Source organism: Morganella sp. HSTU-ASny43 (genome assembly GCF_022819185.1).
Classification (GTDB): Bacteria; Pseudomonadota; Gammaproteobacteria; order Enterobacterales; family Enterobacteriaceae; genus Morganella; species Morganella morganii.
This window is the reverse complement of the sequence record NZ_WSPG01000022.1, coordinates 1-57,671: the sequence shown is the minus strand read 5'-3', so window position 1 is coordinate 57,671 and position 57,671 is coordinate 1. Positions and strand designations below refer to the sequence as shown.

The following is a 57,671-nucleotide window of genomic DNA, read 5'->3' as shown; positions in this document are numbered from 1 at the left end:
CCGCGTTAATCTGAGTATTACGCGGGTTTTTTTATGGCTTCTCATCATTCTTATTGAATCGTGGTTGATAACTTATATTATACTCAGCACGCTAATTATGACATTTTCAACAAGCCTGCACAGAGCCTGATATGAATTTCTTTTCATTTGAATTTCTTGCCTCCTTTACTGCCTTTTTTCTGATTTACTGGCTCTGTCAAAAAAAGCCCCGTTTACAGAATATCCTTTTAATTACGGCGAGTTATCTGTTTGTCTTCTTATTCCGGGCAAGCTTCGCGTATGTGCTGGCCGGATATACCCTGTTTATTTATCTGCTGACGAATGTCCTGAGCAGCCGTCTGTCCGCACGGGCAGTTTACAGCCTGCTGGCGGCGGGGATCATCGGCTGTTTTACGGTATTCAAATACTACGGATTTATGCAGGAATCTCTGCAGAGCGCGCTGCTGCAGGCCGGTGTGGAGGTTGAACTGCCGGTGCTTTCCGTGCTGGCGCCGCTGGGGTTATCCTTCTACGCGTTCCATTCTGTCAGCTATGTGGTGTCGGTCTGCCGCAAAGAGATTGAAAAAGCCCCCTTTTTGGATGTGGTGCTCTATCTCTGCTTCTTCCCGAGCATTGTCGCCGGCCCGATAAACCGCGCCAAAGCCTTTATGCCGCAGGTACAGGCGGCCTCGCGGGAAATTATTGATTACAAAAAAGCCCTGCTGCTGATCACCCTGGCGATGGTGAAACTGTTTTTATTCAGTGCTTATCTGTCAGAAAACTTTGCCAACCCGGTCTTCAGTTCGCCGGTCAACTACAGCGCCGGTGAGATTCTGGTGGCGGTGTACGCCTATGCCTGGAATATCTATTTTAACTTCTCCGGCTATACCAACCTGGTGACCGGGATTGCCATGCTGCTTGGTTTCAGGGTACCGCTGAACTTCAGTGCGCCGTATCTTGCCACCAACCTCAAAGAGTTCTGGGCGCGCTGGCACATCAGTCTGTCGACCTTTATCCGCGATTATATTTACATCCCGCTCGGCGGTAACCGCAAGGGCTGGCTGCGGATGAACCTCAATGCCTTTATCGCGATGGTGATTTCAGGGATCTGGCACGGTGTCGGGCTGCCGTTTATCATCTGGGGTGCACTGCACGGCCTGGGTATTGTGCTGATGAATATCAAACACAAACTGCTGCCGCCGCGTACAGAACCTGCGGAAACCCTGTGGCAGAAAACCGGGGTCTGGACCGCTCGGATTTTCACCTTCCATGTGCTCTGCCTGACCTGGATTTTCTTCCGCAGCGCCACGCTCAGTGATGCTGTCACCATGCTGACGCAACTGACCGCCGACGGCTTTATTGCCTCAGTGATAGCCAGTGCGCCGCTGATTATCGCCTTCTGGCTGCTGCTGTTTATCTATCCGCTGTGTGTCAGCCTGTATCACCGCGCCGGACACTATTACCAGCGGATCTCATGGATCTGGTATCCTTTACCGCTCGCGCTCTTTATGACGCTGGTCTTTATTTTCTCTCCTTCAGGAATGCCGGGTTTTATCTATGCGAATTTTTGATTTTACAGAAAATCTCGAGCGGGCACTGAAGGTCGTCTTTATTGTGCTGACCGCAACCGTGGCACTGGTCTGGCTGAACCAGAACCCGCTGGCCCGTTACTGGGAACAAACCTACCACCAGCCTGCGCCGTGGGCGAAGCTGGAGAGGCATTACGCGTGGGATCTGGGAGGTTACCTTCAGGAAGGCGTGGTGGCTGCCGGAGAGACCCTGTGGACCTATGCACAGGGCAATCATATCGTTGAGGAAGCGGAAGAGGCTGTTCCCGGCAATACCGCGTTTCCGGAGGAGTTTCAGGTCGGGCTGCATTTTATCAACGGCTACCGTTATCCGGCCGCTGCACTGTCTGTGACCTTCCCTGAGCTGCTGAACCGGGAGCGTCCGGCGATCGGCAATTCTGTGCTGAAACTGAACCCGGAGCAGGTTGCGGAACACATTCTGACGAAAAAAACACCAAAATCAATTATTGATCTGGAAGCCGGTGATAAAGTCTTCTTCGTGGGCGATTCCCTCATGCAGGGCGTTGCACCTGTGTTACAATCCCGTCTGGCCAAAACCTACGGCATTGAAAGTATCAACCTCAGCAAACAGAGTACCGGCCTGACGTATCCGAAGTTTTTCAACTGGCCGGAAACTATCAAAACCACGCTGGCAGCCAACCCGGATATCCGCCTGATGGTGGTTTTCCTCGGCCCGAATGACCCGTGGGACATGCCGCCGGAAGGCGGCGGGCGCTACCTGCGCTTTATGTCTCCGGAGTGGGAGGCGCAGTACCGTAAACGGATTCAGGATATTCTGTTAACGGCCCGGATACAGGATGTGGACGTCATATGGATAGGACCACCGAATATGCGCAAAGACAAGCTGTCAGATGGTGTACACTATCTGAGCGGGGTCTATCAGTCGGAAATTAACAATGCCGGTGAAATCTGGCTGTCCGCGAATACCATTTTCAAATATCAGGATAAGATCTATTCAGATTACCCCGGTGACGGCAGCAGCACTATCAAGCTGCGCAGCGGCGACGGTATTCACTTTACCTACAAAGGTCAGAAAGCCATCGCTGACACGGTATTTGATCTGATTAAATTTAATGCTGCGCCGGAGGAAACCCCGGCGCAGCAGGAAAAAACAGAAACACATGATGAAACAACAAAAACGCCCGTCGTGGCACCTTAAACTGGCCGGTGCGGGAGCCCTGTTTGCCGCAGCGCTCTCCCTGCTCTCCTGCCAGAACGATGCGGATAAGCCGTGGATACAGCCGCAGACACCACCGCCGGTGTCGCGTAATGATCTGACCAACTACGGCGATCCGAACCTCAGCCGCCTGGCACACCGCCTGCGGGATCCGTCCGCGCGTGTCCATATTGTCCAGATTGGCGATTCCCATACAGCAGCGGATTTTTTCTCCGGCACGCTGCGTGACAAATTCCAGGCGCGTTACGGCAACGCGGGGATCGGCTTTGTGCCGCCGAGCATTATCGCCGGACAGCGCACGGCAAACTTTGTCTTCACCGAGCCGAAAAAACAGTGGTCATTCCTGACCAGCCGGAAAGATGATGCACCAAACTTCCCGCTGGGCGGTTTTGTTATTTCGCCGCTGACCTCACACAGCACCCTGACCATGAAAGAGCGCAATCCGTCCTCTTATCAGTATGATATGCAGGTGCTGTACCAGACCGGCTACCCGGCCTCCGTTACGGTACGCGGCGGCAAAGGCGGCACGCTGAACCTGGCACCGTCCTCAGAGTGGCGTTTTTCTGACAGTGTACCGGTAACCTTCCCGGCAGAAATCACCGCGAATGAGCAGAGCCCGCTGAATATCGGCGGCTGGTTTATCACCCGCAACCATCCGGGCGTGATGCTCTCGTCTGTCGGTATCAACGGCGCGACAATTGCCATGACGGGAAAATGGCAGCCGCAGTGGGTGAATACCCTGGCACAGACCGATCCGGAAATGGTGATCCTGGCTTACGGTACCAATGAAGCCTTTAATGACACGCTGGATTTGGATCTCTACCGTCAGCAGCTGACCAATGTGGTGCGCAGTATCCGCAGCAACATGCCGGATGCGGTGATCCTGCTGGTCGGCCCGGGTGACAGTATCAAGAACAAAACCGCGCCTGACTGCCGCTCACAGCAGCCTGCCAATCTGCACAATGTCATGCGGATTCAGCAGTCTGTGGCGAAAAGTGAAGGTCTGCTCTACTGGGACTGGCAGCAGTTCATGGGCGGCGACTGTGCAATCAACAGCTGGGTACTGCGTGACCTGGCACGGCCGGACAAAGTCCATCTCTCCGGTCCGGGTTATGAAAAGAGCGCAACAGCACTCTATAACGCGCTGGAATCTCTCCTCAGCCAGCAGTAACAGGTTATCCGCAGATAAGCTGATTATCTGCGGATCCTCTCCCCTCAGCAGTTTACGCTGTGTCCCAGCACACCGATCATGGCATTCTCATTCACAAACTGAATCATTCCGTTGTCTTTATCAGTCAGCTCCAGCGCTTTGTCATCCTCTGACGGCACCACAATGATAAAACGGCTGCCGTTGCGCTCCGCATTCTTGCGGCAGGTACTGATCCGCATCCCCGAGCAGTCATTTTTAATGGTGAAATGCGGGAACAGTATCCGCAGACGGCGGCCGACCATCAGCGCATGCCCGGCGGCACGGGTGTTTTCCGGGATCAGCACCACATCGGTCGCATTCTGACGCAGCAGTTGCTTGTGACATTTGCGGATCAGGAAAATAATCGGGTCGAGCATAAACGCAAAACCGCTGACCGCCACCTGTTTATCCAGCAGATGCGACGCACTGGCATCATAACGGCCGCCGCGGCATAACAGCTCATCGTGGCTGTCAGGATGCGTGGTGCGCCATTCAAACAGGGTGTGACAGTAATTATTCACCGGATACAGTCCCGGCGTCACACTGTACGGAATTTTCAGGCGGTTGAGGGATTCGAGCAACTGACGGAAGCGGGCGGCGGAAGCCTCAGAGAGAAACTCACTGAGCCGGGGCGCTTTTTTATTAACGATATCCAGCAGCTTGTGCGGTATGGATAATAACTGCTCCGGTTTCTCTTTCAGTTTAACCAGCCACGGCTCCTCAAAGAATTGCAGAAACGGCTGATAATACTCTCTCAGTGCCTGACGAAACCGGCTGAATTCTTCTTCGCTGCCGGCGGTATTTATTTTTAATTCAATGTACGGCGTAAGGTGTAATGAACTGAAAAAATCATACTGCATTAAAATATGTTCCAGCTCGATATCAATATTATCGTAGCCGAATGCTTCCACACCGATCTGGTGATATTGTTCAAAATCCTGTTTCTGCCCGGCCACATTCCGGAACATCGCACCGATATACCATAATTTGCTTTTTGACTGTAAACGCTGATGCTGTGCGATCACCCGCAGACAACCCATCGTCCCCTCACCGCGCAGCAGTGCCGGATGGCTGCAGTTGAGTTTGGGACCGTTATGGTTATCATCCGCGAATGCCGCGGCATTCTTCATATGGTCATCCCAGTATTCCAGCACCGGAAAGCGGATCTCCTGATAACAGTAGCGTGCCAGCAGCTTAGAGGCGCGGTTTTCCAGCCAGATCCAGTCCGCCACATCATTACTGTAATGTTTGCGCGGCCGTCCGCTCTGATGCGGGCGTACTGTCCGGTTTACTTCAAATTCCAGTTTCTGGCAATACTGATTGGTGCCCAGCACGCAATTCTGATTCAGACAGATTTGAATACGCTCAATAACAGACTGGCTGATAGTGGTATATAAAAAATGCTGATAATGGATCCCGCGCTCTTCCGGTGTTTTACCTAATTGCAAATAACACTGATGTTCAGTCATTCTCGGAATAGTGCATTCCCCGGTGTTATGACCGTAACTTGAATAATTTAAGTTATGTTTATCATTATATTCCGACTGGTCGGATGTGAATGTATCAACATATTGAGAGACTAAAAGAAAATAGGAGTTTGCTTCAATAAGGCAGCTGTTATAACGCCGGTCCCATAATGCCCCGGTACGCTGATATTTATTATTGTAGTAAGGAACATACTGGCGTCCGATGTGCTGTATAAAGCGGCTTAAATCTTCTTTTGATTTTGGTGTCAGCAGCAACAATACCGTATCTGCCTGAAGTGAATAGGCATGAAGCTCGCAATTGTATGATTCTAAAGACCTGTCCACACAGGTCAGGAAGCGGGCGTAATCATTCTCTTCCTGAAAGAGTTTTTCATGATTGTGTCCGTTAAGTTTAATCAGCTGTGGTAATCCCGGGAAATAAAGGCGCTCTCTTCTTGGCATAGGTCAGCGCTCCAATCGCTAAAAATAATAAATTTATCTAATGAGTAATATAATATAAAACCGGTTTTATTATTTTAACTCATATCATAAAACCCGTTTTTATTTTTGAATGCCATTCTTTTTTATCGTATTGAAAAAAGTATATTTATTTTTTACTTACCTGCTTTGTTAATTAACATATGACAAAAGTAAAATAATAACCACACAAGAAGTCCGATTATTCACGTCAAAAAAGGGGGACAGAGTCACTTACTGCAAAACGGCACATAAAATATTCATTTTCAGCTGAAACTGTTATAGAAGCGCTGTTTTTTTTGATCGATATCAAATTTAGAACGACATTTAAAAATTAAGTTTCCCGTATCTCGGTAATTGTCATCGGGTGCACCTTTCCAATTAAACAATCATTACAGGAAAAGCATTATGGGAAACATGAGTGCCAGTTCCGCCCATAAAATGGGGGTGGTCGCGCTGACCCTGGTAACCGCATCAAATATGATGGGTTCCGGTGTGTTCATGCTGCCGACTAACCTCGCGGGCGTCGGTTACATCTCCTTATGGGGATGGTTATTTACAATCATTGGTGTTATCGCATTAGCCTTAGTTTTCGCCAAAACCAGTCTTATCACACCGCGTAACGGCGGTATCGTGGCTTACGCCAGCGATGCTTTCGGTCCGTTTATCGGTTTCCAGACCACTGTCTGTTACTGGATCAGTGCCTGGGTCGGTAACGTCGCGCTGCTGGTTGCCGGTGTCGGTTACCTCAGCTACTTCTTCCCTGAACTGAAAAACCCTGCTATCGGCAGCGTCGTTGCTATCGCGATTCTGTGGGGCTTCGTGGTATTAGCCAGTTTCGGTGCCCGTGTCGCCGGTCGTGCGCAGTCATTCACTGCAAGCTGCATGCTGGTTGTTGTTCTGGGTGTCGGTGTCATCGGCTGGTTCTGGTTCGATCCGCAGATGTTTACTCAGGTTTATAACGGTACCGGTAAAAGCGATACCACTGCCATTATCACTGCGGCATCTATCGCGCTGTGGGGCTTCCTGGGTGTTGAATCTGCTGTGGTTTCCAGCGGCCAGGTGGACAAACCGGAATACACTGTACCGCGTGCAACCGTTTATGGTCTGCTGATTGCGTCAGTCTGCTACGTCGGCAGCTGCACCGTTATCATGGGTCTGGTTCCGCACGAAGAACTGGTTAACTCTGCTGCGCCGTTTGCGGATGCTGCCCGTTACATGTTCGGTGAAACTGCCGGTACTGTTGCCTCTATCCTGAGTATCATCGCCTGCTTCGGTTCTATCTCCGGCTGGTTAATCCTGCAGTCTGAAGGTCCGCGTGCCGGTGCAAACCAGGGTCTGTTCCCTAAATTCTTCTCCGATGTGAACAAAAATGACGTTCCGATGAAAAGCCTGATTTTCACCGGTGTGCTGATGAGCCTGGTGCTGTTAATGACCGCATCACCAAACCTGGCCAAACAGTTCGAAATCGTCATTCTGATGTCTGTCTTCGCATCTCTGCTGCCATACATGTATGCACTGATTTCTCTGCCAATCATCATGGTTTCCAAAAAAATGAACCGCGGCAGCACCTTCATTTTCTATAACGTCCTGGTGGTTATCGGCATTATCTACTGTGTCTTTGCCCTGTTAGGTTCCGGTTCTGATTCTATGTTCTGGGGTCTGGTCATGATGTCAATCACTATCCCGCTGTTCAGCTTCGTGGCCGCCGGCCGTGCGAAAAAAGGCAACGAGATTCTGTACATCAACGACGAACAAAACAAAGCGTGATCAGCTCCGCTTCACAGTCTTAACTTTTGAAAAACAAGAGGTAATTAAGTATGACTCTGTCTATCAATGATCAAAACAAACTTGATGCATTCTGGGCTTATTGCGTAAAAAACCAGTATTTCAACATCGGCTATCCTGAATCAGCGGATTTCGATTACACCAACCTGGAACGTTTCTTACGTTTCTCCATCAACAACTGCGGTGACTGGGGCGAATATTGCAACTACCTGCTGAACTCTTTCGATTTCGAGAAAGAAGTGATGGAGTATTTCGCAGACCTGTTCAAAATTCCGTTTGAACAAAGCTGGGGTTATGTGACCAACGGCGGTACTGAAGGTAACATGTTCGGTTGCTACCTGGGCCGTGAAATCTTCCCTGACGGTACCCTGTACTATTCAAAAGATACTCACTATTCCGTTGCGAAAATCGTTAAATTACTGCGTATCAAATCTCAGGTTGTTGAATCTCTGCCAAACGGCGAAATCGACTATGACGATCTGATGAAAAAAATCGCTGACGATAAAGAAGCGCATCCGATCATTTTCGCTAACATCGGTACCACTGTCCGCGGTGCTATTGATGATATCGCTGAAATCCAGAAACGCCTGAAAGCAGCCGGTATCAAACGTGAAGATTACTACCTGCACGCTGATGCGGCACTGAGCGGCATGATCCTGCCATTCGTTGATGATGCACAGCCATTCACGTTTGCTGACGGTATCGACTCAATCGGTGTTTCCGGCCATAAAATGATTGGTTCGCCAATCCCTTGCGGTATCGTTGTTGCGAAGAAAGAAAACGTGGATCGTATTTCTGTTGAAATCGACTACATCTCCGCACACGACAAAACCATCACCGGTTCACGTAACGGTCACACACCACTGATGCTGTGGGAAGCTATCCGTTCACATTCAACTGAGGAATGGAAACGCCGCATCACCCGCAGTCTGGATATGGCTCAGTACGCTGTTGACCGTATGCAGAAAGCCGGTATCAATGCATGGCGCAACAAAAACTCCATCACTGTTGTGTTCCCTTGCCCGTCAGAACGCGTCTGGAGAGAACATTGCCTGGCAACGTCCGGCGACGTGGCTCACCTGATCACCACCGCGCACCATCTGGATACCGCGCAGATCGACAAACTGATCGACGACGTTATCGCGGATTTTAACTTACACGCGGCATAAAAAAAGGCAGTGGTAATTATCCACTGCCCCCTTACGGTTCGTTGCCGGCGCAGACGCCAATCCTGCCGGCAACGCTCTCTAACCTATACAGCGACACAGGATGATGCAAGAAAAAAGACCAAAAAACACGGCTCAGTTCTCTGATCGTGAGATTTTTTGCTCCCTCATCCGCAGCTGGAGTATTTCTGTGAGGACAAAATGGTATGGTTCCCAATGGTAAATCCACCCACCGCATGGGCCTGACAGCCCTGATCATTATGACGGCTTCCAATATGATGGGAAGCGGCGTGTTTATGTTACCCTCCTCCCTCGCGCATATCGGTTCCATCGCGCTGTGGGGCGGACTGCTGACCTTCTGCGGCGTACTGGCACTGGCGCTGGTGTTCGCCAAGACCGGTGAAATCTCCCCCTGTAAAGGCGGTGTGATTGCCAATATCGGACGGACATTCGGGCAGTATATCGGGTTACAGACATCACTTTTTTACTGGCTTTCGACCTGGATAGGCAACTGTGCCTTACTGATCTCCGGTGTCGGTTATCTCTCTTATTTCTTTCCGCAGCTTCACACTCCGCTTTACGCCGCTATTACCGCAATTATTATTCTCTGGGCTTTCGTTCTGCTGGGTTTGCAGGGCGCAAAAGTCGTCGGCTATGCGCAGATTTTTACCGGCCTTTGTATGCTCACCGTTATTCTGAGCATCAGTATTTTCGGCTGGACCAGTTTTGATTACACACGTTATATCACCAGTTTTAATGTTACTCAGACCAGTAACACAGATGCTATTTTTGCCGCCGCCGCGATTTCGCTGTGGGGCTATCTGGGAATTGAATCCGCGTCGGTTTCATCCGCCCAGGTGACTAATCCGCACCGCAATATTCCGCTGGCAACCATTATCGGGCTGGTTATTGCTGCCGCCTGCTATCTCAGTTCCACCAATGTCATGATGGGGATCCTGCCCCACGAACAGCTTGTTAACTCCACCGCACCGTTTGCTGATACCGCCCGTTATCTGTGGGGCGAACATGCGGGACAGATTATCTCTGCGCTCGCGATTATTGCCTGCTTCGGTGCATTACCGGGCTGGCAGATTTTACAGACTGAAGTTCCCCGCTCTGCGGCGGAAGAAGGCACATTCCCGCGTTTTTTTGCTGATGTGAACCGCCACGGCGTGCCGTATAAAGGGCTGATTTGTACCGCCGGGATGATGAGCGCCGTGCTGCTGCTCACCATCTCACCAAGCCTGGAACAGCAGTTCCGCAACATCATTATTCTTGCGGTGTCCGCCAGTCTGATCCCGTATGCGTTTGCTGTGATTTCCCTGCCGATCGCCATGATCGCAAAAAAAATGCAGTACGGGCGCACCTTTATTATTTACGCCACTCTGAGCCTGATTGGTCTGGGATTCATTATGGTCGCGCTGACAGGCGCCGGCACCAAACCGCTGTTCTGGGGCATGGTGCTGCAGATGTTTACCATTCCGCTGTATCTGTTTTTTATTATGCGCCGCGAAAAAAACACTACTGATCCCCGTCCCGGGCTCGCCCTGTCGTACATCCCGGGGATCTGCGCTGAGCAGACCGCTGAGATGGCGTTATCGGCTGACAATGATGACAGCCGGAATTTCTCACAGAGAAACTGTATATAGAGGACTAAAAATGGAAAAGATTCAGTCAATCAGAGGGATGAGAAGTGTGCTTCCGGAAGAAACACCGGTCTGGCAGTGGCTGGAAAACCGGATCCGGAATATCACTTCCCGCTACGGCTATCAGGAGGTCAGGCTGCCGATTCTGGAACCGGTTGCCCTGTTTGAGCGCGCGGTCGGTGAATCCACCGATATCGTCTCAAAAGAGATGTATAACTTCCTCGATAAAAGCGGCGAGCACATCACCCTGCGCCCGGAAGGTACCAGTGGTTGCGTCCGGACCGTGATTGAGAACAACATGTGCTACAACACCACGCAGCGCCTGTGGTATCAGGGCCCGATGTTCCGTTATGAGCGTCCGCAGAAAGGCCGTCTGCGTCAGTTCACTCAGTTCGGGGTGGAAACCTTCGGCATGCCGGGGGCGGATGTGGATGCAGAGCTTATCTTTATGGTGAAAGATATCTTTAAGGCGCTCGGCGTGGATAAACACGTCCGCCTTGAGATTAACTCCCTCGGGACACCGGAAGAGCGCTCAGAGCACCGTCAGCAGCTGGTGAATTACTTTATGCAGCACAAAGCGCTGCTGGATGAGGACAGCCTGCGCCGTCTGGAAACCAACCCGCTGCGTATCCTGGACAGCAAAAACCCGGATATGCAGGAGATGATTGAAGCAGCACCGCGCCTGCTGGACTTCCTCGGTGAGGAATCACAGCAGCACTTTGATGATCTGCGCCGTCTGCTGGACAGTGAAAATATTGCTTATGTGGTCAACCCGCGTCTGGTCCGCGGACTGGATTACTACACCCGTACCGTATTTGAGTGGATCACGGAAGAGCTGGGTTCACAGGGGACAGTCTGCGGCGGTGGCCGTTACGATGGTCTGGTTGAATTGTTCAGCGGCAAACAGTTACCGGCTTCCGGGTTTGCTATCGGGATCGAACGGCTGTTACTGCTGATCCAGACTCTCGGCCTGGATAAAGATATTGTGAATCAGCCGGATATTGTGGTGACTTATGAAGATCCGGCACAGAATGTGGAAGCGCTGTTACTGGCTAACACACTGCGCCATCAGTTGCCGCAATATAAAATCCTCAATGATTTCACCAGTGCCAAACTGAAGCGTCAGCACAGCAATGCGCTGAAATCCGGCTGCCGTTACATCGTGACGCTCAACCGTGACGGCCAGGTCGGCCTGTGGGATCTGGCGGCGAACACCAATGAAACCCTCACCGCAGACACCCTCGCCAATGCGTTTCTGAATAAAACCATCACTGCGATGGCCTGATAAACAGCAACGTAATATAAACAAAAGCACTGTTTTTACAGTGCTTTTTTGCTTTCAGGCTTTTACCGTAAAGTGGAAATGATAAAAATCACTGCGGCAGATAGCCGTACCGTACTCCAGCACCCTGCCCAGCTTGTCGCGGCTTCTGAGGATAATTTTCATCAGTGAGGCTGTCGGCGGAATAGAAAGCAGTTTTGCCTCCTCCGCGGTCGGGTGACAGATAGAGAGAGCATATTCCTGCACATCCGGCTCAATTCCCTGCGCCAGCCAGTGCGCATACAGAGAACCGTCCAGCAGATCAGGACGCGGCAGAAACGCCTCCGGGATAAACATGGTTTCCAGCGAGACCGGAATATCATCCACCAGCCGGACACGTTTGATCACCGCCATCGTATCACCTGCGGATAATTCCAGTTCCGGGGCCAGTGAGTCCGGCACAGAGTCCAGCTGACGAATAAGCCAGCGGTTGGACACCTTGCCGCTGCCGGCGGCCTGCGCGGAAAAACCGCCGCCGGACAGGTTGTACTGCACCGGCAGATTAATCTGCGTGCCTTTGCCGTGATGTTTCACCACCAGGCCCTGTTTCAGCAGTAAGTCCAGTGCCTTCACCACCGTAACGCGGGATACCCCCAGCGACTGCGACAAACGGCGTTCAGACGGCAGAACACAACCGTGCGTCAGCTGCTTTTGTGTGATGGCTTCTTCAATCCCTTGTTTTAGCTGAAGATATAACGGAACAGTTGATTGCTGATCAAGCCTGTGCTGTAAAAAAGTGAGAAAATCATGTTCCACAAATAGGTTCCTGTCATGCTGCGGATAACGGCTGAAAACAGTGTAGCAACTTTTGTGTCCGCTATCACATACTGATTAAAATCAATCCAACTGGACTACAACTGGACTTATTTGTCGTCTATTATATACTCTATAAAGACAAAGGCTCCACAGCAGTTTTATACCAATAATATGATTTGTTGTTCTTAATTCATTCAACACCAGTTCAGATAATAATAAATGACACAATCAGCAGCAGTCCCGTTAAATGTGACAGAAAAACGTATTCTCGGTTGTCTTTACGGGCAGGCAACCGGGGACGCCATGGGCATGCCGTCGGAACTCTGGCCGAAGAGCCGGGTCCGTCAGCACTTCGGCTGGATTGATACTTTCCTGCCGGGGCCTGAGGAGAATATTGCCGCCAACGAGTTTGTTGCCGGGGAATTTACCGATGACACCAGTCAGTGTGTTGCCCTGATGGATGCCATTATTGAGGAGCACGGTGCTGTCGTCCCGCAGACGATCGCCCGTCACATAATGGCGTGGGCCACCCGGATAAACGCGTTTGAAAAAAATATTCTGGGGCCGACATCAAAAGCTGCGCTGAATGCCATACACCAGGGAATACCTTTAGATAAAATAGAGGCAAATGGTGTGACCAACGGTTCCGCGATGCGTGTCGCGCCCGTCGGTTGCCTGATGCCATCATATAATACAGATCGTTTTATTGAGCAGGTCAGGCTCTCCTGTCTGCCGACCCACAAATCCGATATCGCCATTGCCGGTGCTGTTGTGATTGCGCGGGCCGTTAGTCTGGCTGTTGAGGGCACTGACTGGTCTGCGATAAAACAGGCTGTCATACCGCTGGCTGACACTGTTCAGCGCCGGTTTGAGTCCACCTTCAGCCCATTGCTGGGACGGAGGATTATGTACGCCCTCAATGTGGTCCGCGGGCGCACGGACGAAGAGCAGGCACTGACCGATCTCTATGAGATAGTCGGCGCCGGTATGGATAATATTGAGTCTATCCCGTGTGCAATTGCACTCGCGGATTTAGCCAACACCAATCCCGTACGCTGTGCGGTACTGGCTGCAAATCTCGGCGGCGACACGGACACCATCGGTGCCATGGCGACGGCCATCTGCGGCGCAATTCACGGCATTGACAGTTTTGATGCTGACAGTATCGCATTGATAAATCATACAAATAATATCGATTTTACGCCGTATGCCCGCCGTCTGGCACAGTTCAGACAGGAGTATGCCGCGACGAACAGGATGATGTCATGAGTCAGCAATCTGTACCTTCAGCGTTGAACAAAACCGATCCGACCATCGAAGAACTGGGGATCGGCCTGATCCCGCCTTCCCGGCAGACCAAAAAACCCGCCGAACTGTTCTTTGTCTGGTGTGCCGCTAATATCGGCATTCTCGGCGTGGTCTACGGCGCGATTATTGTGTCGTTCGGGCTGTCCTTCTTTCAGTCGGTTTTAGCGGCAGTGGTTGGTGTCGCCTCCTTTATTTTAGTGGGGATCACCAGTATCGCCGGTAAAATCGGCCGGACCACCACCCTCACCCTTTCCCGCGCCAGCTTCGGCAAAAGCGGTAATATCGCGCCGACGGCTTTCTGCTGGTTTAACCTGATGGGCTGGGAAGCGGTGAATATCATCACCGGCACCCTGACCCTGGCGGCGCTGTTCACCGCCATCGGGCTGGGCAGCGGACACCTGATGACCGCTATCGCGCTGATACTGTTCGGCGGACTGACGGTGCTGGTCAGTATTCTCGGGCAGAACACCGTTTTGCTGATGCAGAAATGGATCACGCGTATTTTCGGGGCGATGACCCTGTTTGTCGTCCTCTGGCTGCTTGCGACCGCAGACTGGCAGGCGCTGATCAGCCGTCCTTCCGGTAACTGGATCACCGGTTTCCTGCCTGCGGTGTCCATTATCGCCGCCGGAACCGGGATCAGCTGGGCGATTGCCGGGGCAGATTACAGCCGTGACCAGAGCCCGTCCTCATCCCACAGCCGTATTTTCGGCTCAGTGGTCGGCGGGGCCGCACTGCCGCTGTTACTTCTGATCCTGACCGGTATTCTGCTGACCGCGCAACTGCCTGATCTGGCAGCGGAAGAGAACCCGATTGCCGCAATCGGCGGTCTGCTGCCGTCCTGGATGGCGGTGCCGTATCTGGCCGCTGCGGTGGCAGGGATTGTCACTATCGCCGTCCTCAGCCTCTATTCCGCCAGTCTCAACCTGCTGAGCATGGGCATCAAACTCAAACAGCGCACCGCCGTTGCTCTTGATGGCGTGATTGTGCTGGCGATCGCGATTTATGTTCTGTTTGTTTCCGGTGATTTCCTCGGGCCGTTTATTTCATTCCTGGTGTTCTGCGGATTGTTCCTCGCATCCTGGGCGGCGATTTTTATCACCGATTACTACTGCAAACACAAAACCGCCGGTTACGACGAAGTTTCGCTCTACGGCGACACCGGGGTTATCTGGCCGACCTTCCTGTGCTGGCTCGGCGGCTCGGTTGCCGGGCTGCTGGTCACCAACACCGGCTTTATTAACGGACCGTTTGCCACCGGTGTGTTTGAGAATTCCAGTCTGGGGCTGTTTGTCTCCTTCCTGGTGAGCATGGCGGCGTACCGCCTGACACTGATGATAAAACCGGTACGGAGTTAAACGGAACTGATGGATGTAACATTACTGACACCACAGCGCCCGGTCGTGGTTATCGGCGCGGCTTTCGGCGATGTGATGCTGGAAGTGAATGCACTGCCGCACAGCGGGGATGATATCAGCGCCCTGCCGCTCGGGCAGCAGATCGGCGGCTGCGCCTTTAATGTCGCCCGCGCGCTGAGCCGTCTCGGTATTACACCGGTCAATGGCATTCCCGCCGGAAACGGCAGTTGGGGAAAACAGGTCACCGCCGCGATGGAAAAGGAAAATCTGCCGGTTCTGCTGCGCCATCCGACGCACGATAACGGCTGGTGTCTGGCGCTGGTGGAGGAAAGCAAAGAACGCACATTCATCACCATCGAAGGCTGTGAGCAGCACTGGAGTGACGCGCTGCTCGCACAAATTCCGGTACCGGACAATGCCCTGATTTATGTCTCCGGTTACGAACTGGTCAGTCCGGAAAGCGCGCCGCTGCGCAACTGGCTGCTGGCACAGAGTGCGGATAAAACCCTGTTTGCGGATTTCGGTCCGCGTCTGCGGGACATTGATCCGGACTTTATTGAAAAGCTGCTGGCGAAAAAGCCGCTGCTGACCGTCAACCGTGATGAGCTGGCACAGCTCAATCCGCAGGGCGGAAAACAGTCTGAGATACAGACAGACGATGCACAGGCGTTTGCCGACAGCTACGGCCTGCCGCTGATCGCCCGCTTTGATAAAGAAGGCGCTGTGGTGTGCCAGCCGGGACAACAGCCGGTCAGAATCCCGGCGTACAAAGTGCCGGTAGCCGATACCATTGCCGCCGGAGACAGCCACTGTGCCGGTGTTCTCGCCGGACTGGCCTGCGGACAACCGCTCACGGATGCCGTACGGACCGGTAATGCGGTGGCGGCCATTGTGGTCAGCCGCCCGGGCTCTGACGGCGCACCCACCCGCTCTGAACTGAGTGAGTTTTTACATCACCACCTCTGAAACACCGCCCGTTTACCCGACAGCGATGTTCACTCAGCCCCCGGATTCCGGGGGTTTTTCTTTCAGTAACTGATCGATATCAGCAGATCATCGATGTTTTCAATCACTTCGCGGCTGGCATCTTCCATTGCCGACAAATGCAGTTCTTCATCATGAAGTGAGCCCTTCGCCCGGGCTTCCAGCGCCAGGCGCCCGGAAAGATGTACCAGCCGGTGCGGCCTTTCCAGTTTCCGGTAGGCATCATGGCCGGTAAACCGCTGTCCTTCGTCCGCGTAATACCATTTGCCGAGACGGCACTGTGTGTGGTCATTAACCGATAAATCAGCGTTTCCGTCCAGCAGGCGGCGGTAGATATCCCCTTTCCAGATAACATGATCCAGTTTGACGGTATTGAGAAATTGCTGCACCGCCACAAACCGGATGATCGCCTCCATCCGCGAAGAAATGGTGATCATACTCTGTAAGCGTTCGTCCGTCTGAACCGCAATATTACGGATACAGCTCACCAGCTTCTGGTTATCTTCCGCATCCGTATAAATCGAGTTGGCATGTGACTTTATTTTGCCGGTAAAAGCGGTGATATTGATGGCTTCGTTCTGAATTTCGCCGGATAATTGTTTTATTTCCCGGGCGATGACCGAAAACCCGGCCCCCCGGCTGCCGACATGGGAAGCTTCAATCGCTGAGTTAACCGCCAGCAGGTTCGTCTGGTTGGCCAGGCGTTCGATATTATTAATGTTCTGATTAATCTGCCCCAGCACTGAGATCAGCTTTTGTGTGTAATCAAGCCCTTTATCCGCGTGCTCACTGATATCATCCAGCACACTGCACAACTCCTGCATGTAGCGGCGTGTTTCACTGTTATGCAGCGCGATTTCATCCAGAGTGCCCTGCTCCCCGGCAAGCCGGGTGCCGGAATCCAGCAGAGAATTGCGGATAATTTCTATCACCGCCATACCCTCCAGCAAATGCCGGCACAAAATTTCACCGTGAACGCACTGCTGTTCATCACTGTCTGCCATCACCGCTCGCGTTGCCGGTTCCGGAAAAACCGCCGGCACTTCCCCGGGGATTGCGGACTGTTTCTTTTGCAGAAAAAACCATTTTTTCATTATATTCAGCATGTTAATTCCGGTTAAGACAGATAACACAACTCAGGGAAATAGCGCAGATTGCCGCCGGGGACACATTAACTATCGGCGGAGAAAACGGAGGCTTTATGCAGACGGCGGGGAGTGATAAAAACGGCAGCGGATTTTAATAACCCGCTGCCGGAGAGTGAAAACAGAAGTGTTACAGGAAGGCGAAGAACAGCATACCGACAAGCGCCCCGGTGGTTCCCAGGATGGTTTCCATCAGTGTCCAGGTCTTCAGGGTCTGTGCTTCGGTGGCACCGGTAAATTTACCGAACAGCCAGAAACCGGAGTCGTTCACGTGGCTCAGCACAATAGAGCCGCCCGCGATACAAACAGACAGAGCCGCCAGCTGTGCGCCGGAATAGCCCAGTTCACCGATAACCGGCAGTACCAGACCGACGGTGGTCAGACAGGCAACGGTTGCAGAGCCCTGGATCACACGGACGGCGGCAGAGAGGACAAAACAGGCAGCAGCAATCGGCAGCCCCGCACCAATCAGTGATTCACCCAGTGCCGGACCTACGCCGGAATCCACCAGCACCTGTTTGAACACACCGCCGGCACCGGTCACCAGCAGGATAATCCCGGCTGGCTGAATAGCAGCAGAACAGATTTCCATGACTTTATTGCGGCTCATGCCACGGCGGATTGCCAGGCCGTAAATCGCCACCAGACAGGCAATCAGGATCGCCAGGAACGGGTGTCCGATAAACACCAGCCAGGCGTGCAGTTTTGAATCCGGATCCACCATCGGCGCAGCAATGGTTTTCAGACCGACCAGTACCAGCGGGAACAGTACCAGCGCCAGGCTCAGGCCAAACGATGGCATCTTGTGTTGTCCGAGAGCCGGTTCAGTCAGATCTTCCGGCAGCTCCAGGGTGACAAATTTACTGATAAAGTTACCAAACAGCGGTCCTGCCAGGATCATACCCGGAATCGCCGCACACAGGCCGATCAGGATCATCCAGCCGAAGTCTGCATTCATCTGGTCTGCCAGCAGCATCGGGGTCGGTCCCGGCAGCAGGAAGCAGGCAGCCGCCGCCACACCGGCAAACAGCGGGATAGCCAGGCGCACCACGTTACCGCCGGTACGACGGGCAACAGCGAAGACCACACCGATCAGCAGGACAATCGCCACATCAAAGAACAGCGGCAGAGCGCAGATAAGCCCGGCGATCCCCAGCGCGTAATGCGCCCGTTTTTCACCGAAGGAATTCAGTAGTTTGACAGCTATCTGGTCGAGTGCGCCGGTTTCATGCAGGATTTTGCCGAACATCGCCCCGAGCGCGACCACTATCGCCAGGAAACCGAGCGTGCCGCCCATGCCGTTCTGCATGGTCTGTGTGATCTGCTCCAGCGGCATGCCGGAAAACAGCCCCGCGCCGATAGCCACAATCATCAGTGCCACGAACGCATGCAGCCGCGCCACCATCACCAGGAACAGCAGCAGTAATACCGACCCGGCGGCGGTTAACACCAGGGTTAATGTTGTCATGACTGACCTCCGGAAACCTGTCTGATAATCTGAACCGCGCCCGCAATCACATCCTCAAGCGGCGGCTGAATGTCCAGCACCTGTACATCCTGCTCTGCGGCAGTGTCCGGTGCTTCTAAGGTATCGAACTGTGTGATCAGCATTTCCGGTTTGAAGAAATGCCCTTTGCGGGCTTTCAGGCGGCTTTCGATCAGCTCAAAATCCCCTTTCAGCCAGATAAATGACAGGTTTTTGTTCTGGCGGCGCAGGATATCGCGGTAGCTTTTTTTCAGCGCCGAACAGACAATCACCGAAAGCTCATTGGTCCGCTGCATAGCAAAAATCGCGTCGTTGATGGCTTTCAGCCACGGTTCGCGATCGGCATCATTCAGCGGGTGCCCGGCCGCCATTTTTTCGATATTGGCACGCGGATGCAGGTAATCCCCGTCCAGAAAGGCCGCATTCAGCCCGGTCGCAACCCCGTTAGCCACAGCGGATTTTCCGCAGCCGGAAACCCCCATCAAAACAAAGGCGTGATGTGGTTTTTGGCTATCACTCATAACAATTCCTCTTATGCGGTCATTATCACCGGATATGTTACCGGTAACTATTACCGGTAACATTACCAACGGATATGGTTACAATGCAATCAAACACTGTTTTCGGATGAACAAATTGTGACAGTTATCTCAAATGAAATTCCTGTCACTTCAGGAAGGGCCGGGAGCCGTTAAATACTCTCTCCCGGTAATAATTCGAAGCCGACATCCACTATCTGCTGAGGCGGCAGTTCGCCGCGCAGACGCGCCAGCAGCACTTCAGCCGCACGGCGGCCCATCAGGTCACGAGGTGTGAGGACACTCGCCAGTTTCGGGGTCATCACACGGCCGACATCATGGCCGTGGAACCCGGCAACCGCCAGATCCTGCGGAATACGGATCCCGAGGCGCTGACACTCAAAAACAGCCCCGATAGCAAGGTCATCGTTGGTACAGAACAGCCCGTCAGCATCCGGATAATCGGCTCTGACCTGGTGCAGTTGTCTCGCCCCCAGCGAATACGAAGAGCTTTCCTGCGTCATCACATTACCCGGTTCAAGCCCGGCATCCCGCATGGCCTGTACATAACCCTGAAGGCGCATGAATGTCCGTTCGTCATGACGCGCGCCGAGATAAATCACACGGCGGCAGCCGCGTGCAATCATGGCCTGCGTCATTTCATACGCGGCGCGCATGTTATCCAGCCCGACGGCGGAATCATAGCAAGGGGAGACGCTGTCCATCAGCTCAACCACCGGGATCCCGGCGGTGGCCAGCATTTTCAGGGTGCGCGGGGTGTGGGTGCGTTCGGCCAGGATCAGGCCGTCAATATTGTAAGACAACAGGGAGACCAGGCGATCTTCTTCTTTCTCCGCCTGATAGCCGTAGTGCGCCAGCATCGTCTGATAACCGGCGGCATCCGTCACGGTTTCGATACCGCGGATCACTTCCGCAAACACCTGGTTGGTCAGCGAAGGCAGCAGCACGCCGATAGCCCGGCTGGTGGCATTGGATAGAATATCCGGCACCCGGTTCGGGATATACCCCAGTTCATCGAGGGTACGGGCAATCGTGCCGCGCAGTTTTTCGGAAACCTGTTCAGGGTTACGCAAAAAGCGGCTGATAGTCATTTTGGTTACACCAACGCGGTCAGCCACGTCCTGTAACGAAGGGCGTTTTTTCTTCATAGTGCTTATCTTAATACAGACTGGTCTGTGTGTCGTTATATCCGCCGAAAGAGGCCGTAGTTATACCGTATTCCGCCCGGAATTTTACCTTGTTTTGACTTACTTCCCTATTTACCGCTGATTTTATTGACTCACCTCATGCTCTGCGCTAACGTCCGCTGTATAACAATACATATAACGATAATGACGACTGATCACGATGACACTTAACCGCCTCTGCTCCGGATTTCTTTTCTGCTGCGCACTGCTGTTCACTTTCCCGGCATTGTCAGCCGCTGCCGCACCGGAAACCGCCTCTCAGGTTTTTATTTATGGTCAGCTTCCGCCGCCGGAAGCCATTCACCGTGTGGTCAGCAGCGGCCCGCCGACTGATCAGCTGCTGTTTGCGGTCGCCCCGGAAAAACTGCCGGGCTTTGCTTCTCTGTCGGTAAAAAATAACCCGTATTTTGCTCCCCGCTGGCGCGCGCTGCCGGTCACCGGACGCCTCTCCGGACGCGGCAGTACCCTTTCCCCTGAAACCCTGCTGGCGCAGGCACCGGATGTGATTGTTGACAGCGGACTGACCGATGACACTTACCGCTCTCAGGCCGCCCGTTTCAGCCGCCAGACCGGTATTCCGTATATTCTGTTATCCGGCAATCTGACACAAACCCCGGATCTGCTGCGTCAGGCCGGTGCATTGCTGGGGGAAGCAGAACGCACGGAACAACAGGCACAGCTGGCGGAGAAATGGCTGCTGGATGCTGCTGCTTTTGCTGATCGTCAGACACACAAACGCCGTTTTTATCTGGCTCGCGGCGCGAAAGGCCTGCAAACCGGTCTGCGTGGTTCGATTCACAGCGAAGCCCCGGAATTACTGGGGTTTGAGAATGTCGCGGATGTCCCGGATATGCAGGGACTGGCGGAAGTCTCTTTCGAACAGTTACTGCAGTGGAACCCGGATTTTATTATCGCCCAGGATGCCGTGACGTATGATGCCATTATGCAGGGTGAGGTCTGGCAGAGCCTGGATGCAGTGAAGAATAAGCAGGTATTTTACTATGCCGGGCTGCCGTTCGGCTGGCTCGACAGCCCGCCGGGGCTGAACCGGCTTTTAGGACTGCGCCGCCTTCAGGCACAGTTTGAGCCGGAGAGTACCGATCTGAAAGCAGACACCGGTTTGTTTTTCAGTTTGTTCTATCACTCTCCGCTATCGGAGGCACAGATTAACAGTCTGTTATCCGCCCGATGACCACCTCCGCCAAAACCCTGTTACTGCTTGTGCTGCTGGTGCTGGTCACCGGCATTGCTCTGAATGTTGGTAAGTTCTCACTGACTCCACAGCAGCTGTGGGATGTGATCCAGGCAAAAATCACCGGCAACAGCGGCGCGGATGATCCGGCACTGAGCCGCGATATGACGGTCTTCTGGCAAATCCGTCTGCCGCGCATTGCCGCCGCACTGATTATCGGCGGCGGACTGGCGATAGCCGGGGCGGCGTATCAGGGCATGTTCCGTAACCCGCTGGTTTCACCGGATATTCTGGGTGTTTCCGCAGGTGCCGGGGTTGGTGCGATCCTCGGAATTTTTGCAGGTCAGTCAATGCTCACTATCCAGCTGTTCGCCTTCACCGGCGGGCTGTGTGTGGTTGCCCTGGTCTATTCTGTCGCCCGGCTGGCGCGTCAGCATGATCCGGTACTGGCGCTGGTGCTGGTCGGGATCGCTGTCAGCGCCCTGTGCGGCTCGGCCATTTCCCTGATGAAAATTCTGGCCGATCCCTATACCCAACTGCCCGCCATGACCTTCTGGCTGCTCGGCGGCCTGTCCGCGATTTCACCGGATGATATTAAAACCACCGCCCCGCTGATTTTCGCCGGGATGGTGCCGCTTCTGTTGCTGCGCTGGCGTATGAATCTGCTCAGCCTGAGTGATGAAGAAGCCCGCGCACTCGGGTTGAATGTCACCGTGACGCGGCTGATTTTTATTGCCTCCGCCACCCTGATCACCGCAAGTGCGGTCTCTGTCGCGGGAATTATCGGCTGGCTCGGGCTGATTATCCCGCATATCACCCGCTTGTTAGTGGGTGCTAACTTCAGCCACCAGTTGCCGGTGTCACTGCTGATCGGCGCCATCATGCTGCTGCTGACAGACACACTGGCACGCACCATTGCCCCGATTGAACTGCCGCTCGGCATTCTGACATCTGCGGTCGGCGCACCTTTCTTTATTTTTCTGCTGTTGCAGACCCGGAGGAACGGATGAGCGATGTCCTGACCACCCGCGGCCTGGCGGTCGGCTACGGAGAGAAGTTAATACTCACTGACATAAATCTGCAATTACATCAGGGAGAAATTATCTGTCTGCTCGGTGCCAACGGCTGCGGCAAAACCACGCTGATGAAAACCCTGCTCGGCCTGTTACCACCAAAGGCCGGGGAGATCCGCATTGATAACACACCGCTGCGTGACTGGAGTGCCGCCGCACTCGCCCGCCGCGTTGCCTATGTGCCGCAGGCGCACAATATGCCGTTTTCTTTCCGGGTGGCGGATATGGTCGCACTCGGACGCAGTGCCCATCTCTCCCTGTTTGCCGCCCCGGGACGCGCTGAACGGCAGATGGCAGAGCAGGAACTGGATCATATGGGGATCGCCCATCTGGCACAGCGCTCCTATTCCTGCCTGAGCGGCGGGGAAAAACAGCTGGTACTGATTGCCCGCGCCCTTGTACAACAGCCGGGGCTGCTGATTATGGATGAACCGGCGGCCAGCCTCGATTTCGGCAATCAGATAAAATTACTGAATAAAATCGAACAGTTACGTGAGAGAGGGATCACCGTGCTGATGTCCACCCACCACCCGCAGCATGCGGCCGCCGTGGCAGACAGCATTGTGATGCTCAGCAAAGACAGCCCCGCCTGCCAGGATAAACCTGCCGCGCTGCTCACACCGGAAACCCTGGCGGCACTCTATCATGTGACACCAGAACATATTGCTGCCCACTTCGCGCAGCCAGCTTATAAGGGATGCTCATGACTATTGATGATATCGATTTCGCACAACTCTACCGCGCCCATCTCGCACAGGCCGAACGTACCCGCAAAGATCCGGAACACTGGGACAAACGTGCGGAGAAAATGGCACAAAACTGTGCGAATCCCGCCGATCCGTACCTGATCCGCTTTAAAGAGATTGTCGATACCACCGGCGCGAAAACCCTGCTGGATGTCGGCTGCGGGCCGGGCTCTGTCGCGTTGCAGCTGGCAGACAGCTTTGAGCAGGTCACCGGTATTGATTACAGCGAAGGGATGCTGAAAGTCGCGCGTCAGCGGGCTGAGACTCAGGGCTGCTCACACGTCACCTTCCGTCACTGCGCCTGGGAAGATGACTGGTCAGCCCTGCCGCCGTGCGATATCGCTGTGGCTTCCCGCTCCACCCTGGTGATGGATTTACAGGCCGCGCTGCTGAAACTGAACCGTCACGCGCGGCTGCGGGTTTACACCACCCACACTGTCAGCCCGACATTTGTCGATATCCGCGTGATCCGCGCCATCGGCCGCACACCGGTCACACTGCCGACTTATATTTACGCGGTGAATATTCTCAACCAGCTCGGCATTCATCCGGATGTGGAATTTATCCGCAGTCCGAACTGCCAGAGCCGCGACAATATGACCTTTGAGCAGTTTGCCGAAGGTGTGATCTGGTCGCTGGGACAGCTTGATGACCATGAAATGACACTGCTGCGCCGCTATTACGACCAGCAGGCGGCTGACGGCCTGCCGGTGGTGCCGGCCACCCGCGACTGGGCCATGGTTTCCTGGAGTGTGGTACCGGAATCCGCCCTGCTGCTGCCGGGAGGTCAGAAGTGATCTACTACAGTGATGCCTTTCTGGACAGCCTCCTGCTGGAGGACATCCATTACGGTGATCTCACCACCCGCGCACTCGGCATCGGCGCACAGAGCGGGGAAATGCACTTTTCCCGCAAGCAGGCCGGTTATGTCAGCGGGCTGACATTGGGTCAGAAGTTACTGGAAAAACTCGGATTACAGACACAATTACACGCTAATGACGGCGATCATACGGAAGTAGGCGCTCTGCTGCTGACCGCAACCGGTCGTGCGGAAGCACTGCATCAGGGCTGGAAGATTGTCCAGAATGTGATTGAGTGGAGCAGCGGCGTGACACAGATGACCCGCTGCATGGTGGATACCCTTCGTCAGTATCAGCCGGACGCACAGCTGGCCTGCACCCGTAAAAATATCCCCGGTACCAAGCTGCTGGCAACCGCTGCTGTACTGGCCGGGAAAGGCATTATTCACCGTCAGGGCTGCGCGGAAACTATTCTGCTGTTTGCCAATCACCGCCGTTTCCTGGCAGAGCCGGAAAACTGGTGTGCAGCGATTGCAACATTGCGCCGTGAAGCCCCGGAAAAGACCATTATTGCCGAAGCGGACAATCCGGATGAAGCTTATCAGGCGCTGAAAGGCCGCCCTGATGTGCTGCAACTGGATAAATTCAGTCCTGATGATATCCGCCGTCTCGTCAAAGACGCGGCGGTGCTGGCACCGGACTGCACACTGTCTGCTGCAGGCGGGCTGAATGCAGAGACCATCGGACAGTATGCGGATACCGGCGTGAAGCTGTTTGTCACGTCCGCGCCGTATTATGCGTCCCCGGCGGATATTAAAGTCCGGTTATATCCGCGCTGACGGAAAACCGCACAACCTTATAGTGAGTTAAGGGATAAACCGGTCAGGTCACTGAACCGGCCGTTTTATCCTTTTGTTTTGCAAGTCGTTATATAAATAAATACATATCGGTAACAGGAAAAATAACAATGAAACGAACTCTACTCTGCTCAGCTATTCTGCTGGCAACCGCGCCTGCGGTACAGGCAGAAAGCGCAGATATTCTGACCGTCTGGGGCAGCCCGGTGGCCTCCAATCCGGATGTCATCACACAGCCGCAGATGCAGTCGCTGAACAAAACCAATGCGGCGACAGCCATCAGCACCATGCCGGGTGTGGTTCTCGAAAAATCCGGCAATCGTAATGAGCTGACCGTTAAAGTCCGTGGTTTTGACAGCCGCCAGGTGCCGGTGTTCTTCGACGGGATCCCGACTTATGTCCCGTATGACGGCAACCTTGACCTCGGCCGCTTTATGGCCAGCGAACTGGAAAGTATTGAGGTGAGCAAAGGTTATACCTCGCTGTTACAGGGCCCGAACCTGATGGGCGGTGCAATCAACCTCACCACCGCCACCCCGAAAAAACCGTTTGAGGCCAACGTATCATTCAGCCAGGGCTTCGCACGCGGCGCGGATAATGCCTATAACACCAGCGCCCGTGTCGGCGCACGCAGCGACCCCGGGTTTATCCAAGTCAGCGGCAGCCAGTACAAACAGCGTTTCCTCGGCCTGCCGGGCTCCGATGATGACAATGCCCTGGCTGGCAGCAACGGCCGCCGTGCGCACTCCTCATCCGATGATAAACGCGGCATGGTGAAAGTGGGCTGGACCCCGCGTGAAACCGATCAGTATGTCTTTACCTATCTGAAGCAGGATGGCAGCAAAGACAGTTCGCCGTCTGCGGTGCCGGGCAAAGGCAAATACAGCTGGTGGGAATGGCCGGATTACAACAAAGAGAGCTACTATTTCAACAGCACCACTCAGCTGACAGACGGCGTAAACCTCCAGGGCCGCCTGTTCCATGACAAGTTTGAAAATACCCTGCTGATGTATAAAAAAGACGGCAAAGGGTACGATTACAGCTATTACGATGATTTCAGCAACGGTGCCTCTCTCCAGTTAGGGATCGACATGCGTGAACGTGATCTGCTGTCATTCTCCGCGCACTGGAAAGATGACGTTCACCGCGCACAGAAACAGCGTAACGGGGATATTCTGCGTTACAAAGATCGCACTTATTCTGTCGCCACCGAATACCAGTGGGCGGCCACGTCTGATCTCGATTTTATCGGTGCCATCGGCTATGACTGGCGCGAAAGCCGTCAGGCGGATAAAGGTGCGGATGATAATGATCAGCACGCGTTTAACTGGGAAGTGATGTCAAAATACACGTTCGCCAACCAGGACAACGTGCGGTTCTCCGTGTCTGACCGCAGCCGCTTCCCGACACAGAAAGAGCGCTATACCACTGAAAAACCAAAAGACGGTTCGCTGGGTATCATTAACCCGAACCTGAAAGCCGAACGCGCACTGACCTTCGATTTAACCTATGAAGGGAATATCACCGATAAATGGGGCTACCAGGCCAGCATCTATCACAACCGAGTGGATGATGCGATCCTCGCGCACACAGTGATTAAAAACGGTGACCGCTACTTCCAGAACCAGAACAGTGGCCGTGTGGATTACACCGGGCTGGATCTGGGCGTGAAAGGCGAAGTCAGTGACTGGCTGAAAACCGGGATCAACTACAGCTACATCCACAGTGATCCGAAAGATGTTGATCATGCTGAAGGGCTGCCGAAGCATAAAATGTATGCCTGGGTGAAAGTCACACCGATAGAGCCGCTGTCGATCACCCTGTCCGAAGAGTTCCGTGCCTGGAGCTATCAGTATAACGACAATAATGACAAAGTGGCCGGTTATGCTCTTACCGGCCTGCGCGTGGATTATGACTTCGGTTACGGCATTTCCGCCAATGCCTCCGTTAATAACCTGTTTGATAAATCCTACGAGTACACCAACGGCTATATGGAAGAAGGCCGTAACTTCTGGCTGGGCGTGGAATACCGCTATTAATCAGCAGGACGCTTTTTGTGCAAAGCCCCCCGTTTCGGGGGGCTTTCTGTATTTTCAGACTGACGGGGAGAGTGTCATTCCGCCGCCCGCCGCTTCCCGGCGGTTGATCTGACGCAGCAGGAAGGTTGCCACCACACCCAGCAGCGCACAGGCGACCGAAAGCATAAAGATATAGCTGTAGCCGGTTTCGCCGTATTTATCCAGCCAGTAGCCGGCAACGGAATAATAGAACGCGTCCGGGGAAAAGCCGATAAAGGAGGCAAAACCCACCACCGCGCCGGTGGTTTTCATCGGGATTTTCGATTCTGCAACAGAGGCAAAATAGATACCGCGGAAGGCAAACAGTAACGCACTCAGTACCACCATATTCACCACCGCAAACCACATAAAGGCGTTACCTTTCGGGATCACGAGGAACAGAGCACAGTTCACGGCCATGATGATAAAGCCGACAAACATCACACTGATAGATGATCCGACTTTATCCGTCACGATCCCCGCCACCGGAGAGGCCACCATTTTGATCACATAGGTGCGGATAATTGACAGCGCCGTCACCAGGGTAATTGGTACCACATATACCTGTGACAGATACGGGCTGAGATACGTCAGGCTGGAGAACACCACATAAGTGGAGAAAATAATCAGCCCGATCAGCCACGCCTTCGGCATGCTCACCACACTCATCAGCGAACGGAATGTGGTTTTTTCTTCCGGTTCGCCGCTGTCAGTGGTACTGCTGCGGTGCGCGATCAGGAAGAACAGCAGCACGCCGCAGATCACAGAAGCGCCGGAGTAAAGCCAGACGACGTAACGGAAGCCGATTGCCGCCTCGGCAAATTTGCCGAAGAAATAGAGACCGGTGAACGAGATCAGTGTGCCGGATACGCCGGAGAGTCCTTCGTAAAACCCGAAGATCCGCCCCTGCTCTTTCTCCGTACCCTGCATCCGCACCACTTTGATCGATGCGGCGAAGAATGTCAGGATCGTCGTGACACCCCACAGAATGTGGATCAGCAGGATCGTGTTATACGACGGGAAGGTCGCAAACCAGAATCCCAGTGACCCGGAGGCGATCAGCGAGAAGGTGATCAGGTTGCGCAGTGAAAAACGATCCGCAAACCAGCCGCCGAAAAAGTAGGAAAACATACCGATCAGGCCATACAGACTGAGCAGGTTACCGATCTCAATGTGTGTCAGCCCCAGCGCCTGCTGCATCGGATCATAGAACGAAGACTTCAGGTAAGGCAGGCTGTACATTGCGGTGGTACCGAATGCCAGCAGAAACAGAATCAGCATCCGTCTGACGCGGGATTGATTTGCCATGTGATTTGCCATAATTATTATCTCTTTTTATCAGCCGTGAACTGCATCCAGGGCCTGGCGGAAATCCGCAATAATGTCTTTTGCTGATTCAAGTCCGACAGCAATACGGATCAGGTTTTCGCCGTTCATCTGGACCAGGGTGTGCTCTTCACCCAGACTGGTGGCAATGGTGGTCAGTTTCAGGGAGTTCACAAATTTGCGGCTCACCTGGTCGCGGGTCAGGCCGTGAATGTCCTCTTTCAGACGGAAAGAGACAATACCGCCGCCGAGGCCGTTCATCTGTGACTGACACAGTTCATAATGCGGATGGTTTTTCAGTGCCGGGTAGCGGACTTCTTCGATTTCGCTCTGAGATGTCAGGAATTCCGCCAGTGCCAGGCCGTTTTCGCAGTGTTTTTTCATGCGCATATCGAGGGTTTTCATCCCGCGCATAATCATCCAGGCATTGTTTGGTGCCAGTGCCGCGCCGGTAAAGCAGCATAATCCCGGCCATTTGATCAGTTCGATCAGCTCGCGGGAGCCGATAACCGCACCGCCCAGGGTATCACCGTGACCGTTCATAAACTTGGTCAGGCTGTGAACCACCAGATCCGCACCCAGCTCCAGCGGGCGTTGCAGGATCGGCGTACAGAAGGTGCTGTCAACAATCAGCAGGCTTTTGTTATGATGGGCAATGTCTGCCACCGCGCGGATATCCACCAGCTCCAGAGACGGATTAAGCGGGCTTTCCACATACACGAGTTTTGTCGCCGGTTTCATGGCAGCGCGGATATTGTCACTGACCGTGGCATCAGTGAAGGTGATTTCCACGCCGAATTTCGCCAGCAGTTCTGTCATCAGCAATCGGGTGTGGGAGAAGATCCCGTCCGCGCTGACAATATGATCGCCGGTTTTCACCAGTGACAGCAGGGTTGAGGCAATCGCCCCCATGCCGGATGCGCTGACAATCGCACTGTCCGCCCCTTCCAGCATCGCCAGTTTGCTCTCCAGTTCAGTCAGGTTCGGGTTGCACTCGCGGCTGTAGACATAGCCCCATGTCCGGCACAATTCTTCAAAATGCTCCACAGAATGCGCCGCAAATGTGGCGGTCTGGTAGATAGGACTGGCCAGCGCGCCGGTGGCCGGATCCGGTGAATGACCCTGGTGGATCAGTTTGGTTTCCAAATCATAATCAGTATTTTTTTGCACAACAGACTCCTCATGAGATCAGCACTCTGATCCGCATGTCATCATTTATTATCATTAGTGAGTTCGGGTTGCTGATTCAGGATCAGCGGGGGTAATAGTGTGGCGGTAACGACCTTTTTAACCATTGCTGTAATGTGGATAACTATAGACTCTCCAGCTACTATAGAGTCAATTCAGAGATAGTAGATGCACATCACAAAACGGGTAATTATACGGTGAATAGAAGCAAAACAAGCTGAACAATGTCAGCCTGTTTCTGTATTGAAAGCATTAATACCTATAGCAGAGGGAGAGTTTTACACCAGGCAGCGGGTATCAATTTCACGCCGTTTCACTTTGATCTGAATTTCTGTCAGCAACTGGCGCTCATCATTGGTGGAAAGCGGGTCAATCACCGGGATTTCATACATCATGTCATCCACCGGAATGCGTTTGTATTCCGCATAATCCGTCAGCGCTTTAAATGCTGCCGTATTTTCGCTGTAAGACCCCTGATACATCAGGCAGATAAATTCACCGTCGGGAATTTCTGTAATTTTGTCCTGCACCTGCGGATTAAACAGGTCGCGCTCGACAATCACAAAACTGTTCAGATAATGCACCTGCTGTGTGGCCAGAAATTCTTCGCGGGAGACCAGACCACTGACGCCGCCGTAGAAAATAGAAATGTTTTCCTCGAGGATATTGGCAATGTGCCGCCGTGAGAACTCCATGGTCTCCTCAAAGCTCAGACCGGGCTCATAATTCATCGATAAAATATGACGGCGCGGAATATAACGGCGGGTGATTTTGCCGATACTGTCGGTATCAATCCCTTTTTCCAGTGTCTCTTTTTTGGTGGAGAGGACTTTTTTAATCAGCTCCAGCTCGCGGATTTTCTCATCCACCACGGAAATTTTCCGGGTCAGCAGGCTGAGAATTTGTGTGTCGCTGTCTTCCAGGCGGTGTTTGATCTCTTTCAGCGGCATACCCAGGTATTTCAGATACTTAATAATATCCAGCTGAGAAAACTGATCGATAGTGTAATAGCGGTAGTTACTTTCCTGATCGACATACACCGGGCGGAACAGCCCCAGCTGCTCATAGTAACGCAGTGTCTGAATGCTGATTTTATGGAGCTTTGCCATCTCACCGATGGAAAAATATTTCGCCATATTGTGCCGCCTCTGATGAACGTCTCAGGAATTAACCGGCGGCACAATAACGGAAACAAGGGGGATGGTGCAAGGTGTCAGATCACACTCCCGGCGGTTCGCGGGAGACACTGTTGCGTTCCATATAGAGTGTCCGGCTCGGGAAAGCAAAGTCCGCACCGTTGCGGTGCACAATCTCAATAATCTTCAGATACACCGCCTGCTGTGCTGCCAGCCACTCTGCCCAGACCGTGGTTTTGGTAAAGCAGTACACCATAATATTGAGGGCGGAATCACCGAATTCATCAAAATAGACCAGCAATGTCTGGTGCTGATCAATGCTGCTCTCCGCTTTCAGCATAGCGCGTATTTCACTGACAATCTGCGAAATTTTCTCCGCATCTTCATAGCGCAGCCCGATGGTGGTTTTGATCCGCCGGTTGGTCATGCGCCCCGGGTTTTCCACACTGATGGAGGAGAACAGCGAGTTCGGAATATAGAGCGGGCGGTGATCAAAGGTAATGATTTTGGTGATACGCCAGCCGATTTCCACCACCGTCCCTTCTATCTGCCGGTCAGGCGAACTGACCCAGTCACCAATTTTAAACGGGCGGTCAAAATAGAGCATGATGCCGGAGAAGAGGTTGCTGAGAATATCTTTCCCCGCCATACCGATGGCAATACCACCGATACCGCCGAAGGTCAGCAGGCCGGACAGGCTCATGCCGAAGTGCTCGCCGTAGAACAGGAACACCACAATCACAATCAGGATTTTCAGTACACGGGAGACAATATGTGCCGAAGTGATATCGCTGCCGCGTTTGATTTGTGCGGCAGCCAGGCGGTTTATCATCAGGAACAGTTTGCGGATCAGCATCAGCACAATCAGTGTGGTGCAGATCATCCCGACCGTATCTGCGGTGATAAAACGCCACTGAAAGTGGTCAATCCCCTGTTCGGCGAAATCCCCGAGGATAATGACCCCCAGCGCCCACATGATAAACTGGGAAACATGTACTAATGTGGCATGCTCGCCCTTTTCCCGTTTACGGTTATAAATCATCAGCCCGCCGGAACCGAGCAGACACAGCACCAGCACAATCAGGCTGAGCACATTATTGGAGAGAAACTCTTCGGTAATCACGATAACTCCTTAGTATTATCCTCTCCTTCTAACGGATTTTGCCCAGAAACTCAATTTATCCTGCCATCTGTTAAGGATGTTCAGCCAGCTTATTTTTGAAATTGCACATCCGGAACGGTGGTGACTTCCGCTTCATTTTCAACGCTGAAGTTCGGTTTGCCGGTGTATCCCATGTAGTTCGCAATAATCACGGCCGGGAATTTCCGGATAGTGGTGTTGTATTCACGGACACTTTCGATATAGCGGCCGCGCGCAACGGCGATCCGGTTTTCACTGCCTTCCAGCTGTACCATTAAGTCGCTGTAGAGTGCGTTACTTTTCAGATCCGGATAGCGTTCTGATACTGCCAGCAGGCGGGAGAGCGAGGAGCCGAGTTCAGTCTGCGCCTGCTGGAATTTGGCGAGCAGTGCCGGGTCGCTCAGGTCACTGACATTGATATTCATCTGCCCGACTTTTGCCCGTGCATTCACAACATCCTGTAAGACCTGACGTTCAAAGTCCGAGGAAGCCTGCACGGTTTTCACCAGATTCGGGATCAGGTCCGCGCGGCGTTTGTATTGGTTGAGCATTTCAGAGGCGGAGGCGGTCACCGCTTCGTCCTGTGTCTGGATGCTGTTGTAATTGGAGACCAGCAGTACGCCGACCAGCACCACCACACCCAGTAATCCGATAATCAGTTGTTTCATCGTATTTTCCTTATCTCAGTGGCGACTATTATTCAGGCAATCCGCCGTGGATTCAAGATAAAGCTAACTGATTGCTTTCCATGTGTTATTGGTGATTACGGTGTTACGCTGATAACCGGTAAAAGCAGAAAGCCGCTGTAAACACATCCGTGTTATACGCTAAATCATTTCGTTCAGAGTAAGGCGGCAAGTGAAGGGGCACGGGGAGCATACACCAGTATGTGACCCGTGCCCCTGAATGCGGCCAACGCGGCTATGGACGAAAGGATGACGCGTATACGCTAAATCATTCCGTTCAGAGCAAGGCGGCAAAGTGAGAACATCCGGGGAGCATACATCAGTATGTGACCCGGATGGACGAACGAAGCCAACGCAGCTATGGACGGAAGGATGACGCGTATTTACCAGGCCCGGACAGCATCGCCTTTATACACCTCATCGGCCTTTTTCAGCACCTCATCACTCTGGAATGCCGCGACCAGTTTTTTCAGCTTCTCATTATCTTTATCTGCTGCTCTGACCACAATCAGGTTCACATACGGGGAATCAGCCCCTTCCATAAACAGACCGTCACGGGCGGCGGATAATCCGACCTGAGATGAGAAGTTATTGTTGATAATGGAGAGATACACATCCGGGTCATCGAGTGTGCGGGTCAGTTGCGGGGTATCGATCTCCGCAAACTTCAGTTTCTTCGGATTTTCAATGATATCCAGGGTGGTCGGCAGATAACCGACGCCGTCTTTCAGTTTAATCAGCCCCTGAGCCTGTAACAACAGCAGGCTGCGGCCGAGCGTGGTGGCTTCGTTAGAGATAGCCACTGTTGCACCGTCCGGCAGTTCGGCTGCGGATTTGATTTTCTTTGAGTATGCCGCTATCGGGAAGATAAAAGTTTTACCAATAACTTCAAACTGATAGCCACGTTCTTTGCTTTGCGCCTCATAGTACGGCACGGTCTGGAATGCATTGGCATCCACATCATTGTTGCGCAGCGCTTCATTCGGCAGGACATAGTCATTAAAGGCGATAACATCAACATCCAGCCCCTGCTTCTCCTTAGCGACTTTGACCACTTCTTCCCAGATAGCCTGATCCGGCCCGGTGTTAATCGCCACTTTCAGTGGTTTTTCATCGTCATTCTGCGAGCACGACACGGCCAGTAATGTGGTGCAGGCGAGCAGTGCCGATACAATAATTTTTCTCATACTATCTCCGGAACATATTGTTATGGTTATATTTTATTGATTGTTAATATTATTTCGCACTGTCCAGTGCCGCACTGATATCCGCCAGGATGTCATCAATGTGCTCAATACCGATGGACAACCGGATCATATCCTGTGATACCCCGGCACGGGCCAGTTCGGCTTCATTCAGCTGACGGTGGGTGGTGGTGGCCGGATGGCAGGCCAGGGATTTCGCATCACCGATATTGACCAGACGGACAATCAGTTTCAGGGCATCGATAAACTTCGCTCCTGCTTCTGCTCCGCCTTTGATGCCGAAAGACATAATTGATGCCGGTGTGCCTTTCACGTATTTTTTTGCCAGTGCATGTTCAGGACTATCTGCCAGACCCGCATATTTCACCCAGGCAACCTGCGGATGTTGTTGCAGGTATTGCGCAACACGCAGGGCATTTCCGGTATGACGTTCCATGCGCAGCGCCAGTGTTTCCAGTCCCTGCAGAATCAGAAAGCTGTTAAACGGCGACAGTGCTGCGCCGGTATTACGCAGTGGCGCCACACGACAGCGGGCGATAAATGCCGCCGCACCGAAGTGTTCGCTGTAGTTCACGCCGTGGTAGGAAGGATCCGGGGTATTCAGAACCGCAAAGCGATCCGCATGCTGCTGCCACGGGAATTTTCCGGAGTCGATAACAATCCCGCCCAGTGATGAACCGTGTCCGCCGATATATTTGGTCAATGAATGCACCACAATATCCGCGCCGAATTCAATCGGGCGGCACAGCGCCGGAGAGGCAACGGTGTTATCGACAATCAGCGGAACGCCGTGACGGTGAGCGATTTCCGCCAGTTTTTCAATATCAGCGATATGCCCCGCCGGGTTGGAAATGGTTTCGCAGAAAACGGCTTTGGTATTGTCATCAATCAGCGATTCCAGCTGTGCGAAATCATCATGATCAGCAAAACGGACGTCGATCCCGATGCGCGGAAAATTATGCGCAAACAAATTATACGTGCCGCCATAGAGTTTGGAGACACTGATAATATTGTCGCCGACGCCGGCCAGGGTCTGGATCGCATAGGTGATCGCCGCCATGCCCGATGCCACCGCCAGCCCGGCAATTCCGCCCTCCAGAGCCGCCACACGCTGCTCCAGCACATCATTGGTCGGGTTCATGATACGGGTGTAGATATTCCCGGGGACTTTCAGATCAAACAAATCCGCGCCATGCTGTGTGTCATCAAAGGCATAGGAGGTGGTCTGATAGATAGGAACCGCGACGGATTTGGTGGTCGGATCCGGCGAATAACCGGCATGGACAGAGAGCGTTTCAAGTTTCATGTGTTCTTCCTTACCGCACAGGTGAATATTTTTATTTAGACGTCCAGACGTTTAGACATTCCTTTGTTATACCGGTATTCACTGCCGGGATCAAAACCGAAGTGGCAAAACATGATGAATTTTCTTCATGATGAGAAAGAACATGAAAAAGCCGCTGTCAGAAGCGGCCCGGATTTATGAGCACAGAAGAGATTATGTCCGCATATTATTAAGCAAGTTACCAGATGTCGCCTGCTTGTTATCAAGATAACGGTTAAACATATCCATTACTTTTTTATTTAATTCATGCGCGTCATTAGAAGCTTTACCATGAACGGAACCGCTTTTCAGCTTCAGATCTTTTTGCGCGCGAACAACTTCAGCATCACCCTGTAACTCAGTAACCTGCTTCTGAATAAATTGTACGAATACCTGGCTAACCGGCTGGGACAGTCCGGACATGGCCTGCCCCGCTATTCCGCCGGGTGTCGGTGCCGTCGGATTAGCCACATCAATCCCCTTTATTGACATAGCAGCACCGACAATAGAAATACCAATAGAAACTAACGCACCGGTGACGGCTGCTTTGACCTGAAGTTCGGCTTCCTTATATTTCATATTTTTTAATTCTTTTGCCAGTTCAATAACAGCTACATCCAGCTTATTCTGGCGTTCCTGCTGGCTCAGTGAATCATCATTCAGTACTTTGCATAATTCTATGGCTAATTTCATCCATTTCTGATCACTGACAGATAACAGAGAGGGCATCAGCGAGCCTGCACGGGTACGGATCTCAGCAGAAATTTGCTCATCTGTAACTTCTGTGCTCTTTATACTGTTATTTTTTGTAATCTCTTTTATAACTTCAGGATCAATATTTATTTCCTGTAAATCTTTTTTTACTGAAATAATACTATCAATTTCCGGTGAATAAACCTGCTTCGTATTATTTGCTGTGGTTATCGTCGTCATAATAAATTCCTTTTTAAATTAAACAGCTAATGGCCCTGACTGTATAATAGCCTTCTTACGCTGAAAATCGTCTTTTCCTATCTTACCTAACTGCTCTTTCATTTTATTTAAATCCTGCTGTGATTCTGAAAAAGCTGCCATTATTTTTTCCATCAATTCTATCAACTTATCCAGCAATTCCTGATCTAAATCTATATCAGCGTTTAATTTCATTACATCTTTATTAAGTTCTGCCTGAGTGACTGAATTTATACCGTTAACGACAGTAGATGTCAGCATCATTGAAATTAATAATCTTTTAACCTCCACCATTACCTGTCTCAATATTTCCTTTACCGATTCTGATACCACCTGACCGATAACTTTTCCGGCAACAGCACCTGCAGCAGCAAACACCGCCATCACAACAACAACTGCAAGTACCATGGCAATAATTTCCATTTTTTCTTCCAGTTTTTTTAACTCAGCCGGTGGCAGCCCAAGTTTTTGGCCAATTTTCATAGCCATATCTTTAATAAACTTCTGGACAACTTCCACCAATTTTGTCACCGGTGTCATTATTGTTGCCATAATATCCGGGCCACCCGCCGCCTTAACAATTTCACTAATAATAGTGACAACCACAATCACTGCGGCCAGTGCTTTTGCCAGTAAACCACCAGTCAGAGCAGTTAATATAACCATTAATGCGATCAATAATGGCCCTAACCATTTAAAAAGGGCCTGTAAACGCTCTGCTTTTTTTATTTTTTTTGCCATTTCAGCTCCGTCAGCATCGGTTTTATCCTGCAATGTTTTTTGCTGAATTGTGGCTATAAGACGATCATTTTCAAGTTTACGCTGTGCTAGCTTATTCCGCAGATCTGCTATTTTACCCATCAAAATAGTTAATGATTTACTATAATTCATATCAGACTTACGCTGAGAGCCGAATATATCAGAAATATCTTTCACAATATCTTTCGCTTCATCCTGAAGAGCGGCCATTTCATGTAATGAATTTAATTCAGCCGTAATCTCCTCACGATTTCCGGCAATGAGAGAACCGAGTTCATCACCCAGCACAGGAAATTTATTCATCTCATCAGAAAATGATTTAAATAACTTGGTTTTATCCTTATAAAGCACTGACTCCGAATTGATATTTTTAATAACTTCATCGGCATTTGTTTTACTTCTTAAATATAAAGAAATTTCATCTTTACTTTTAAACTTATCAACACCATTACCGGTTAATTTATTTTTCAGCTCACCATCCGGCATCTTTCCCAACAGCTCACTGCCCATTTGAGAGAAATAATACTCTGCCGTTGCTTCAATATGGTCATTAATCAAATCCCCAGATTCAGAAATAAGCTCTGATAATTGATTTACTTTATTATCAGACCATAATTCCTTGATGAATTTAAGATTGTACCCATGAGCTCTTGAATTAATTTTAAATTTCTCTTCAGAATAAAAAACCGTCAGCAATGAATGTAATTCATTAAGTGAAAATCCACCTTTTTTCTTACCCGTAGTATCTTTACTGTCTGTGGTATCCTTACTTTCCGGGGTATTTTTACTTTCCGTAGTACTTTCACTGCCTGCGGTATCTTTATTTAACTTTGGGTTATCCAATTTCGGTTTATTTAATTCTGATTTTTTCTTTCCATCATTAGCTGATGTTGATTTTTTACTAACATCACTAACCATCACCTTGCTAAACTCTCCGATAGGATCGTTAACACGATTTTGTTTATTTGCACCTGAATTTTTATTTACACTTTCACTTGACGTTGTGGTATTTAAAACACCAAAATCTGATGTTTTATCAATAATTACAGTCATACAATTCCCTTTTTATATCAGAATCTTAAAAATCCCTTTAATTCCTGAGCCAATTCGCTAATCATTGTTGTAATTGTTCTCAGCATATTGTCATAGTTACTATTTATAGTGTTATACCGCTGAGTGTATTCATCCAACGTTAATTGAAGTCCTTTCTTAGCCCCATCTATTTTTTGATTCATACTATTTATTTCATGTTGATAAAACTTAGAATATTCATTTCTTTCTTCTTCATTTTCATAATAACTAATGAATCCTGCATCATAGTTTTTTTTCAAAATTTCCCTGGTATATTTTACATCACTGGTAGCCGCTATTGATTTTTCATTAACATTATTCCACCTTGATAAATCTGGTGATTTATCCTTGAAACATTTATCAAAATTTTCATTTATACGATTAAGTCCTTTTTCATCGCTCGCTAAGTCCATAAAACTATAAAGTTCATAAGGAAATAGAAACTGTTCAACCTTCCCTTCTAAGCCAATAACATTATTAAATTCATCCAGTACGGGTTTAAATATTTTACATAATTTAGTCCCTTTAATAACCGGCTCATGACAAGAAAAGAAATATTCCATTTTTCCATATGCATCTTTATATGATAAATTTTCTTCTATTACTTTATCATCAACCAGAACATTAAATTTATCGTCACCGACCTTAACTATCTTCATACTACCTGTATATAAAGTATGGCCAACAGAATCTCCATAATAAAAATAAGGTTTCATAGTGTTGTATAATTCAGTATAAAACTTTCTTTTATATACCTTATTCTGCTTTCCATCATTGATGGGCTCATCAATATAATCACCAAATGTATTTAATTTTGTTGCTACGCTTTTATAATAATCAACATATTTGTTCATACCTTCGCGCTGATATTTAACTGAAATATCATAAGCATACACACTGACATTATCCATTCTCTCAACAAAGTAACCAAATGTGACCATATCCCTAATGATAAAATACTCCTGAATACCTTTATTTATCAATCTTATTTTCTCTGAAATATTATCACCAGCATTATTAATTGCCTTTATATTTTCTTTATCCTTCATTAATATATCATATGCTTCAAGTTCTTTTAATGCTTGTTCTCTTGTAGTGTCAGGATCCGACAGAATATAATTAATCCTATCTAATTCGCTATAAATTTGTTTTACTTTATCTTCATAAAAGTGCTCCCAAAATCTACCCGCCATAGATTTAATCTGTTCTTGTTCAATTCTATCAACAATCACCCTCGTTTTATTAATCAATCCCTCACACTCTTCATGCATTATAACTTTATTTTTAATATTATTCTTAAAGTTACTATCATTTACTATATCGTAGTATTCTCTTATATATTTCACAGCATCATCATACGGAATTCTCTCTGTAACCGTGAGCGCATCATATATTATCTTAAGCCTCATAAAATCATTATGCAATGAGGAATTATAACTGAGATCATCAACTTCTTTATTTACTTTCAACCTATTTTCCAAACGCATAATCCACCTTCCAGCATTGATATATAATGTATTGCTTGTTCCCGCTCATTATCATTACACGCTAATGAAAGGCAATGATTGAAACTGCTTATCGCTGATTCTTTCTCACCTGTGTATAAATAGCATTGTCCTGCATACAAATATATCGATGCATTGTTTTCATCTAAATTAATAGCTAAACTATAAAGATTAATCGCTTTCTGATATTGTTTTTGCACCTGTTTAACTGCAGCTAATCCAAGTAAATAATCCACATTGCTAAAGTCATATAAACAGAGTGAACGAAAAATATTCTCAGCTTGTTCTATAAGCCCTTTATCATAATAATCACACGCCAGAGAATAAACATCCGAAAAATCCTCATTATTCTTTGGCATCAGAAGATCAGAAATGTTTCCACTTTCCAGATGAGAAAAAATATTCCCGATCAGAGATTTAATATCAAAATCTGTATTGTCATCCATAACAAAAACCCCTTAATAATATTGGATTATCAAGTCAGGCAATACTATCTGACCCGGCTGATAATCACTTTCATAAAATACGCCTCAGCACCATCCTGCTGATACATATTAGTGCGGTTCACTATCGGCAAGTGCAGCCTGCTCTGCGTCATTCAGCCACAGTAAGAGATCGAGAAACTTATCCAGATCATCATCAATAATGGTGTCAAAGACATGATATTTCCGGAATAACGTCCGGGCCAGGCGGATATCCCGGACAACCGGCACCCTGTGCTTTTCGGCATAGCAGCGCACAGCCAGCGCATACACGCCTTTCTCTTTCACGGTAATGAGCGGCATAACGCCGTTTTCCGGATCAAGATAGATAGCAACGGCAATATGCGTCGGGTTAACCACCACGATATCCGAATTCTTTATCAATGCTTTGGTTTCCGCATTCAGCAATTCTCTGTGCTGCTGTTTGCGGGCTGATTTTATTTCCTGATTACCTTCGCTGTTTTTATACTCTTGTTTAACTTCATGCTTTTCCATTTTCATGTCATTAAAAAAGAAAAAATATTCAACGATGTAATCAACCACCAGCAGTGGCATCAGCAGCAGGATAAAAATAAAGATATAGCGGCCGGTGAAATAGAGAAAGCTCTCACTCACTTCAGAGAAAAGTGCCGTAATTAACTGATAAATATCGCCGGTATACAGAGTAATAAAGGTATAACCGGCAGATAAATACACAATGAGTGATATCAGTGCTTTTACCAGATTTTTCAGGGATTTTTTGGTAAAAATCCGTTTGAATCCGGCGATGGGATCAATTTTCTTTAAATCAAATTTAATCGCTTCCGTCGCAACAGCAAAACGGGTCTGCATCAGAGAAACAAAGCTGACACTCAATCCGCATAATATAATCAGCGGTAACACCATCTGAAAAAAGATATCCGATAACATCTGTATATAAACAGAGAGTGACAAGTGATTCACATTACGCAATACCGTCTGATAAAAACGGGAGAATGCTGACCAGTCAGCAACGTAAAGCAGATACGCTATTCCCGTCACATAGCCGGTTGTGGAGAGCAGTTCTTTATATTTGAACGTATTCCCTTTTTTCGATTCGTCCTTTAGTTTCTTACTGGTGGGTTTTTCGGTTTTTTCAGCCATCGTTCCCCCTCAAAAAGTGAGTCAGAGGGGAAGTATCAAACAGCACTGTCACATCCGTCATTGTTGTGCTGCGAAACAGCAGCAGCGCCAGCAGAAAGGCAATAATACTTTTTATTGAAAGTGATAAGGAAAACGGATTCAGTTGTGAATTGTACAGGGCCAGAATGCCCAGGCTGACTTCAGAAATAAATAAGATAATCAGTACCGGCATACAAAACAGCAAAGAGAGTGACAGGCTGTTTGTCAGCCAGTCAAATACCGCCGCATAATGGATTTCCGTCAGCAATGTACCCGGCGGTAACAACCGGAAACTATCCTGAACGGATGTCATCAGTAACACAAAACCGTCATTGAGCAAAAAAAACGAGACAGAAAACAGATTCATAAAGGTGGAAAACGGTGATGCATCGGTCCCTGTTGTCGGATCAGCGGTATCACTGATATTCGCCCCCCGTTGGTTATCAATATATTCACCGAAGGCGGAAAAAATAAAAAACGGCGTGCTGTAAACCAACCCCATTACCATGCCGGTAATGATCTCACTCAGTATATTGACCACTGAGAACTCTGCCGCCGGGTAGTCTCCATTTCCGCTGAGACACTGCGCCATGAGAAAAATAATAATGCCCCGCGTGGTCCGGCTGAGGATAAATTTATCATTCAGAAACGGCAAAAAAGAGAACGCCGCAAATAACCGCACACTACTTAACAGCGCGTTCTGAAAAAGGTCATGAAGCCAGGAGAATAACGACACCGGGAACTAACCTGCCGCTGTTGCGCTGAGCGCCAGTGAGAACATTTCACGGGCATAACTGAGCATCGAATCCCCCAGCCAGCTGAGCTGCATCAGGATGCAGACAAACACAGCAATCAATTTCAGCCCGAAGGGCAGTGTCTGCTCCTGGATCTGCGTGACAGTCTGCAGCAGGCCGACCGTCAGACCCACGACGGTCGCCACACTCACCGGCAGCAGCGATAACATAATCACCAGATAAATTCCTTTATCCGCTGCATAAATCACATCCATGTTATATGTCCATAAGTTCGAGATACTGAGACACCAGACTGGTGGATAACAGCGACCAGCCATCAAGGGCAATAAATAAGATCAGTTTGATCGGTACCGAGAGTGTGACCGGGCTCATCATCATCATCCCCAGCGCCAGCAAAACGCTGGACACCACGAGATCAATCACGATAAACGGCAGATAGAGATAGAAGCTGATCAGAAAAGCAGATTTGATTTCCCCCAGCGCATAGGCGGCCAGCAGGGGAAAGAATGCGATATCACGGGCATCACTCAGTTCCGGTTCAGCATCCTCATCAACGTCTGTTTGCGCAAAAAAATACAGCAGAGGTTTATCGGCATAACGGAAGAGATAGTCCCGGTAATCCTGTAACCCCTCATCCGTAAAACGCGACAGTGATTCCGGCTGAGATAATTCCACCGGATTTTCATTAATATACGCATAGGTTTTACTGACCAGCGGAAACATCACCACCATCGCCAGAATAAACGCAATCGCATTGAGTACCATATTTGACGGCACCTGCTGAACCCCCAGGGCGTTGCGCACCATCACAAAAACAATGGAAAATTTGAGGTAGCAGGTTCCGGCCGCCAGAATAAAGGGCAGAACAGATGCTGCGGCCAGCATCAGCATCATCGAAACAGCGCTGTCAGTCATCATTCACCCTTATGAAAGATATGATGAATTTCCACGGCGTATTGTTCCCCGATACGTACCAGTTCCCCCTGTGCAAAACGCTGCCCGCTGATTTCCAGCGTGATCAGGTGATTATCCGCCGCCGGCAGCGGCAGTGTATCGCCCGGTTGCAGCGCCATCAGTTCCGATAACGGAAACACTCTGCGGTACTGCAGGAAATCCACCTGAACCGGCACTCTGCGGCTGTCAAAAACTGCCGTTTCCGCTGTGGTAGCCGGCACTTCCGGAATAATTCCGCGTCCGGTGATAACCGTGTCCTCCTGCTCCTGTTTCAGTGTCATCTGAAAATAGCCTCCTGCTCTCAGAAATCGCTGGTATTGTGTAATAAAAAGGATATCGCCTTCATTGATTTGCTGAATCACACCCGTGAATGCCCGGGTTGAACCGATATAAATCCCGGCATTCACCGGAACAGAGAGATCCGGGGTCAGTGGCGGGCCATTAATATCAAACCGGCCACGGGCGCCAATCAGAGTGAAATCAATATTTCCCTGACGGAAAGCAAGTTTACGGGTTGGATTAACAGCGATGTTTTCCGTCCTGAACTCAGGAAAATAACTCTCCGCTGAAAAAAAAGGCAGCCGAATCTCTTTCTTATTTTCATTTATCAGGTCAATAAGATAATTTTCAGGAACGATTTCCCAGGGGATCGTATTTTCACCAATCAGTTCAGAAAAAAAGGATTCAACATCAATTAAAACCTCCAATATATTTTGAGTATTAATTAAATGACATTTAATCGTGCGTTTGGTATTTTCTTTTTTTCCGGCAGATAACAGCTCAGATAGTCCATTATCTGATGGGTATCATAATGCATTTATTTCATCCGCTTATATTATATCAATATTATCAATTCCGTTTATATTTACTGCTGATTTCAGTCGCCGCTTCAGGGATTCTGAATATGTTTCTAATTTAAACCCTCCCGGATTATCTCTGTAAATATGAACCGGTTCCGGTGGCTGATATTTCTGTCTGAAATGATAAGAGCAATAATAATCAGCTCTGCTGTACGCCGGAGATAACGCATTTTTCTCCGTATGGTAAACGAACAGGGGTATTTTTTCCTGAGTACCTCTTCCCTGTTCATAATGCCGCAATGGCTGATTTTTTACTTCCGTCTTTATCCCCGGAGGCGGATGGTTCAGAAAAAACGGTATTTCCGGTAACTCAGTTGTTGCACTGCCCGCCGGTATCTTTTCTTCTGCTGAGATATCAGCGCCTGAATAATCTTCCTCCTCTGCCGGAACGTTTTTTGGTTTATCCGCTGATAGCATGTTATGTGAGATATCACCGGAAGGTTCCGTGGCGACATTATCCCTGAATATACTGTTCTTTATTTTATTATTTTCCGGATATACCAGTATAACATCATGAACTTTCCGGTGATGATTGCTATGATTTTTTCTCATCCCCCCGGGATATAATATATCGCCATGATAACATTTATCATCATACGGACAGAACAGTGAATAAATCACCGGGATAGCACTGTCATGTTTATTTTCTTTTTTATTTTTTGTCATTCCGGATAAAAAATCAGTCACCCGTTGATTAACATGACCTTCCGGAAAATCTTGCTCAGCTTCCAGGCAACAACGATTAATATTCATTACAGCGTCCTGCTTATATTTAAAAAATAAATTCATTGTTTATTATATTGTTCAAACTTAATAAGTTTCTTTCTCAGATTATTTATTGTTTTATTACTCTCAGCAATATCATCCGAGATTTGCGCCAGCTGAAGGGATGATTCATCCACTCTGGCACGGACATCCGGGATCTGTTTACGATAGATTGCCTGTTTGCGCCTGAGTTCATTCAGTGCGGTGTACGATAATAATCCGCGGCATTCAAACTCAAGGATCTGCTGTTCTAATCCTTTGATTAACAACAATAGCTTATCTTTATTTTCCTGTTCCTGCCGGTAGCGCTGGTGCAGCTGTGCCAGTGCCGCCCGGACACAGCGCTCTTTCAGACTGAAATGCGCGATCAGTTGCTGTAATTCATTGTGTGAGCTGTTCAAGTAATCTGCCTGTTTCATCCGCCGCAACGGATTCCGCCGGTGACTGACACAAAAAATGGCGCATCGGCAGAGTGAGCTCAACCGCTTTATCATTCTCCGCATTCAGCCCGGGTTTATATTCTCCTAGCTCCACCAGCAGTTTCAGCTCATTCTGTTTCGCCAGCAGTGTCCGGAAATGCCCGGCAGCCGCCAGATGCTGCGGTGAAACAATCTGTGACATGACACGGCTGATGCTGGCCGGGATATCAATCGCCGGATAGTGATTCTGCATCGCCAGTCGCCGGGAGAGATAAATATGTCCGTCGAGAATGGAACGGACTTCATCGCCAAAGCCGTCCGGCTCATTCTCGCTATCAAGTAAAACAGTATAGAAAGCCGTGATCACGCCGGTTTTCGTCGCCCCCGGGCGCTCCAGCAGTGCCGGTAACTGCTCAAATACCGATGCCGGATACCCCAGCCTGACAGGAACTTCCCCGGCACTCAGTGCCACATCCCTTAACGCCCGCCCGTAGCGTGTCAGTGAATCAACAAAGAGGATCACCTCTTTCCCCTCATCACGGTAATATTCCGCCAGTGAGGTTGCCACCAGCGCCGCATTACAGCGGTCAACCGCCGGTTTATCGGATGTCGAGCAGACCAGGATACATTTTGCCGCCTGCGGGCTGTTGCGCAGTTCATCAATCAGTTCGGTCACTTCCCGGCCGCGTTCGCCAATCAGGGCTATCACAAAAATATCGGCTTGCGCATGCTCAATCAGCATATTCATCAGCACGGTTTTACCGCAGCCGGCACCGGCAAAAATCCCCAGCCGCTGGCCTTTTCCGCAGGTCAGCAGAGCATCAATGGCTTTCACACCGGTCGGCAAAATCTCCGTGATACGCTGCCGGGAGAGCACATCCGGCGCCTCACCGCTGACGGGGCGGATGATACTCCGGTTATCCGGCTCTGTTATCTCACTCAGACGGGCCAGGGTATTACCGGACGGATCAATCACCGAGCCCGGAATTTGCGGTGTGAATGTCAGTGTTACTGCACTACCCGTCGGTGCGATAACCGTTGTCAGTGTCAGCCCGGCGGCCTGTCCGATCAGACTCAGCAGCGTGTTGTGTTCATTAAAGCCCACCACCTGAGCCCGGCCGAGCAGTACGCGACAGGTAACATCCTGCCATAACAGACAAATTTCCCCGATAAAGACATCCGGCAACGGCGCTTCCAGATAATACCCGCGGATATGCACCGGAAATGCCCGCTGACTGAGCAGTGCATTCAGCATCGTCAGCCTCTGAGGATCAGTGTGTGACACTGCTGACTGAGGCGGACAAACTGATCCAGCGCCTGCACAAAAGGTTCCGCGCCGCTGACAGCATTGTGACTGAAACATCCGACCAGCTCCGCACCGTTATCTGTCTGCCGCAGCGCCGGTGAGCCCGGATAAAACAGAGGGGCGGGTTCTTCTGTCAGAATATCCAGCAAACCGCCTTTTACCTCCGGCCGCAATGCCGGTAAATCAGTCTGCAACGGCGTCCAGATAACCGGATATTCATCAACCACCGCAATATGAATGACCTGCTGTTCCCCCAGCGATAATGAGATTGTTGAATGATTATCGAGTGAGCTGCCTTCCGGCACCAAATCACCGCGTCCGATAAGCTTCATTCCTTCTGTAACCAGTGTTGCAAGATCCATCTTCAGTTTCCTTGTTATAACATTAAACAGAGTCAATCACCGACACCTGCGCCGACGGAACAATTTCAGAAAATGACAGCACGGCAATACCCGGATAGTGCATTTCAGTCAGTTTCCGGACAAAGCGGCGGACATCCATTGCCGTCAGGAAAACAATATCCCGCCGGTGCCGCAGCGGCGTCATCACCAATGACATCGCATCATAAAAATGATCCAGCTGCGCCGGTTCGAGATTGATAAAAGTACCTCCGGCAGACTGGCGGATCCCCTGACGGATCATCTCCTCCAGCGGGTTTGACAGCACCACCGCCCGCAGGACCTGATCACAGGCAAAATGCGCTGAGATGTAACGGGCAAGATGGCTGCGGACGTGCTCAACCAGTACCAGCGGATCTTTTTCTTTCTGCCCCCACTGCACCAGTGCGCCGAGGATAATTTTGATATTACGGACAGAGATCTGCTCAGCGATAAGCCGCTGAAAGACATCCGCAATACGCTGAACAGATAAATAGCGGTAACACTCTTTCAGCAGCTCCGGATATTTATTCTCAATATTATCCAGCAATGTTTTGGTTTCCTGGATGCCAAGCAGCTCCTGAATATTTTGTGTCATTATCCGGCTGAATTCATTGAAAAATACCATAACACCGGATTCTGTTCTCATGCCGGCTGCCCGGCATATCTCATCGTGTTTTTTATCCGTCCAGACGGTTTTCTCCCCGCCTTCCGGCTCAATCACGAATGGTTCAATATCCAGTGACTCAAAGGCATCATTTATTTCTGTCACTTTGTATTTATCCGGATAGCTGTAAATCACACCGGACTGAATCTCATTAATTAAGATCACCGATTTATTTTCCGGTATCTCACGGCTGTAATTGATAATGATGCCGGGTAAAAAGAAACCGAAACGGAAGGCAAATTCCTCCTGCAACCATGCCGTCATCTTCTGTTTTTCAAACATAGCCTGATAACAGGTGTGGAGGGTGATAATCAGCGGAATCGCTTCATTATTTTCCGCCGTCAGTCCGCGCGGCGCAAAATCCCCCGCAGACGACGCAGATACCGCCGGAGAACGGCTGTCAGAGCGGCTTTTTGCCGGATCAGATGCCTGCTTCTGCTTATTTTGTCTGAGGCGCATTCCGTAAAACAACAGCAGCCCGGCAGCCAGCAGACCGAAAACACCAGCCGGAAACCCCGGCAGCATTCCCATACACAGCGCCAGAACAGCGGTCACTATCAGGGTAAAATCATGGGAAAACAGCTCCCTGACAATATTGGCCCCTAAATTCTGATTGGTGCCGCTGACCCGGGTGACAATAAACCCGGCGCTGATGGCAATCAGCAACGCCGGGATCTGTGCCACCAGGCCATCCCCGATCGTCAGCAGTGTGTAAGTACTCAGCGCTTCACTGAACGGCATCGACATCTGCGCAACACCGATACCAATTCCGCCGGCAAAATTCACAAAAATGATGACAATTCCGGCGATTGCATCCCCTTTGATAAACTTCATCGCGCCGTCAAACGCACCGTACATCTGACTCTCCTGCTCCAGCTCTTTCCGGCGTTTGCGCACCTCTTCATTATCAATCAGGCCGGATTTCAGATCTGCATCAATACTCATCTGCTTGCCGGGCATACCGTCGAGAGAGAAACGTGCCGCCACTTCCGCCACACGCTCCGACCCTTTGGTGATGACAATAAACTGCACCACGGTGACAATGGCAAAAATCACAAATCCGACCACAATATTTTCGCCGATAACAAATTCACCGAATGACTGAATGATATTCCCGGCATCCGCATCCAGCAGGATCAGACGGCTGGTACTGATGGACAGCGCCAGCCGGAACAGTGTGGTGATCAGCAAAAGTGCCGGGAAAGAGGTAAACCCCAGAATCCGGGTGATATAGAAAGAGAGCAGTAACATCAGGATGGAAATAACGATGTTCAGCCCGATCAGAAAATCGACCAGCATTTTCGGCAGCGGAATGATCAGCATAGCGATCACCATCACCATAATCAGCAGTACCGCGATCTCCGGCCTGCTTTTGATCGCATTAATAAAAGTTGTCAGCATAGCAATCCATTGCCGGTGAAAGTTATAAGATATTAATAGTTTTGCTCATAAGGGCTTTCAGAAAAGAAACCACCTGCTCTTTGCCTGTTTCCGGCAGAAAAAGGACATCCGGTATCTCACCAAAAATCACAATCAGGCGCTGTAAAATAAGCGGTCTGTTTTTGTCATTTTCTGCCGCCGCCAGCAACGATTCTGTTTCTGACTGAAATGCATCCGGATCACCCAAGCCTGAAATCAGCAGTTGATTCAGCCGCTGCTCATCCGCCAGTACCGGTTCCGCGCAGTTCAGAGACGTAATTTTCTGATGAAACATATCATTCAGGGAAATCAGCTGATTCAGGGTATGCAGACGGGTTGTCAATTCCCCGAACTCACTGTGATGGCTGCAACTGGGCAGTGCTGCCGCCATATCACACACCAGCGAGTCACGGACATAACACAGCAGGCTTCTGACCCGGCTTTTCCGGTACTGCTCCAGCCACACTTTCCACAGATACAGTATGTCGAATTTCCAGCTGATATAACTGCGGTATACCATTCTCAGCTGCGCGCAATCCAGTAGTGTTACCGGTACATACTGGCGGATTTTCAGTGCGATATTGATCCCTGCGCGGGTTTCCTGTGCAAATTCTCCGTGGAGTAACTGCTCAATTTCTGCATCAATTTCGGCGGCTTCCTCCGCAGAAAACGGCAGTTTGCGCAACAGGGAACGCAGTGCCATGACATAATCACTGGGATCCGGAAATAAATTGCGCACATAATCGAGAAACTCACGAACTGAGCGCCCGGAAGCAGCAAACCACTTAACGACCCGGTCCAGTTTTGTTTCCGCACCCTCAGCACTGTTTTTCTGCTCTGATGCCGGTAACTGGCTGATGTGATCCTCTTTTCCGTACTGCCGCCGGTTAAATTGTGACAGTGCCATGGCCATATCATCCATCACATCCATCATCTGCTCGGCATGGTTTTCCGTCTGGTTTTCCGCCGGGCGCTGTTCTGCTGCAGCATTATTCTGCTGTTTCTGTGGTGCCGCAAACGGACTGAACACCGGTGCGCCGGGTAAAACATTTATCATATCAATAGTCCTGCTTCAGTTTTTGAATCATCTTAATACCTTGTTTATTCTTATAATTAAATGGAATATGTCCGGTAATTTCTGTATCGCTGAAAAAATCCTGTTGCAGAATACGGGGCTGCAACAAAAAAAGCCGGACCATTTTTTCTGTCTTCACTGATTCAAACTGAAACAACCGCCCTGCCAGCGGGATATCACCCAGCAGCGGAATTTTATCGTTATGGCGATGGGTATTTTCCCGCGTGTAGCCGCCAATCAGCAGTGTATTTCCCTGTGCGACCCTGGCTATTGTGCTGATATTCTTGCGGTTAATCACCGGCAGGGCATCTTCACCGCCTGCTCCGTCAGCGTCCTTTTTCTGTGCGCCGTCTTCAAGCTCAATAATCATCTCCACGGATTTCCGCTGATTGGCGATCCGCGGTGTCACACTCACCTTTGTGCCGTAAGTGATGCTTTCCAGAGATGATGTTCTCTCGCCCTGTAACTTACTGTAAAATGTGGTGTTATTATCAAAAATCGCCGGGGTGTTATCCTGAGTCAGAATAATCGGACGGGACACCATATTGGCTTGTCCCTTTGCGGACAATGCTCTGATCTTGCTGAAAAAAGAAAAACCGGTGAACTGATTAAGCTCACTGAAATTAAAAGCCACTTTCATTTTTCCTGTACCGTAATCTGCCTGCCAGTTGATCCCCAGCTGGTCAGCTTCATTTTTTGATACATCAATAATCCACAGTGATAACTCGATTTGCGGTTTGGCAGTATCCAGTTGTCTGATCAGCTGATTGATTAAGTGCAGTGCATTACGGTTCCCTTTTAACAGCAGGCTGTTTTCCCCCTGCAGCGGCACAATCCGCACCCGCTCACCGCCCAGCCAGACAGTTTCAGCCGGCTGAATATCGTCCTGTCCAGCATCCTGCGGTACCAGTCCGGTTTTTGCCGCAGGTCCGGAATCCAGTAACTCCCGCAATGCGGACGCCACTCCCGGGAGTATCAGGCTTTTCCCCCGTGAGGTAATTTCCCGGTCCTGCACAAAACTATGTTCCAGCTTAACCAGCTGAATATGCTCATCTTCCGGCGTAATTCCCTGCTCCTGTACACTGTACTGTGCCTCCAGTGCGTCCGCCGCAGAACGGATCAGTACCAGATAGCGCGGGGGAGCCGTTACATACAAAATCCGCTGCTGCCGGTCAGATGTCAGCGGGTATTGCGCATCAAACAGCCCGGTTTGTTTCAGAAAAGTCGTCAGTTCATTGCGGGTTACCGCATTCAGCGTCAGCATAGAAGATTCAACTTCATTGCTGCTGTAAATATAGAGTGTGCGGTTTTCCAGGTATGACACCAGCGCCATGGTTTTCAGCATCTGCGACAGCGCCGCCTGCGGATCGGATAAATCAAAAGTGCCGGAGATCTTCTTCTTTTTCACCGCATCAGACGAAATAATTATGACATCCAGCTTTCCTGCCAGCGCATCAAAAAAATGATCCAGCCGTGTTTCTTTCGCTACATACTGCGCCTGTTGCGGCGGTTTTTTTTCGTATAACAGTGTTTGTTCCGCCATGACCGGCAAAGAAAACAGGCAGAAAAAAAGGCAGAACACCCCCCCGGTGCTATTTTTTAACCGCATGATTTAAATTCCTTATTTTCCGGGGAGACATGCCAAATAATATTTTGATTTCATTTGAGAAATGCGATGCCGAGCAGTAGCCGTTATCTGCCGCGATCCGGGTCAGTGAATGCTCTTTTACCAGGATATCCAGCACTGATGCCACGCCGCGCCAGTGACGTAACTGGTATTTACTCTGATTGCCGATATAGCGCTGGCACAGGCGTCTGAAGTGAGTACCGGATAACCCGTAACGCTGACTGATATCCCTGATATTACTGTTTTTGCAATCCGCTGCGCTGATCAGGTGTTTCACCAGCCAGTAATGCTCAGAGTGGCGCAGTGTATTAAAAAATGTTTTTATTACACTATTTTCATTCAGTATTTCACAGACAATCCGGTATTCCGGATTATCTGCATCCCCCTGAACCGGAAAAATAATCTCATAATCAGGACAAACCTTGTTATCCGCAACTTCATTATTATCTGCCCGGGATAAATGATAATGGCAATCTATAAATGCCAGTAGTTTTATACATTTCGACAGCGGAAAGCAGTAGTCAGCCTGACTGTTTTCTCCGCATCCATTCACTTTGTATATATCATTATAAATATATATCTGACTTTCCTTTTTCATATAAATTAAACCATCCTTGTATCAGCATAGATAATAACTATCTGTAAAACAGCAAACTGTTACTGAACGAACTAAAATTTAGTGATGAATTTAAGACATTATACTATCTTTTACTACCATTTTTTTATAAAACTAACTACCATTTGAATACCAAGAATACACTATAAATTTAAATTATTATACTTATGATTTAATGACCGGGATACACTGATGCAAAACCTTTATACCCTGATAACAATTTCCGATAAGGAACCAAAGGAAGAAATAACCATTCCCTCCGGAAGATACTGCATCAACAGTACAATTAACCATGACGACGACCTGATTAACCTGAATCTCACAGGTGCAGAACCACTGCCTGAAAAAACAGAAGCAGAGTTATATGAAAACAACTATCACGTCTCTTTTAAAACCTGTGATGGTGAATTAGTAATACAAGAAATCAATTATAACGCCCCCTTTATTTTTCAGGGGAAAGTCCTTTTCGCCATAAAAAAACAACAGGATAAATGGCGTAAAAACATCATGTTATATGAAAAAACGACAAAGCGCGCTGTCCCGCGCTATCTTCTGTCTGTAATACTTCTGTTATTTATCATACCGGTAACCGGATTTATGCTCTTTCAGTACGATAGCAATAAAAATGGGAATCCGGCTAATATAGATAGCAAAAATATTATAAGTCAGTACATTAAAGACAATAATTACATCATTAACGGAAATAACATTCTTATTTTATCCTCTGATGAAAAATTAATTAATATCATCAGAAATAAAATGCCTAGCTATAAAATTCATATAATAAATAAATCAAAATTAAAAATAAATGATGGTGATATCATTCTGATTAATGTTCTTCATCATAAAAAAGAGATTACATATATACACCATGATGATAAAAAAACGCTATTAACCATCCCAGATATATTCAGAAAAGACATTTCCATACAACATTTTTCACTCGATGACATAATCAAGTTAATAAATAACAGATTCAGCCACCTGTTAATCAGATACTCTGTGAAAAAATCGGGTAACAACATTATCATTTATGGCGAAAAAAGGAGAGATAAGGAAACAGATAATATTATAAAGGATATCAATACCACGATATTCTCAGCACCGGGAAACACGCTGGTAAAGTACAGGGAAATACCATACCGTGATACACCGCCGGGAGTATATGGCTCAGTAAATTATATTCACCTGTCTGATAGTCATACACAATTCACCTCTGACTAATAAATAAGGATATTTATGCCTGATATAGCAAATAAAAATGATGCAATAACATTTACCACCCTGCTAAAACAATTCAAATCACCGATTCATGAAGATAATGTGAAACTGAATACGCTGATGAATAATTTACAGTCTGGCAATAAAGACACAGCCAATGCCTACGATATGGCAATGCTGCAGGCCTGTTCCTCATCGCTGAATATAAAGTGCTCGGCACTTTCCGCAATGATCCGCCAGCATAAAGAAAACCTCTCAACACCAATCGGCAATATGCGCTGATTTATGACGTAAAAATGGCAGGTTACCCGCCTGCCATTAACCATAACAAGGATTGTATGATGTCATCATTTAACCGGATTTTACCTGTCACAACGATCACCGGGATCACTGAATTACTGGCTGATCTCAATGACCGTGAGCAGTCAGCTCATCAGAATTTGATATTACCGGGAACCGCAAAAAAAGACCTGCGCCGGAAAACACAAGCACTGAGCACGGGAAAAACAGCCCCGGCCACCAGTGATGTCATGATGATGCTGGAAAACCAGGCCGTAATGGCCAAATGGCATACCGAGATCAGTTTTTATTCCCGTATGCTGCATCTGACCCTGAATGCTGCAGATACCGTAATTAAGGGTCAGTGATGCACAAGATAATATTTATATTAATAATAAGCGGAATAAGTCTGCTGCTCGGCGGCTGTAAAGAAGGTACGATTCTGTCGTCGCTGAATCAGCGTCAGTCGAATGAAGTGCTGGCTGCACTGCATAAACACCAGATTCAGGCAGTAAAAGTCCCGCAGGGAAAAGGGCTGTTTACCATTTCAGTACCGGAAGAGCAGAGCCGTCAGGCCATTCATATTTTGCAGGAATATCACCTGCCCAGTAATGAGCGGATTGAGATTGCCGGGATCTTTCCGTCAGATTCACTGATTGCCTCTCCGCAGTCAGAAAAAGCCCGCCTGATTTCGGCCATTGAACAACGGCTGGAGCAATCGCTGCTCTCATTTGATGCGGTTACCGGAGCCCGTGTTCACCTCAGTTATCCGCTGTCCGGCCCGGGAAACTCCCGGAAAAAACCGGAAACACCCCGCGCCTCTGTGCTGATCTACCATTCCGGTATTGAAGATGAAACACAATTCACCCGGGATATTCAGACATTTGTGATGAATGCCTTTAACGGGCTGACCGAAGAAACCGTTTCTGTCCTTCTGTATCCCGGAAAACCGGTTATTGATCTGCCGCCTCAGCCGGAAGCAGCCGGACTGTCCCCGCTTTTTCTGCTGTTTCCGGCAGGAATAATGCTGGCAGCGGCCGGTTATTTCTGCCGTGCACAATTACGGGCATTTCTGATGCGGCGGAAGGTAAAACAGCATGAATGACCGGTTTGATATACAGGGCGCGGTCACGCGGGTGATGTACCAGCCGGCGGATTATCTGCACAGCAGCCGCTTATTCAGCGGATTGCCGCCGGCAGCACAATCGGCGTCTTACCGCAGAATGCAGAACGCAGCTATTATGGATCACTACCGGCTGCCGCGTGAGAGGGATTTTGATCTGTTCTCCCCGCTGGTTATCCCGCTGATGCGCCACTGGCAGCAGCTTCCGGCCGTCAGCTGTTACCTGGATATGTTCATCCGCCATGCTTATGGCCTGCCGGATAATACCGTGCCGGATTTATCACAACAGGCATTTTTATCTCTGAGCCCCGTACTGCCACTGCCGGAGTGGCCACAAGCAGACAAACAGCCGGATATTCCGGCAGTCCTGCCCGGCCAGATTGCCATGACACAGTTATTATCCGGTTTTTCTCCTGCGCTGGCAGCCCGCTTTCAGCTGATGACGGATGCATCCTTGTCACCGGCAGACATCCGGCTTCCGCATCTGCCCGATTCACTTTTACCTTTGGTATTACATTATGTGCCGTTCACTGCCTGATTCCCTGCTGTCACATATCAGACACGGTGTGCTGATTAAAGATCGCCATGTCTCTGCCCTCTGCCGCCTCAGTAACCTGACCCGGCAGGCAAACCAGCACGCTGCCCGCCTGATAAAACAGGCGGAAGATACTGCAGAACAACATCGCAAAACCGGATTTGATGCCGGTTTTCAGCAGGGGCTGGCACAGACGATGCCGGAACTGATGCGTGTGGTGAATGAGTATAAATCTGTCATTCACCAAAACCTCGCCGTTGCAGTTTCCGGTCTGGAAAAAGAGCTGACTGCATTTTTTGATGATACAAAAATACGTTTTCAGCTGATTCATCAGTTGCTTGAACAGTTTGCCGCGGAGAGTGAATGTGAATTAATCCTGCCGGCTGAGCTTAAAAAAGAAATGACTGAATATCCGGATTTCACTGTACCGGTTTCTTTTCATTTCAGTCGTAACATCATATTACGTACCGGAAAAAAATTACTTTATCTGACACCGGAAACGTTTGCCCGTGAAAAAATAACACAAATAAATGCCCGTGTTGTTCCGGATAGCCCGGCGGATATCTCCGGTGAATATTTATAATTATACAAAAAAGGACAATAAATATGAGAACAGAAATGACAGCCGGAAAGGCGGATATTAACCCTGACGAAAATAATGAAAAAGCCAAACGATTGCATGACTGGCTTATGACTAATTATAATAAAAAGGAAGATATTTATCGGGGAATGGAGTTAGTAGGTATTGATGGCTACAATACCGGAAATAATATACAAGAAAAAATAAAGTTATTAATTACTGTTGAAAATAAGTTAATTAAAAATCCGGAATATTCTGATACGGAAATGTGCAAATCAGTAAGCCAGGTTGGCGGCGAAGCTGTGAACTATTATGCCTTTTACCAACAATACCTTCTTAAGATGGTGAATCAAAAACAGCTGGGATTAGCACCAGATGTACTTTCCGCTGATTTTGACCAGAATAATAACAAAGATGACTGGCTTACTGCGTTTAGCTGATAATGCCTGTCGTATCAGAATTGATAACAACAGAAAAAATATCTTGATTTAAATAAATTGTTTGCCGTTCAGTAATACTGTTTCTGCTCTGAACTGATTTGAACGCATGTTCATGCGGATGTTCTGATGCTTCAGCTTTACCACTGAGGAACCATTCGACCGGTGCATATAATAATTAATATAATTCAATAAGATGATGCAGACTGATTTTACTGACACCGCGTTCGTAACGGTTAAATTGCTGCTGACTGATATTCAGTTTTTGCGCTAATTTAACCGTAACAATCCCGAGTTCTTTACGTCTTGATTGGATTCTGTGGCCTAAGACTGCATAAAAGTCGGAAGTTTCCATAATGTCTGCCTATTTTCTCTATAAGTCGTGAATTCAATTAAGTAAAATTACTTAAAAGATATATTTTTTATATATTAAAATTTCAAATAAAAACAAAGTATTTCTCGCGAAATACTAAAAGTTATGAATAATTTCGTTTTAATTATGACGTAATATTTAAATTTAGTTTAATATCGATGTCATACTTCACAAAAATTTCATTACATCTGTCAGGGATAAACAGATTTATCTGAACTTCAGTAAGAATGCTTAACCAGGTTTATCTATTTAACTAATTAAAAAATTAAGCGCCACAGAAAAACGTGAGAATCTTTATTACGATATCAAAATTTAAAATCACTCTGCATATTTAAGACTATTCCCTAAACAAAATAAGACCAGGGTTAATAACTAATCACATAAAGCTAAGTAATTTTTTTTGGTAAAATTACTTAGTCATTTTGTGATTAATCGTTGCCCTGTCTTTTTTTATGCTATCCGTAGCATCAACCGAAATAATGAGAGAATGTAAATCAGGATGTCTGATTATATACTAATCCATCCGCTAACTATGATTCTTTGATCTAACCACATAAAAAGCGAAACAGATCACATATAACAAAATATCTTTCATTGCCTTACATCAATTCAGCGATATCTATCACACCCTAATCGCCATTATGCCTAAAACACCAGCTATATGACGAAAAAAGACTCAGCGACTGACCAATCCGCCATCCGAAGGATGAATTGATTGAAAAACCAGTAATAAATAATGGTATTTATAATTACCCATTTACACATTACTTAGTCACTTTCGTAATTATAATCATCTAATTATTTTTAGATAGACATCAGTTATGCTGCCCGGAGAAAAAACCATTAAAATCTGACATTCACAGCGAGTAAGTGTTTCATGCTACAGCATGAATATTTTATTTTAATTTCAAGTTTTTATTCTAAACAAAAAAAGATATCCAGCATGATATTTCAGCCTCATTGTTGCATTTTGTAACCTGCTTGTTGTATTTGTAATTTTTTATTTGTTAATCTTCACATCACTTTTCGCTTAAACCAGGATAACTTAAATTGGCACCCTTATACATCAATGTATTAGATAAT

Annotated in this window: 54 protein-coding genes; 23 read left to right on the top strand and 31 right to left on the bottom strand. The window is 49.1% G+C overall.

Annotated elements, in window-relative coordinates:
* The first annotated feature begins 131 nt into the window (after window positions 1-131).
* The 3 genes from GN208_RS12695 to GN208_RS12685 are packed head-to-tail and all read left to right on the top strand — an operon-like array spanning window position 132 to window position 3,916.
* Complete coding sequence (locus GN208_RS12695; RefSeq protein ID WP_004234864.1) at window positions 132-1,550, top strand: MBOAT family O-acyltransferase; 1,419 nt, start codon at window positions 132-134, stop codon at window positions 1,548-1,550.
* Window positions 1,537-2,727, top strand: a complete 1,191-nt coding sequence (locus tag GN208_RS12690) for an SGNH family hydrolase (protein WP_243828420.1) — start codon at window positions 1,537-1,539, stop codon at window positions 2,725-2,727. Before GN208_RS12695 ends, GN208_RS12690 begins: the two co-directional genes overlap by 14 nt.
* Window positions 2,690-3,916, top strand: a complete 1,227-nt coding sequence (locus GN208_RS12685) for an SGNH/GDSL hydrolase family protein (RefSeq protein WP_225903323.1) — start codon at window positions 2,690-2,692, stop codon at window positions 3,914-3,916. Before GN208_RS12690 ends, GN208_RS12685 begins: the two co-directional genes overlap by 38 nt.
* 44 nt (window positions 3,917-3,960) lie before the next feature.
* Here GN208_RS12685 and GN208_RS12680 read toward each other — a convergent pair whose 3' ends face one another.
* Window positions 3,961-5,862, bottom strand: a complete 1,902-nt coding sequence (locus GN208_RS12680) for an ATP phosphoribosyltransferase regulatory subunit (RefSeq protein WP_243828419.1) — start codon at window positions 5,860-5,862, stop codon at window positions 3,961-3,963.
* 423 nt (window positions 5,863-6,285) lie between these two features.
* On the opposite strand from GN208_RS12680, the gene hdcC reads away from it, so the two are divergent.
* From hdcC to hisS, 4 genes are all read left to right on the top strand, one after another.
* Window positions 6,286-7,647: a histidine-histamine antiporter gene (gene hdcC / locus GN208_RS12675; protein WP_004241242.1), complete on the top strand. Its 1,362-nt coding sequence runs from the start codon at window positions 6,286-6,288 to the stop codon at window positions 7,645-7,647.
* Window positions 7,648-7,697: 50 nt separating this feature from the next.
* Complete coding sequence (locus tag GN208_RS12670; RefSeq protein WP_004234859.1) at window positions 7,698-8,834, top strand: histidine decarboxylase; 1,137 nt, start codon at window positions 7,698-7,700, stop codon at window positions 8,832-8,834.
* 203 nt (window positions 8,835-9,037) lie between these two features.
* A complete protein-coding gene (locus GN208_RS12665; protein WP_004241240.1) occupies window positions 9,038-10,480 on the top strand; it encodes an amino acid permease in 1,443 nt (480 codons plus the stop codon).
* Between the two features lie 10 nt (window positions 10,481-10,490).
* Window positions 10,491-11,762, top strand: a complete 1,272-nt coding sequence (hisS, locus tag GN208_RS12660) for a histidine--tRNA ligase (RefSeq protein WP_004241239.1) — start codon at window positions 10,491-10,493, stop codon at window positions 11,760-11,762.
* A gap of 54 nt (window positions 11,763-11,816) precedes the next feature.
* On the opposite strand, the gene GN208_RS12655 is transcribed toward hisS, so the two are convergent.
* Entirely contained in the window at window positions 11,817-12,554 is a 738-nt protein-coding gene (locus tag GN208_RS12655; protein ID WP_004241238.1) for a GntR family transcriptional regulator, read from the bottom strand.
* Between the two features lie 249 nt (window positions 12,555-12,803).
* On the opposite strand from GN208_RS12655, the gene GN208_RS12650 reads away from it, so the two are divergent.
* Genes GN208_RS12650 through GN208_RS12640 form a run of 3 tightly spaced genes read left to right on the top strand, consistent with a single transcriptional unit; the run spans window position 12,804 to window position 16,186 of the window.
* The gene (locus GN208_RS12650) at window positions 12,804-13,823 is read left to right on the top strand and encodes an ADP-ribosylglycohydrolase family protein (protein WP_112548151.1); all 1,020 of its coding nucleotides are present in this window, start codon (window positions 12,804-12,806) and stop codon (window positions 13,821-13,823) included.
* A complete protein-coding gene (locus tag GN208_RS12645; protein WP_004234853.1) occupies window positions 13,820-15,220 on the top strand; it encodes a cytosine permease in 1,401 nt (466 codons plus the stop codon). Before GN208_RS12650 ends, GN208_RS12645 begins: the two co-directional genes overlap by 4 nt.
* 9 nt (window positions 15,221-15,229) lie before the next feature.
* A complete protein-coding gene (locus GN208_RS12640) occupies window positions 15,230-16,186 on the top strand; it encodes a PfkB family carbohydrate kinase (RefSeq protein ID WP_004234852.1) in 957 nt (318 codons plus the stop codon).
* A gap of 62 nt (window positions 16,187-16,248) precedes the next feature.
* On the opposite strand, the gene GN208_RS12635 is transcribed toward GN208_RS12640, so the two are convergent.
* The 4 genes from GN208_RS12635 to gntR form a co-directional block, all read right to left on the bottom strand.
* On the bottom strand, window positions 16,249-17,310 hold the full coding sequence (locus tag GN208_RS12635) for a methyl-accepting chemotaxis protein (protein WP_004234851.1): 1,062 nt from the start codon (window positions 17,308-17,310) through the stop codon (window positions 16,249-16,251).
* 169 nt (window positions 17,311-17,479) lie between these two features.
* Window positions 17,480-18,817: a gluconate transporter gene (gene gntU / locus GN208_RS12630; protein ID WP_004234850.1), complete on the bottom strand. Its 1,338-nt coding sequence runs from the start codon at window positions 18,815-18,817 to the stop codon at window positions 17,480-17,482.
* Entirely contained in the window at window positions 18,814-19,356 is a 543-nt protein-coding gene (gene gntK / locus GN208_RS12625; RefSeq protein WP_004241234.1) for a gluconokinase, read from the bottom strand. Before gntK ends, gntU begins: the two co-directional genes overlap by 4 nt.
* A 170-nt stretch (window positions 19,357-19,526) precedes the next feature.
* Complete coding sequence (gntR, locus tag GN208_RS12620) at window positions 19,527-20,522, bottom strand: gluconate operon transcriptional repressor GntR (protein WP_004234848.1); 996 nt, start codon at window positions 20,520-20,522, stop codon at window positions 19,527-19,529.
* A 199-nt stretch (window positions 20,523-20,721) separates the two neighbouring features.
* Between gntR and GN208_RS12615 the strand changes: the two genes are divergently transcribed.
* The 6 genes from GN208_RS12615 (at window position 20,722) to GN208_RS12590 (ending at window position 27,268) form a co-directional block, all read left to right on the top strand.
* A complete protein-coding gene (locus GN208_RS12615) occupies window positions 20,722-21,753 on the top strand; it encodes an ABC transporter substrate-binding protein (RefSeq protein WP_004234847.1) in 1,032 nt (343 codons plus the stop codon).
* Window positions 21,750-22,763, top strand: a complete 1,014-nt coding sequence (locus GN208_RS12610; protein ID WP_004234845.1) for an iron ABC transporter permease — start codon at window positions 21,750-21,752, stop codon at window positions 22,761-22,763. The genes GN208_RS12615 and GN208_RS12610 overlap by 4 nt, the downstream gene beginning before the upstream one ends.
* On the top strand, window positions 22,760-23,533 hold the full coding sequence (locus GN208_RS12605) for an ABC transporter ATP-binding protein (RefSeq protein ID WP_004234844.1): 774 nt from the start codon (window positions 22,760-22,762) through the stop codon (window positions 23,531-23,533). Before GN208_RS12610 ends, GN208_RS12605 begins: the two co-directional genes overlap by 4 nt.
* Window positions 23,530-24,369 (top strand): class I SAM-dependent methyltransferase, encoded by an 840-nt coding sequence (locus tag GN208_RS12600; protein ID WP_004234842.1) that lies wholly within the window; start codon window positions 23,530-23,532, stop codon window positions 24,367-24,369. Before GN208_RS12605 ends, GN208_RS12600 begins: the two co-directional genes overlap by 4 nt.
* On the top strand, window positions 24,366-25,211 hold the full coding sequence (gene modD, locus GN208_RS12595) for a ModD protein (protein WP_015422271.1): 846 nt from the start codon (window positions 24,366-24,368) through the stop codon (window positions 25,209-25,211). Before GN208_RS12600 ends, modD begins: the two co-directional genes overlap by 4 nt.
* 128 nt (window positions 25,212-25,339) lie before the next feature.
* Window positions 25,340-27,268 carry a TonB-dependent receptor gene (locus tag GN208_RS12590; RefSeq protein ID WP_004234838.1) on the top strand — a complete coding sequence of 643 codons (1,929 nt, stop codon included), beginning with the start codon at window positions 25,340-25,342 and terminating at the stop codon, window positions 27,266-27,268.
* A gap of 54 nt (window positions 27,269-27,322) precedes the next feature.
* On the opposite strand, the gene GN208_RS12585 is transcribed toward GN208_RS12590, so the two are convergent.
* The 24 genes from GN208_RS12585 to GN208_RS12470 all read right to left on the bottom strand — a co-directional run bounded on the left by GN208_RS12585 (window position 27,323) and on the right by GN208_RS12470 (window position 51,977).
* Window positions 27,323-28,594 carry an MFS transporter gene (locus GN208_RS12585; protein ID WP_004234837.1) on the bottom strand — a complete coding sequence of 424 codons (1,272 nt, stop codon included), beginning with the start codon at window positions 28,592-28,594 and terminating at the stop codon, window positions 27,323-27,325.
* A 30-nt stretch (window positions 28,595-28,624) separates the two neighbouring features.
* Window positions 28,625-29,782: an aminotransferase class I/II-fold pyridoxal phosphate-dependent enzyme gene (locus tag GN208_RS12580; RefSeq protein WP_015422273.1), complete on the bottom strand. Its 1,158-nt coding sequence runs from the start codon at window positions 29,780-29,782 to the stop codon at window positions 28,625-28,627.
* 296 nt (window positions 29,783-30,078) lie between these two features.
* A complete protein-coding gene (locus GN208_RS12575) occupies window positions 30,079-30,936 on the bottom strand; it encodes a MerR family transcriptional regulator (protein ID WP_243828418.1) in 858 nt (285 codons plus the stop codon).
* Between the two features lie 82 nt (window positions 30,937-31,018).
* Entirely contained in the window at window positions 31,019-32,059 is a 1,041-nt protein-coding gene (locus GN208_RS12570) for a mechanosensitive ion channel family protein (protein WP_015422274.1), read from the bottom strand.
* Window positions 32,060-32,148: 89 nt separating this feature from the next.
* Window positions 32,149-32,745 (bottom strand): LemA family protein, encoded by a 597-nt coding sequence (locus GN208_RS12565; RefSeq protein ID WP_004234832.1) that lies wholly within the window; start codon window positions 32,743-32,745, stop codon window positions 32,149-32,151.
* 401 nt (window positions 32,746-33,146) lie between these two features.
* Window positions 33,147-33,950, bottom strand: coding sequence for a MetQ/NlpA family ABC transporter substrate-binding protein (locus GN208_RS12560; protein WP_004234831.1), 804 nt, complete (start codon window positions 33,948-33,950; stop codon window positions 33,147-33,149).
* Between the two features lie 49 nt (window positions 33,951-33,999).
* A complete protein-coding gene (locus GN208_RS12555; RefSeq protein WP_004234830.1) occupies window positions 34,000-35,274 on the bottom strand; it encodes a bifunctional O-acetylhomoserine aminocarboxypropyltransferase/cysteine synthase in 1,275 nt (424 codons plus the stop codon).
* A gap of 192 nt (window positions 35,275-35,466) precedes the next feature.
* On the bottom strand, window positions 35,467-36,225 hold the full coding sequence (locus tag GN208_RS12550; protein ID WP_004234829.1) for a hypothetical protein: 759 nt from the start codon (window positions 36,223-36,225) through the stop codon (window positions 35,467-35,469).
* Between the two features lie 18 nt (window positions 36,226-36,243).
* Window positions 36,244-38,055: a hypothetical protein gene (locus tag GN208_RS12545; protein ID WP_243828417.1), complete on the bottom strand. Its 1,812-nt coding sequence runs from the start codon at window positions 38,053-38,055 to the stop codon at window positions 36,244-36,246.
* 17 nt (window positions 38,056-38,072) lie between these two features.
* Complete coding sequence (locus GN208_RS12540; RefSeq protein ID WP_004234826.1) at window positions 38,073-39,560, bottom strand: hypothetical protein; 1,488 nt, start codon at window positions 39,558-39,560, stop codon at window positions 38,073-38,075.
* Entirely contained in the window at window positions 39,539-40,024 is a 486-nt protein-coding gene (locus GN208_RS12535; protein ID WP_036418103.1) for a tetratricopeptide repeat protein, read from the bottom strand. The genes GN208_RS12540 and GN208_RS12535 overlap by 22 nt, the downstream gene beginning before the upstream one ends.
* Before the next feature lie 108 nt (window positions 40,025-40,132).
* Window positions 40,133-41,182: an EscU/YscU/HrcU family type III secretion system export apparatus switch protein gene (locus GN208_RS12530; RefSeq protein WP_004234824.1), complete on the bottom strand. Its 1,050-nt coding sequence runs from the start codon at window positions 41,180-41,182 to the stop codon at window positions 40,133-40,135.
* The gene (gene sctT, locus GN208_RS12525; RefSeq protein ID WP_015422275.1) at window positions 41,175-41,936 is read right to left on the bottom strand and encodes a type III secretion system export apparatus subunit SctT; all 762 of its coding nucleotides are present in this window, start codon (window positions 41,934-41,936) and stop codon (window positions 41,175-41,177) included. Before sctT ends, GN208_RS12530 begins: the two co-directional genes overlap by 8 nt.
* A 6-nt stretch (window positions 41,937-41,942) precedes the next feature.
* On the bottom strand, window positions 41,943-42,209 hold the full coding sequence (gene sctS, locus GN208_RS12520) for a type III secretion system export apparatus subunit SctS (RefSeq protein WP_004234819.1): 267 nt from the start codon (window positions 42,207-42,209) through the stop codon (window positions 41,943-41,945).
* Between the two features lies 1 nt (window position 42,210).
* Entirely contained in the window at window positions 42,211-42,870 is a 660-nt protein-coding gene (locus GN208_RS12515) for an EscR/YscR/HrcR family type III secretion system export apparatus protein (RefSeq protein WP_015422276.1), read from the bottom strand.
* Window positions 42,870-43,616 carry a FliM/FliN family flagellar motor switch protein gene (locus GN208_RS12510; RefSeq protein ID WP_228006264.1) on the bottom strand — a complete coding sequence of 249 codons (747 nt, stop codon included), beginning with the start codon at window positions 43,614-43,616 and terminating at the stop codon, window positions 42,870-42,872. The genes GN208_RS12515 and GN208_RS12510 overlap by 1 nt, the downstream gene beginning before the upstream one ends.
* A gap of 123 nt (window positions 43,617-43,739) precedes the next feature.
* Window positions 43,740-44,522 carry a hypothetical protein gene (locus GN208_RS12505; RefSeq protein WP_015422277.1) on the bottom strand — a complete coding sequence of 261 codons (783 nt, stop codon included), beginning with the start codon at window positions 44,520-44,522 and terminating at the stop codon, window positions 43,740-43,742.
* 32 nt (window positions 44,523-44,554) lie between these two features.
* The gene (locus GN208_RS12500) at window positions 44,555-44,935 is read right to left on the bottom strand and encodes a hypothetical protein (protein ID WP_004234815.1); all 381 of its coding nucleotides are present in this window, start codon (window positions 44,933-44,935) and stop codon (window positions 44,555-44,557) included.
* The gene (sctN, locus tag GN208_RS12495; protein ID WP_036418100.1) at window positions 44,916-46,208 is read right to left on the bottom strand and encodes a type III secretion system ATPase SctN; all 1,293 of its coding nucleotides are present in this window, start codon (window positions 46,206-46,208) and stop codon (window positions 44,916-44,918) included. Before sctN ends, GN208_RS12500 begins: the two co-directional genes overlap by 20 nt.
* Before the next feature lie 2 nt (window positions 46,209-46,210).
* On the bottom strand, window positions 46,211-46,621 hold the full coding sequence (locus GN208_RS12490) for a hypothetical protein (protein WP_004234812.1): 411 nt from the start codon (window positions 46,619-46,621) through the stop codon (window positions 46,211-46,213).
* Between the two features lie 22 nt (window positions 46,622-46,643).
* Complete coding sequence (locus GN208_RS12485; RefSeq protein ID WP_004234811.1) at window positions 46,644-48,704, bottom strand: EscV/YscV/HrcV family type III secretion system export apparatus protein; 2,061 nt, start codon at window positions 48,702-48,704, stop codon at window positions 46,644-46,646.
* Window positions 48,705-48,726: 22 nt separating this feature from the next.
* Window positions 48,727-49,779 carry a type III secretion system gatekeeper subunit SctW gene (gene sctW, locus GN208_RS12480; protein WP_243828416.1) on the bottom strand — a complete coding sequence of 351 codons (1,053 nt, stop codon included), beginning with the start codon at window positions 49,777-49,779 and terminating at the stop codon, window positions 48,727-48,729.
* Window position 49,780: 1 nt separating this feature from the next.
* Window positions 49,781-51,406: a type III secretion system outer membrane ring subunit SctC gene (gene sctC, locus GN208_RS12475; protein ID WP_243828415.1), complete on the bottom strand. Its 1,626-nt coding sequence runs from the start codon at window positions 51,404-51,406 to the stop codon at window positions 49,781-49,783.
* Window positions 51,390-51,977 carry a helix-turn-helix domain-containing protein gene (locus GN208_RS12470; protein WP_223302421.1) on the bottom strand — a complete coding sequence of 196 codons (588 nt, stop codon included), beginning with the start codon at window positions 51,975-51,977 and terminating at the stop codon, window positions 51,390-51,392. The genes sctC and GN208_RS12470 overlap by 17 nt, the downstream gene beginning before the upstream one ends.
* A gap of 255 nt (window positions 51,978-52,232) precedes the next feature.
* Between GN208_RS12470 and GN208_RS12465 the strand changes: the two genes are divergently transcribed.
* Genes GN208_RS12465 through GN208_RS12435 form a run of 7 tightly spaced genes read left to right on the top strand, consistent with a single transcriptional unit; the run spans window position 52,233 to window position 56,218 of the window.
* Complete coding sequence (locus GN208_RS12465; protein ID WP_004234805.1) at window positions 52,233-53,264, top strand: hypothetical protein; 1,032 nt, start codon at window positions 52,233-52,235, stop codon at window positions 53,262-53,264.
* A gap of 15 nt (window positions 53,265-53,279) precedes the next feature.
* Entirely contained in the window at window positions 53,280-53,543 is a 264-nt protein-coding gene (locus GN208_RS12460; protein ID WP_004234804.1) for a hypothetical protein, read from the top strand.
* A gap of 56 nt (window positions 53,544-53,599) precedes the next feature.
* Window positions 53,600-53,908 carry a hypothetical protein gene (locus tag GN208_RS12455; RefSeq protein ID WP_123805108.1) on the top strand — a complete coding sequence of 103 codons (309 nt, stop codon included), beginning with the start codon at window positions 53,600-53,602 and terminating at the stop codon, window positions 53,906-53,908.
* The gene (gene sctJ, locus GN208_RS12450; RefSeq protein WP_004234802.1) at window positions 53,908-54,645 is read left to right on the top strand and encodes a type III secretion inner membrane ring lipoprotein SctJ; all 738 of its coding nucleotides are present in this window, start codon (window positions 53,908-53,910) and stop codon (window positions 54,643-54,645) included. Before GN208_RS12455 ends, sctJ begins: the two co-directional genes overlap by 1 nt.
* The gene (locus GN208_RS12445) at window positions 54,638-55,201 is read left to right on the top strand and encodes a hypothetical protein (RefSeq protein WP_004234800.1); all 564 of its coding nucleotides are present in this window, start codon (window positions 54,638-54,640) and stop codon (window positions 55,199-55,201) included. The genes sctJ and GN208_RS12445 overlap by 8 nt, the downstream gene beginning before the upstream one ends.
* Window positions 55,182-55,781: a hypothetical protein gene (locus GN208_RS12440; RefSeq protein ID WP_004234798.1), complete on the top strand. Its 600-nt coding sequence runs from the start codon at window positions 55,182-55,184 to the stop codon at window positions 55,779-55,781. Before GN208_RS12445 ends, GN208_RS12440 begins: the two co-directional genes overlap by 20 nt.
* 23 nt (window positions 55,782-55,804) lie before the next feature.
* Entirely contained in the window at window positions 55,805-56,218 is a 414-nt protein-coding gene (locus tag GN208_RS12435) for a hypothetical protein (protein WP_004234797.1), read from the top strand.
* Window positions 56,219-56,393: 175 nt separating this feature from the next.
* Here the strand turns inward: GN208_RS12435 and GN208_RS12430 are convergent, their stop codons facing one another.
* A complete protein-coding gene (locus GN208_RS12430) occupies window positions 56,394-56,570 on the bottom strand; it encodes a helix-turn-helix transcriptional regulator (protein WP_004234796.1) in 177 nt (58 codons plus the stop codon).
* Between the last annotated feature and the right edge of the window lie 1,101 nt (window positions 56,571-57,671).

Bases quoted from the DNA above. Each gene is read 5' to 3' on its own strand.
- GN208_RS12565 (WP_004234832.1), bottom strand. From the start codon at position 32,745: ATGAAACAACTGATTATCGGATTACTGGGTGTGGTGGTGCTGGTCGGC.
- GN208_RS12485 (WP_004234811.1), bottom strand. From the start codon at position 48,704: ATGCTGACAACTTTTATTAATGCGATCAAAAGCAGGCCGGAGATCGCG.
- sctC (WP_243828415.1), bottom strand. From the start codon at position 51,406: ATGCGGTTAAAAAATAGCACCGGGGGGGTGTTCTGCCTTTTTTTCTGC.
- hisS (WP_004241239.1), top strand. From the start codon at position 10,491: ATGGAAAAGATTCAGTCAATCAGAGGGATGAGAAGTGTGCTTCCGGAA.
- GN208_RS12695 (WP_004234864.1), top strand. From the start codon at position 132: ATGAATTTCTTTTCATTTGAATTTCTTGCCTCCTTTACTGCCTTTTTT.
- GN208_RS12645 (WP_004234853.1), top strand. From the start codon at position 13,820: ATGAGTCAGCAATCTGTACCTTCAGCGTTGAACAAAACCGATCCGACC.
- GN208_RS12435 (WP_004234797.1), top strand. From the start codon at position 55,805: ATGAGAACAGAAATGACAGCCGGAAAGGCGGATATTAACCCTGACGAA.
- GN208_RS12585 (WP_004234837.1), bottom strand. From the start codon at position 28,594: ATGGCAAATCAATCCCGCGTCAGACGGATGCTGATTCTGTTTCTGCTG.
- GN208_RS12640 (WP_004234852.1), top strand. From the start codon at position 15,230: ATGGATGTAACATTACTGACACCACAGCGCCCGGTCGTGGTTATCGGC.
- GN208_RS12535 (WP_036418103.1), bottom strand. From the start codon at position 40,024: ATGGATGACAATACAGATTTTGATATTAAATCTCTGATCGGGAATATT.
- GN208_RS12610 (WP_004234845.1), top strand. From the start codon at position 21,750: ATGACCACCTCCGCCAAAACCCTGTTACTGCTTGTGCTGCTGGTGCTG.
- GN208_RS12465 (WP_004234805.1), top strand. From the start codon at position 52,233: ATGCAAAACCTTTATACCCTGATAACAATTTCCGATAAGGAACCAAAG.
- gntR (WP_004234848.1), bottom strand. From the start codon at position 20,522: ATGAAGAAAAAACGCCCTTCGTTACAGGACGTGGCTGACCGCGTTGGT.
- GN208_RS12590 (WP_004234838.1), top strand. From the start codon at position 25,340: ATGAAACGAACTCTACTCTGCTCAGCTATTCTGCTGGCAACCGCGCCT.
- sctW (WP_243828416.1), bottom strand. From the start codon at position 49,779: ATGATAAATGTTTTACCCGGCGCACCGGTGTTCAGTCCGTTTGCGGCA.
- GN208_RS12685 (WP_225903323.1), top strand. From the start codon at position 2,690: ATGATGAAACAACAAAAACGCCCGTCGTGGCACCTTAAACTGGCCGGT.
- GN208_RS12605 (WP_004234844.1), top strand. From the start codon at position 22,760: ATGAGCGATGTCCTGACCACCCGCGGCCTGGCGGTCGGCTACGGAGAG.
- GN208_RS12540 (WP_004234826.1), bottom strand. From the start codon at position 39,560: ATGCGTTTGGAAAATAGGTTGAAAGTAAATAAAGAAGTTGATGATCTC.
- sctS (WP_004234819.1), bottom strand. From the start codon at position 42,209: ATGGATGTGATTTATGCAGCGGATAAAGGAATTTATCTGGTGATTATG.
- sctJ (WP_004234802.1), top strand. From the start codon at position 53,908: ATGCACAAGATAATATTTATATTAATAATAAGCGGAATAAGTCTGCTG.
- sctN (WP_036418100.1), bottom strand. From the start codon at position 46,208: ATGCTGAATGCACTGCTCAGTCAGCGGGCATTTCCGGTGCATATCCGC.
- GN208_RS12505 (WP_015422277.1), bottom strand. From the start codon at position 44,522: ATGAATATTAATCGTTGTTGCCTGGAAGCTGAGCAAGATTTTCCGGAA.
- GN208_RS12440 (WP_004234798.1), top strand. From the start codon at position 55,182: ATGTGCCGTTCACTGCCTGATTCCCTGCTGTCACATATCAGACACGGT.
- GN208_RS12455 (WP_123805108.1), top strand. From the start codon at position 53,600: ATGATGTCATCATTTAACCGGATTTTACCTGTCACAACGATCACCGGG.
- GN208_RS12445 (WP_004234800.1), top strand. From the start codon at position 54,638: ATGAATGACCGGTTTGATATACAGGGCGCGGTCACGCGGGTGATGTAC.
- GN208_RS12460 (WP_004234804.1), top strand. From the start codon at position 53,280: ATGCCTGATATAGCAAATAAAAATGATGCAATAACATTTACCACCCTG.
- gntU (WP_004234850.1), bottom strand. From the start codon at position 18,817: ATGACAACATTAACCCTGGTGTTAACCGCCGCCGGGTCGGTATTACTG.
- GN208_RS12545 (WP_243828417.1), bottom strand. From the start codon at position 38,055: ATGACTGTAATTATTGATAAAACATCAGATTTTGGTGTTTTAAATACC.
- hdcC (WP_004241242.1), top strand. From the start codon at position 6,286: ATGGGAAACATGAGTGCCAGTTCCGCCCATAAAATGGGGGTGGTCGCG.
- GN208_RS12680 (WP_243828419.1), bottom strand. From the start codon at position 5,862: ATGCCAAGAAGAGAGCGCCTTTATTTCCCGGGATTACCACAGCTGATT.
- GN208_RS12635 (WP_004234851.1), bottom strand. From the start codon at position 17,310: ATGCTGAATATAATGAAAAAATGGTTTTTTCTGCAAAAGAAACAGTCC.
- GN208_RS12430 (WP_004234796.1), bottom strand. From the start codon at position 56,570: ATGGAAACTTCCGACTTTTATGCAGTCTTAGGCCACAGAATCCAATCA.
- gntK (WP_004241234.1), bottom strand. From the start codon at position 19,356: ATGAGTGATAGCCAAAAACCACATCACGCCTTTGTTTTGATGGGGGTT.
- GN208_RS12690 (WP_243828420.1), top strand. From the start codon at position 1,537: ATGCGAATTTTTGATTTTACAGAAAATCTCGAGCGGGCACTGAAGGTC.
- GN208_RS12665 (WP_004241240.1), top strand. From the start codon at position 9,038: ATGGTTCCCAATGGTAAATCCACCCACCGCATGGGCCTGACAGCCCTG.
- GN208_RS12600 (WP_004234842.1), top strand. From the start codon at position 23,530: ATGACTATTGATGATATCGATTTCGCACAACTCTACCGCGCCCATCTC.
- GN208_RS12515 (WP_015422276.1), bottom strand. From the start codon at position 42,870: ATGACTGACAGCGCTGTTTCGATGATGCTGATGCTGGCCGCAGCATCT.
- GN208_RS12550 (WP_004234829.1), bottom strand. From the start codon at position 36,225: ATGACGACGATAACCACAGCAAATAATACGAAGCAGGTTTATTCACCG.
- GN208_RS12560 (WP_004234831.1), bottom strand. From the start codon at position 33,950: ATGAGAAAAATTATTGTATCGGCACTGCTCGCCTGCACCACATTACTG.
- GN208_RS12555 (WP_004234830.1), bottom strand. From the start codon at position 35,274: ATGAAACTTGAAACGCTCTCTGTCCATGCCGGTTATTCGCCGGATCCG.
- GN208_RS12670 (WP_004234859.1), top strand. From the start codon at position 7,698: ATGACTCTGTCTATCAATGATCAAAACAAACTTGATGCATTCTGGGCT.
- GN208_RS12490 (WP_004234812.1), bottom strand. From the start codon at position 46,621: ATGGATCTTGCAACACTGGTTACAGAAGGAATGAAGCTTATCGGACGC.
- GN208_RS12615 (WP_004234847.1), top strand. From the start codon at position 20,722: ATGACACTTAACCGCCTCTGCTCCGGATTTCTTTTCTGCTGCGCACTG.
- GN208_RS12530 (WP_004234824.1), bottom strand. From the start codon at position 41,182: ATGGCTGAAAAAACCGAAAAACCCACCAGTAAGAAACTAAAGGACGAA.
- GN208_RS12575 (WP_243828418.1), bottom strand. From the start codon at position 30,936: ATGGCGAAATATTTTTCCATCGGTGAGATGGCAAAGCTCCATAAAATC.